Raw genomic sequence first — 57,403 nt, 5'->3', positions numbered from 1 at the left:
TCCGGCAGTCATGCCGATTATGCCGTCGCCGCCTTCGAGGCCGGCTGCGACGTCTTCGTGGAAAAGCCGCTTGCAACCACCGTCGCCGATGCCGAGCGCGTCGTCGCGGCAGCTAAGAAGGCGGGGCGCAAGCTGGTGATCGGTTATATCCTTCGCCATCATCCTTCCTGGATGAAGCTGATCGAAGAGGCGCGCAAGCTCGGTCCACCTTACGTCTTCCGCATGAACCTCAACCAGCAGTCCAGCGGCCCGACGTGGGCGACGCACAAGTCGCTGATGCGCACCACCTCGCCGATCGTCGACTGCGGCGTGCATTATGTCGACGTCATGTGCCAGATCACCGACGCCAAGGCTGTCGAGGTGCGCGGCATGGGGCTGCGTATGTCGGAAGAGATCGCCGCCGACATGTATAATTATGGTCACCTTCAGGTGCTGTTCGAGGATGGTTCGGTCGGCTGGTACGAGGCCGGCTGGGGCCCGATGATCTCGGAGACCGCCTTCTTCGTGAAGGATGTGATGTCGCCGAAAGGCGCGGTGTCGATCGTCATGGATCCGAACGCCAAGTCCGACGATATCGACACACACACCAAGACCTCGGTGATCCGGCTGCACACGGCCGAGACCGGGCCTGACGGCAAGTTCATCCGACCCGACCAGGACATGACGATGGAAGGCGAACCCGGCCATCAGGCGCTCTGCGACCTGGAACAGGCCTTCATGCTGAGGGCGATCCGCGAGGATCTGGACCTCGACCGCCATATGGCGGATGCGGTGGCGTCGCTGCGCATCTGCCTTGCCGCCGACGAGAGCGTGCGTACCGGCCAGCCGGTCAGATTGTAAGGGAAAGACAGTGGGATCACTTCAACTCAAATCCATCCGCAAGACCTATGGCACGCATGAGGTGCTGAAAGGCATCGACCTCGAGGTCAGGGACGGCGAATTCGTCATCTTCGTCGGGCCGTCGGGCTGTGGGAAATCGACGCTGCTGCGCAGCATTGCAGGCCTCGAAGACGTCACGTCAGGCGCCGTCGTCATCAATGGTCGCGATGAGACGCTGACGCCGCCGGCCAAGCGCGGCATCGCCATGGTGTTCCAGTCTTACGCGCTCTATCCGCATCTGACGGTCAAGGACAATATGGGGCTTGGTCTCAAGCAGGCCGGCACCGCCAAGGACGAGATCGACAAGCGTGTCAGCAAGGCATCCGGCATGCTTTCGCTGGAACCCTATCTGGCGCGGCGGCCGGCCGAGCTCTCCGGCGGCCAGCGCCAGCGCGTCGCCATCGGCCGTGCCATCGTACGCGAACCCGAACTTTTCTTGTTCGACGAACCGCTGTCGAACCTCGATGCGGCGCTGCGTGTCCAGACCCGTCTCGAAATCGCCCGGCTGCACCGCAGTCTGAAGGCGACGATGATCTATGTCACCCACGATCAAGTCGAGGCGATGACGCTTGCCGACAAGATCGTTGTCTTGAATGCCGGGGCGATCGAGCAGATCGGTTCGCCGATGGAACTCTATAAACGACCGGCCAATGTTTTCGTCGCCGGCTTCATCGGCTCGCCGCAGATGAATTTCATCGCGGCCGAGAAGGTCGGCGATCACAGCGCCAAGACGATCGGCGTGCGTCCCGAACACCTGACGTTGTCGCGCGAACAGGGGACTTGGGCTGCGAAGGTCGTGCATGTTGAGCATCTCGGCGCCGACACGATCATCTATCTGGAATCTGATCAATGCGGCCTGTTGACGGCGCGTCTTTTCGGCGAGCACCAGTATGAGCCGGACGAGATCGTCTATGCGACCCCGGACCAGGCGCACGTGCATCGCTTCGATGTAGACGACCAGGCGATCCGCTAAGCGCACGACAGAACGAAAAAGCCCCGCCAGCCAGCCTGGCGGGGCTTTTTCGTTCCGTCGTGTGCGGTTCGATCAGCCGAGCACGGGCCGCATGAAGCTGCGTTCATAGCTGACGATACTGCGGTTGCGTTTGTCGAGTTCGAAAGCGGCCTGACATTCCGGATCGCTTGCCATGCGTGTGCGATAGTCCTCGTAGGCGGCAAGGCTCGGGAAGGAAAACAAGGCAACGGCAATGTTGTTGGCGCCTTCGGACGGCAGGAAATAACCGTGATGGGTGCCGCCCATTCTGTTGACGATCGGAATCCAGAGCCGGGCATATTCCTCGAATTCGGCAAGCTTGTACGGATCGATCACATAACGCAGGTGGCAGGTAATCATTGACATATCCCATCGCGTAAATGCCGGGCGGAGGGCTGCCCGGCTCATTTGGTTTACTCAACTTCTGGCACCGGGCTGGGAGAGTTCAAGTGCCTTACGGTGATGGTTGCATCACGTTTGCTGACAGGTCGGCCGGCCTGAAATGAAAAAAGCACCGCGTCGGCGGCGCCTTCCAGGCGAGGTCGCGCTACGCTGGTTAGTCGCGGATGATGAGCAGGTCGGCTGCCATGAAGCGCAGCGTCACCGTTTCGCCGGCCTGCGGCGGGGTGGTGCCCGGGCTGTTGAACATGTCGAAGGAGATGACATTGCCCCCAACATTCATGCGGGTGCGGATGACTGATCCCAGGAAGTGGGCCGAAACGACCTGACCGGTCAGTGCCGTGTCGCTCTTGACACTGTCGGAGAGGGAGCCGGCTTCCGGACGCAGCGCCAGCGAAATGGTTTCGCCTGCCTTGTGGGCTGCGACCGACTGCTTCAGCGTTATGCCCTGATCGCCGATCTGGATGCGGTTGGTATCGGGATCGACGACCTTGGCCTCGATGAGGTTCAGCGTGCCGACGAAGGAGGCGACGAAGCGCGTCGCTGGTGTGTTGTAAATCTCGAAGGGCGAACCGATCTGGTCGGCCTTACCGGCATTCATGACGACAATGCGGTCGGAGATTGACAGGGCTTCCTCCTGATCGTGGGTGACGAAGACCGTGGTGATGCCGAGTTGCTGCTGGATCTGGCGGATTTCCTCGCGCAGCGACACGCGGATCTTGGCGTCGAGTGCGGAGAGCGGCTCGTCGAGCAGCAGCACCTGCGGCTTGACGGCAAGCGCACGGGCAAGGGCTACACGCTGCTGCTGGCCGCCCGACAGTTGATAGGGGAAGCGGTCGGCCAGGTGATCGAGCTTGATCAGGCCGAGCATTTCGTTGACGCGGGCGTCGACCTCAGGCTTCGGCGCGCCTGCCACCTTGAGGCCGAAGGCGACGTTGTCGTGCACCGTCATGTTGGGGAACAGCGCGTAGGCCTGGAACACCATGCCGATATTGCGCTGGTTCGGCTTCAGCGAGCTTTGATCCTTGCCGTTGATGGTCAGCGTGCCGCCAGTCGGCGTTTCAAAGCCGGCGATCATGCGCAGGACGGTCGTCTTGCCGCAGCCCGACGGTCCGAGAAAGGAGATGAACTCACCCTTCTCGATCGTCATGTTGAAGTTCTTGACGACCTGAACCGGGCCGAAGGATTTCTGAATGTTGTTCAGCGTGAGAAAAGACATGAGCCAGATACCTTAAGCCTTTGCCGGGGCGGCTTTGCCGAAGCGGGAAACGAGGTTGAGCAGGCCCATGCTGAGCCAGGTGATCGAGAAGGCGATGACCGCAAGCGCCGAAGGCTCGTAGGCCTTGTTGGCGCCGACGAGCTGCAGGTAGGGACCGAAGGCCGGACGGTTCAAAAGTGCGGCAAAGGTGAATTCGCCCATGACGATCGCCAGCGTGATGAAAGCGCCTGAGAGCACGCCGCTCATGACATTCGGGAAAATGCACTTGAACATGATGGTCGTCCATCGGGCGCCGAGGCTTTCGGCCGCTTCCGTCAGCGTGCGGACGTCGATCGCGCGCATGGCGGTATCGACGGCGCGGTACATATAGGGCAGGGACAGCGTGATATAGGAGAAGACCAGCAGGGCGTTGGTGCCGGTCGTCGAACCCGTCAACGGTAGGTAAGAGGACGAATTATACATTCTGAGGTAACCGAAGACGATGACGATCGCCGGAATGACAAGCGGCAGCAGCGTGATGAATTCGACGACCGGACGCATCTGCGGCAGGCGCAGGCGCACCCAATAGGCCGTCGGCACGACGAGCAGCATGCCGAAGACGATGGTCAGAAGCGCCATCAACATGGAATAGCCGAAGGTCTCGCGGAACTGAATGTCGGAGAATACCGACTCATAAGCATCGAGGCTGTATTCGCCGCGGCGCATGCGCAACGAAAACTCGATTGTGCCGATCAACGGAATGACGAAATAGGATGCACCCAGAATGACAGCGATCCAGGCTCCGAGACGTTGAGCTTTCATTTCTGCCACCGTTCGGCGCGCATGCGCAGCATGAGGTAAAGGACGTTGGAGACGCCGGTGATGACGATCATTCCGAGCGCGATCGCGTAACCGAGATTGGCATTGTGCAGAACGTCGCCGCGGATCTGCGCGTAGAGCAGGATCGGCACGATGTTCAGCGAGCTGCCGGTCAGCGCGAAAGCGGTGGCGATGGCGCCGAAAGCATTGGCGAAGAGCAACAGCGTCGTGCCGAGCAGGCTCGGCCAAAGGATCGGCAGCGCGACCATCGTCCAGTACTGGCGGTTGGTGGCGCCGAGGATCTGCGAGGCTTCACGCCATTCCTTCTTCATGCCGTCGAGGGCCGGCGTCAGGATCAGCACCATCAGCGGTATCTGGAAATACATGTAGGTGATGGTGAGGCCTAAGAAGGACAGCAGATTGAAGCCGGTGCCGTAGAGATTGAAGCCGAACCATTCGCGCAGGAAAATCGTCACAAGCCCGGTGCGGCCGAGCGTTGCGAGAAAGGCGAAGGCAAGGGGCACGCCGGCGAAATTCGAGGCGACACCGGAGAAGGTCAAGAGCGTCGAACGGACGGAGGCGGGCAGGCCACCGAGCACGACGGCCCAGGCGAGGAAGAAGCCGATCAGCGCACCGCCTAGAGCCGACGCCACCGAGACACGGATACTGATCGAGTAGGCGCTCATGATGGATGGGGTAAAGAGATCACCGATATTCTTCAGCGTGAAATCGCCCTCGGGCGTCAGGAATGCGCCCGCCACAAGATAAAGCGTGGGGATGATCAGGAACAGCAGGGAGAAAATGATGAAGGGTGCAATGCCCAGCCAGTCGATCACGCGATCTCTGTTGATCAAGGGGGCACTGCGCACCATAGGCGTTGAAACGGTGCTCATGGAAAAGCTCATCCTGGGGCGTCGGAGTGAGAAAACCTCCCCGCCTTGCGGCGGGGAGGCAGGATTAGAGGCTACTTGACGGCGGCGCCGACGACGGAATCCCAGTTCTTGGTGATGGCTTCCTTGCCAGCGGACTGTTCTTCGAGCGTCGGGAAAACGGCCTTTTCATAGGCTGCAGCCGGCGGCAGCTTGTCGAGCAGTTCCTTCGGGATCTTGTTGTTCTTGGCAAGATCGTTGAAGCGGATCGGGTGGCAATAGCCCTTCAGCCAGCCGAGCTGACCTTCGTCGGAATAAAGGTATTCCATCCAGAGCTTGGCAGCGTTCGGGTGCGGAGCGAAGGCGGAGATAGCCTGGACGTAGACACCGGCAACGACGCCCGACTTCGGAACGACGACCTCGAACGGAGGATTGCCCTTGAGGCTTTCTCCCCAGGAGAGGGCGTTGTAATCCCAGGCAACGATGATCGGCGTCGAGCCCTGCGCGAACGGAGCCGCCTTGCCCACGACCGGCACGAAATTGCCGTTCTTGTTCAATTCGGCGAAGAATTTCAGACCTTCTTCGCCGGCCTTGGCAGCGTCACCGCCGGATGCGGAAAGACCGGCGGCATAGACGCCCTGGACGGCCTGGTTGGCGGTGCGGGGGTCGCCTGCGAGGGCAACGCTGTTTGCGTAGTCGCTCTTTTTCAGGTCGGCCCAATCGGCGGGCGATTCCTTGACGAGATCCTTATTCACGAGGAACGAGAGAACGCCGTAGTAGTCGCCGTACCAGTAGCCTTCGGCATCCTTGGCGGTATCCGGGATGGAGTCCCAGGTGGAGACCTTGTAAGGCTGGATCAGGCCGTCTTTCTTTGCAGACGGGCCGAAAGAGAGGCCGACGTCGATGACGTCAGGAGCCTGCGGGCCGGTGTTGCCCTTGTTGGCCTTGATGGCTTCGACTTCGTCGCCCGAACCCGCATCCGGGTTGAGCTCGTTGACCTCGAGGCCATACTTGGCCTTAAAGCCGGCAATGACTTCGCCGTAGCCGCACCAGTCGTGCGGAAGAGCGATCGTCGTCAGCGTGCCTTCCTTCTTGGCGGCGGCGATAAGTTCAGCGCTCGGCTCGGCAGCGGCAATCGCGGTCGAAGCCACGATCATCGCAGTAGAAAGCGACAGTAGTCGAGAAATGTTAGAGATCACTGTTGTTCTCCTTCGGGTTTTCAGTGTCTGGCGATGCTGTTAATGAGCTTACATGAAGCTTGTATGACGATTGGATGACGTTCATTTCACCCTAAATAGCAGGCGGTTGCGGCAATGTTTCATTTGCGACAGCGCGCCGTGGTTCCGTGAAAATCCGTCATTGTTTTTCTTCTGTTTTAATCTTGTCCTCCTAGCCGGGTTTACGGAAAAGCCTGGTCTGCTCGAACAGGCCTTCCAGTGTCTTCATGCGCTCCTTCGTCTCGTCCCAGGTCGAATTCTGAACGGCCTCGATCAGCGCTTCGACGATGAAAAGGGTGACGACGGAGGAATCCCAGGCCGACGGCGCCTCGATCCGGACGCGAAAAGCATGCCTGGCGAGCTTGGCGGCGGGCGAGGCCCACTGGTCGGTGAAGACGACGATTTCGGCGCCACGCTTGCGGGCGGCGGTGGCGAGGCTCACCATCTCCTGCTCGTAGCGGCGGATGTCGAAGATGATCAGGATGTCGCCGGCATTCATGTTGAGGACATATTGCGGCCAGCTGCTGGAATTCGACGATAGCAGTGTCGTTGCCGGCCGGATGACCTGCATATGGGTGAAGAAATATTCGGCAAGCGCGCCAGTGATGCGACCGCCGACGAAATAAAGGCCGCGCTTACGGTCGGAGAGCAACGCGGCGACGCTGTCGAAAGTCGCGGTGTCGAGATCGGTCAGCGTCTGGCGCAGATTGCCCATGATCGCATCGGCGAAACGGTTGAGAATATGGGTGCCTGGGGCGTTCTGCGCCCAGCGGTCATGTTTGGCGATGGGGTTCGAGATCGTCGCCTCGACTTCCTGATGCAGATGCGCCTGAAAGTCCGGATAGCCCTTGAAGCCGAGCTTCTGCACCATGCGCACGACGGTCGGCGTCGAGACGCCGGCGTTCTCGGCGATCGTAGTGATGCTACCGAGCCCGGAGACCGGATAATTGTCGAGCAGGCTTTCGGCCAGCTGCTTCTCGGCACGCGTCAACACCCCCAAATGCGAGTGTATGACGTCCGAAACCGTCTTCGACGCAACTGTCACGTACTTATGCTCCCCGGGATGGTCTGGCGCCACTTTCCCACTCAAAGTTAACAACGCTGTCATAATCCATGTCAACCACTGTCATGAAAAGAAATTTTCAGTGGATGCTTGACACGGGTTGAAACCTGAAGAATTCTTTTCTTCATAAGGAATTTGTTAAGGGATAAGGAGTGGCGCCTTTGGTGCTAGCCCGACCGAAAATCCTCAGCGAAGCGGACGGTGACTGCGTCGGGATCGAGCGCATCCACGGCCGGAGTCCGGTGCTTCTCATCTGCGAGCACGCTTCGAATGCGCTTCCAGCCCTTTTCGGCGATCTCGGCCTGCCCAGCGAGGCGCTCTCCAGTCACATTGCCTGGGACCCGGGCGCGCTTGCGGTCGCCCGCAGCATATCGGAAGCGCTCGACGCGACGCTTGTTTACCAGCGGTTCTCGCGGCTTATCTATGACTGCAACCGGCCGCCCAGTTCACCCGGCGCCATGCCGGAAACCAGCGAGATCTACGCCGTTCCCGGCAACAAGGATTTGAGCCCTGAAGAACGGCTTGCGCGCACCGACGCGCTCTACGTTCCTTTCCATGACGCCATTCGCGGACTGATCCGCGATCGCCGGGCGAGGGGACAAGACAGCGTCATCGTGACGATGCACAGCTTCACGCCGGTCTATCACGGCCGCGAACGTGCCGTCGAACTCGGCATATTGCACGATGAGGACAGCCGGCTCGCCGACCGGATGCTGGAGGTCGCGGCCGAGGCGCCGCTTTACAGGACGGAACGCAACCAGCCTTACGGGCCTGAGGACGGCGTGACCCACACGCTGATCCTGCACGGGCTTTCGAACGGCTTGCGCAATGTGATGATCGAGGTCCGTAACGACCTCATCGCAGACGATATCGGCCAAGGGGTCATGGCCGACTATCTGAAACGGCTGCTCCAGCAAAGCCTGGACGCCTGACATAAAAAGAAGACCCGAGGGAGCAGTTTAACTGCGGACGTCCGCACGGCGAAAATGCCGCGGACAATTGGCACTGAACCGGCCGCAATCCCGCGGCCGATCGTGAACAGGGGGAAGTCATGTCGGATTATTCCGAACTGGACAAGAAGCAGGATGTGCACATCCTGCATTCCATGGGTTATGCCCAGGAACTCGAACGACGCATGAGTTCGTTCTCGAACTTCGCCGTATCATTCTCCATTATCTGCATCCTCTCCGGCGGCATCAATTCGCTGGCGCAGGCAACCTCGGGCGCCGGCGGAGCCGCCATCGGCATCGGCTGGCCACTCGGCTGCTTCATCTCGCTCGTCTTCGCCGTCGCCATGGCGCAGATCAGCTCCGCTTATCCGACGGCCGGCGGCCTCTATCACTGGGGCTCCATCCTCGGTAACCGTTTCACCGGCTGGCTGACCGCATGGTTCAACCTGCTCGGTCTCGTCACTGTGCTCGGCGCCATCAACGTCGGCACCTATTATTTCTTCATGGGTTCGTTCGGCACCAGCTATTTCGGGCTGACGGATACGACGATGGTGCGCATCGCCTTCCTCGTTGTCATCACCGGCGCGCAGGCGCTCGTCAATCACATGGGCATCGGACTGACCGCGAAGCTGACGGACTTTTCGGGTTATCTGATCTTTGCAACAGCAATCGCGCTGGCGGCCGTCTGCCTGATCGCAGCGCCCTCCTATGAGATCGGTCGCCTCTTTACCTTCGCCAACTATTCCGGCGAAGTCGGCGGCAATGTCTGGCCCTCCACTTCCGGTGCTTGGGTCTTCCTTCTCGGCCTGCTTCTGCCGATCTACACCATCACCGGCTATGACGCCTCGGCGCATACGTCGGAAGAGACAGTCAAGGCTGCCGAATCGGTCCCGCGCGGCATGGTCGCGTCGGTTCTCTGGTCGGCGCTTTTCGGATACATCATGCTCTGCGCCTTCGTTCTGATGCTGCCGAATATGGATGATGCGGCAAAGCAGGGCTGGAACGTGTTCTTCTGGGCGATGGACAGCCAGGTGAACCCGATCGTCAAGGATACTCTCTATCTTGCCATCTTGGTCAGCCAGTGGCTGTGCGGGCTTGCGACCGTCACCTCGGTCTCGCGCATGATCTTTGCCTTCTCGCGTGACGGCGGTCTGCCGGCATCGAAGGCCTTGTCGAAGGTCAGCCCGCAATACCGCACGCCGGTGGCTGCGATCTGGACCGGCTCGATCCTGTCGGTTCTGTTCGTCTGGGGTTCCTCGCTCGTTTCGATCGGCGACACGCCGGTCTATACGATCGTCGTCTCGTGCACGGTCATCTTCCTGTTCTTCTCCTTCGCGATCCCGATCACGCTCGGCCTGTTCGCCTGGGGCACGTCGAAGTGGGACAAGATGGGGCCATGGAACCTCGGCGAAGGCGTCTTCAAGCTCTTCGCGGTGCTGACTGTGATCGCGATGATCCTGATCTTCATCCTCGGCATCCAGCCGCCGAATGAATGGGCGCTCTACATCACCGTTGGTTTCCTGGTGCTGACCGCGATCGTCTGGTTCGGCTTCGAAAGCCGTCGCTTCAAGGGGCCGCCGATCGGCGCCGAAGTGGCAAAGCGTCAGGCCGAGATCGCGGCCGCCGAAGCAGCCGTCGGCGAAAGCGGCGAAAACTAAGCATCAAGGCTTCCCTCTCAAATGGCGGGGCCGCATCCTGCGGCCCCATCACGGTTCAACGAAAAGGCATCGGGCCGAAAAGTCCGGCCGAGCGCATGCGATTTCGTTGCCCCGATTTTGTCAATCCAATTCAGGCGGATCAATCATGAGCAGCAGCTACACAATCGACGACCTCAGGAAAGATGTTGCCGAAGGGCGCATCGACACGGTTCTGGCCTGCCAGGTGGATATGCAGGGCCGGCTGATGGGCAAGCGTTTCCAGGCGGAATATTTCGTCGAGAGCGCCTGGAAGGAAACGCACAGCTGCAACTACCTGATCGCCACCGACATGGAGATGGAGACCGTCTCCGGCTACAAGGCGACGAGCTGGGAGAAGGGCTACGGCGACTACACGATGAAGCCGGATCTTGCGACGCTGCGTCGAATTCCCTGGCTGGAAGGCACCGCGCTGGTGCTCTGCGATGTGCTTGACCATCATACGCTTGAGGAAGTCGCTCACTCGCCACGCGCGATCCTGAAGAAGCAGGTGAAGCGGCTCGAGGATATGGGCATGAAGGCCTACATGGCCTCCGAGCTCGAATTCTTCCTGTTCGACCAGAGCTATGAGGCGGCGCAGACTTCCGGCTACCGCAACCTCAAGCTCGCCAGCGCCTACAATGAGGACTACCACATCTTCCAGACCACCAAGGAGGAAGAGGTGATGCGGGCGATCCGCACCGGGTTGCAGGGCGCCGGCATCCCGGTCGAGAACTCCAAGGGCGAAGCTTCGGCCGGCCAGGAGGAGATCAACGTGCGCTACGCCGATGCGCTCGCCATGGCCGACCGCCACGCAATCATCAAGAACGGCTGCAAGGAGATCGCCTGGTCGAAGGGCAAGGCCATCACTTTCCTCGCCAAGTGGAATTACAATGCGGCCGGCAGTTCCTCGCATATCCACCAGTCGCTCTGGAGCCTGGAGGAAAAGCCGCTGTTCTTCGACCATGCCGGCAAGTACGGCATGTCGCCGCTGATGCACAATTACGTCGCCGGGCTTCTCGCCCATGCGAGCGAGATCACCTATTTCCTGGCGCCCTACATCAACTCCTACAAACGCTTCATGGCCGGCACGTTTGCGCCGACCAAGGCGATCTGGAGCAAGGACAACCGCACCGCCGGCTACCGGCTCTGCGGTGAGGAAACCAAGGGAATTCGTATCGAGTGCCGCGTCGGCGGCTCCGATCTCAATCCCTATCTCGCCTTTGCCGCGCTGCTTGCCGCTGGCATTGACGGGATCGAGAACAAGCTGGAACTCGAAGCCCCCTTTGTCGGCGACGCCTATGGCGGCAAGGGCGTTCGCGAAATCCCGCGCACGCTGCGTGCGGCCACGACCGAAATGACGGAATCGGCAATGCTGCGCAAAGCCTTCGGCGACGACGTGATCGACCATTACACCCGCGCTGCCGAATGGGAGCAGGAAGAATACGACCGCCGTATCACCGACTGGGAAGTGGCGCGCGGTTTCGAAAGAGCTTAATAGGCATTTGCGGGTTGCTTGCCCTTCACCCTAACCCTCCCCTCGTAAAAGCGGGGAGAGGGGACGTGCCAAACGCGGCGTCGATGTTGGGGAAAGCCGGTGCGGCATATCCTCTTCGCCCCGTTTACGGGGAGAAGGTGCCGGCAGGCGGATGAGGGGCTACGGCCTTCGCAAAGATATTGAAGAATACGAGGACAGGATTCGATCATGGCAATGATCCAATGCATTTCACCGGTTGACGGGTCGGTTTATGCCGAACGCGCAGCCCTTTCTTTCGATGCCGCCAGGGACGTGGTGGCGCGCGCGCGCAAGGCGCAGAAGGCCTGGGCGAAACGGCCGCTCGAAGAGCGTGTGCAGCTGGTGCTGAAGGGTGCTGCGCGGCTGAACGAGATGTCCGATGTCGTCGTGCAAGAGCTTGCCTGGCAGATGGGCCGGCCGGTAAAATATGGCGGCGAATACAAGGGCTTCAACGAGCGCTCCAACTATGTCGCTTCGATCGCGGCGGATGCGCTGGCGCCTCTCGTCGTCGAGGAGAGCGAGCGTTTCGAGCGCCGCATCGAGCGCCAGGCGCATGGCGTCGTCTTTGTCGTCGCGCCGTGGAACTATCCCTATATGACGGCGATCAATACGATTGCGCCAGCATTGATGGCCGGCAATACCGTGGTGCTGAAACATGCCTCGCAGACGCTACTGGTCGGTGAGCGGCTGGTGCAGGCCTTCACCGAGGCCGGTGTTCCCGAGGATGTGTTCCAGAACGTCTTTCTCGACCACGAAACGACGTCGGCGCTGATTGCCGCCGGCAGCTTCAATTTCGTCAACTTCACGGGATCGGTCGAAGGCGGGCGGTCGATGGAGCGGGCCGCCGCCGGCACCTTCACCGGCCTTGGCCTCGAACTCGGCGGCAAGGATCCGGGTTATGTCATGGAGGACGCCGATCTCGAGGCAGCCGTCGACACGCTGATGGACGGCGCGACCTACAATTCCGGCCAGTGCTGCTGCGGCATCGAGCGCATCTACGTGCATGAATCGCTCTATGACGCCTTCGTCGAGAAGTCGGTTGCCTGGGTGTCGAACTACAAGCTCGGCAATCCTCTCGATCCCGATACGTCGCTCGGGCCGATGGCACATAAGCGCTTCGCCAAGGTGGTGCGCGAGCAGATCGCCGATGCGGTTTCCAAGGGCGCCAAAGCGCTTGTTGATCCCAAGCTTTTCCCCCAGGATGACGGCGGCGCCTATCTTGCACCGCAGATTCTCGTCGACGTCGACCACTCCATGGCCTTCATGCGTGAAGAGACTTTCGGTCCGGCGGTCGGCATCATGAAGGTGAAGAGCGACGAGGAGGCCCTCGCTTTGATGAACGACAGCCAGTATGGGCTGACGGCCTCGCTCTGGACCAAAGATGTCGAGCGGGCAGGGCGGCTCGGTCGCGAGATCGAAACCGGCACTGTTTTCATGAACCGCGCGGATTATCTCGACCCGGCACTTTGCTGGACCGGCGTCAAGGAGACTGGCCGCGGCGGCTCGCTGTCGATCATCGGCTTCCAGAATCTGACGCGTCCGAAATCCTTCCATCTGAAGAAAGTCACAGCATGAGCAGCAACATCACCGCAAATTGGAGCTACCCGACATCGGTCAAGCTCGGCCGGGGCCGCATCACGGAACTGGCCGACGCCTGCAAGAGCCTCGGCATCAAGAAGCCGCTACTCGTCACCGACCGCGGCCTTGCCGCGATGGCGATCACCAAGACTGCGCTCGATATCCTCGAAGATGCCGGTCTCGGCCGCGCAATCTTTGCTGATGTCGATCCGAACCCGAACGAGAAGAACCTCGAAGCCGGCGTCAGGGCCTTCAAGGACGGCGGCCATGACGGCGTCGTTGCTTTCGGGGGCGGCTCCGGCCTCGATCTCGGCAAGTGCGTCGCCTTCATGGCCGGCCAGACGCGGCCGGTCTGGGACTTCGAGGATATCGGCGACTGGTGGACGCGTGCGAGTCTCGAGGGCATCGCCCCGATCGTCGCGGTGCCGACAACGGCAGGCACCGGTTCGGAAGTCGGGCGTGCCAGCGTCATCACCAATTCCGAGACGCATGTGAAGAAGATCATCTTCCATCCGAAGTTCCTGCCTGGGGTCGTCATCTCCGATCCGGAACTGACGGTCGGCATGCCGAAGATCATTACGGCCGGCACAGGTATGGATGCCTTCGCCCATTGCCTCGAGGCCTATTCCTCGCCCTTCTATCACCCGATGTCGGCCGGCATCGCGCTCGAAGGCATGCGGCTCGTCAAGGAATTCCTGCCGCGCGCCTATAGGGAAGGCACCGATCTGGAAGCCCGCGCCAACATGATGGCGGCGGCCGCCATGGGTGCGGTCGCCTTCCAGAAGGGGCTCGGCGCCATTCACGCGCTGTCGCACCCGATCGGCGCCGTCTACAACACCCATCACGGCATGACAAATGCGGTGGTGATGCCGGCGGTGCTGCGCTTCAACCGCAAGGCGATCGAGGAGAAGATCGGCCGCGCCGCCGCCTATCTCGGCATTTCCGGCGGTTTCGACGGGTTCTACGACTATGTGCTGAAGCTCCGCTCCGAACTCGGGGTGCCGGAGACGCTGTCGGCGATGGGAATCGCTGCCGACCGCATCGACGAATTGTCGGCCATGGCGATCGAAGATCCGAGTGCGGGCGGCAACCCGGTTGCCATGACGCTCGAAAATACCAAGGTCCTTTTCAGGGATTGCTTCTGACAATATAAGAGCGGACCTTTTGACTGGCCTGGAAAACCTCGGTTTTCCGGGCTTTTTTCGTTGCCGCGATATCCCTAGAGCCTTTCCTGGTCAGCTTGAAGCATTCTGTTGGCTCAAACGGAGTCGGATGGTCGACCGGCCGGCGCGCGTCGTAGCCAAGCTCTACGGCCAAGCCGGCCGGTCGATCAGCCGGCCCGTTTCAGCCAACCCGAAGGGCCGGGCATCTTTCCGCCAGGGCAGAGGCGATCGGCTCGGACGTACCAAGAGGTATGCCCTTCGCCAATCGCCTCTGCCCTGACGAAAACCTGCTCCGGCAGAATGATTCAAGCTGACCAGGAAAGGCTCTTGTTTTAGGGATGTGAAAAATACCGGCTGCAATTTCGCCGCGCGTGTTTCGAATTTGTTAACCATGATTAGAAAGGATGGATTAACCGCACGATGCTCCGAGGGTGCGTATAAGAGCGATTCCGGCTCGCACCTCTTTCCTTCCGAGGACCGAACATGCCTGTTATCACATTCGCAAATACCAAGGGAGGCGCCGGCAAGACGACCGCTGTTCTCCTGCTCGCGACCGAGCTTGCCCGCAAAGGCTATCGCGTCACCATTCTCGACGCCGATCCGCAGCACTGGATTTCACGCTGGCACGAGATCTCTGGTCACGTGGCCAATCTTTCGGTGATCGATTTCGTGACAACCGCCTCGTTGCCGCAGCATATCAGCGAGAACAAGCACAATACCGACTATTTCATCGTTGACCTGCCGGGTGCACGCAATCCGCTGCTTGCCACAGCCGTCGGCCTTTCCGACCACGTGCTGATTCCGATCCAGGGCTGTGCAATGGACGCGCGCGGTGGCGCGCAGGTGCTCGAACTGCTGCAGTATCTGGATGAGAAGGCCGGCATCAAGATTGGCCATTCGGTGGTGCTGACCCGCGTCAACTCGATGGTGACGACACGCGCGCTGCAAGTCGTCAAGTCGCTGCTCAGCGAGCGGCATGTGCCGGTGCTGGACACCGCAATTATTGAACGCTCCGCCTTTCGCGACATCTTCGACTGTGGCGGCACGCTGCACACGATCGATCCCGCGCGCGTCAGCAATCTCGACAAGGCCCGTGAAAACGCCACCTGTTTTGCCGAGGAAATGATGCGCAAGCTGCCAGTAAGGCTGGTGGCGTCCGCCCGCATGGCGACGGCAGCCTGAGTTCCCGCATCCTCGAACGAAGTGCATCCGGTTGGCTCCGCGACGCATTTCGTTTTTCAGGCGCTTGCCGTGCGGCTGCCATCATTGAGAGAATGAGCCAGAAGGTCGGAAAGCCGCCTTTTGATTTCGGCCAATTCGTCCGACATGCGATTGCGTTGTCGCGGCAGGCCTATATCGACCACCTCTAGAATGCGTCCCGGCCAGGGGCGCATCACGACGACGCGATCCGCCAAAAAGGCTGCCTCTTCGATATCGTGCGTGACGAGCAGCATCGTCGTGGCATTCACGCGCCATAGATCGATCAGATGATCCTGGAGTTCGACACGCGTCATCGCATCGAGTGCGGAGAAGGGCTCGTCCAAGAGGAGAACGGCCGGCTTCGTCACGAGTGCTCGCGCCAGGGCCACGCGTTGCGCCTGCCCGCCGGACAGCTCCTTTATCCAGCGCTTCTCGTGGCCGCGAAGGCCAATCTTCTCCAGGGCCGCCGATACCTGCTCATCCCGTTCGCTGCTTGCCAGATGGCGCAGGCCGAAACCGATATTGTCCGCGACTGTCAGCCATGGAAAGAGCCGGGGCTCCTGGAAGACGATATTCACGAGCGAGTCCGGCTCTGTCAGCAGCCGTCCCTCCAAGCTGATTTCGCCCAGTGTAGGGGCTTCGAGGCCCGACAACAGTCTCAGAAGGGTGCTCTTGCCGCAACCCGATCCTCCGATGACCGCGACCAACTCTCCCTTGCCGATACTGAGGGAGAAGTCTTGCAGAGCATGTGTTCCGTTTGGATAGATCTTGGATAGGGAGCGGATGTCAAGCATGTCAGATCCCGCTCGCATGGGTGTCGCGCCAGCGCAGGAACGGCGCGCTCGCAATCAGAAGCAGGCTATCGGTCGCCTTGCCGACAACGGCAAAGATCAAAATAGCCGCCAGGATCTGATCCGGCTTTCCGAGTTGCTGACCATCCACCAGAAGATATCCCAGGCCTTCGGATGCGCCCATGAATTCCGCCGCAACGACGAACATCCAACCGAGGCCCAGGCCTGCGCGCAGGGCAAGGATAAAGTCCGGAAGGACCGCCGGCAGCAAGATCAGACGAATGAGCTCGAAGCCCGAAAGCCGAAAGACGCGACCGACCTCTACGATGCGCCTGTCGACGCCGACGACGGCGCCATAGACTCCTAGATAGACCGGGAAGAAGACGCCAACGGCAATCAGCGCGACTTTGGAGGCTTCGAAAATACCGAACCACAGGATGAACAGCGGCACCCAGGCAATGGAGGGAATGGCTCGCAGAGCCTGCAGGGTCGGATCCAGCAGACGTGCGAGCGGTTTGGAGTACCCGGTCAGCGCCCCAAGAGCGGTCCCCGCCAGGGACCCGAAGGCGAAGCCGATTGCCACTCTGCGCAGCGTCGCGCCGACATGCGTTGCCAGATCGCCGGAGGCCGCCAGCGCATAGACCGTATAGAGAATTTTCGAGGGCGGGGGCATCAAACGGCCTCCGACTATTCCCGCACGAACGAGGATTTCCCAGGCGGCAAACAACGCAACCGGAAACACGATTCCGACAATCGGGCGATCGAAAGGCGAAACCCGGCGCTGCCGGGTCTCCCTTCCTGTTTCCGTATTGTGCCATGACAGCGCGATGTGCACCAAGGACATGGGAACGTTCTTTCTATCGCTTCACTGGCCGAGAGCGGCCGAGGCGTAGCTGGGATCGACCAGCGACGATACGGTCTTAACGACATCGACATCCGCTTTGATGACGTCGGCCTTTTGCAAAGCGAGACCCGCTGCTTCGATCGTCTCGCGCTGTGCATCGCCGATCACGGAATAGGTGAGGTTCGTGCGCTCCAGCTGGCGCTCTATCACCGTGTCGGGCAGCTTGGTGGCGGCAACGAGGGCGGCTTTGAGCTTGGTCGGATCTTTCAGAGCTTCAATGCGCGCCTTCTCGTAGGAAGCAAGCACGCGTTTGACGAGATCAGGATGCGCGATAGCAAACTCTTCGCGCACGTTAAGCACGCCCCAGCTGTTGTTTTCCGGCTTGCGATGGAACAGCACATCGCCATCTTCAATCTCGGCGGAGGCCATGATCGGATCGAGGCCGGCCCAAGCGTCGACGTCGCCCCGTTTCAGCGCAAGGCGGCCGTCCGCGTGCTGTAGCAGAACAAGCGAAACATCCTTTTCAGTCAGACCTGCATCGGCAAGGGCGCGCACCAGGAAAATGTGCGGGTCGGTGCCGCGCGTCACGGCGATGGACTTGCCCTTCAGGTCCTGGACCTTGGCGATGCCGGTATCCTTGCGTGTTACGAGCGCAGTCCATTCCGGACGCGAATACACATAGATGGATTTGATCGGGTTGCCGTTGACGCGGCCGATCAATGCAGCCGCACCCGCCGTCGAGCCAAAGTCGAGGGAGCCGGCATTGAGGAATTCCAGGGCTTTGTTGGAGCCTGCAGACTGGACCCAGGTTATCTTGATCCCATCCTTTTCGAATTCCTTTTCCAGGATGCCTTCATCCTTCAGAATGAGGCTGACCGGGTTGTAGGTCGCCCAGTCCACGCGAATTTCCGAGACATCGGCAGCCTGCGCCGTGCCGACTGCGACCAAACCCGCCAAAACGCTTAAAGCCAATCGAACAAGCGATTTCATACGACCTCCAAAATGTTAGGAAGTGAAATCTACAGATTTAATAGCTTTTTGGCGCGCTTTCGGGTTCCAAACTTTGGTACGGGAGAGCAATTTTGAACTGCCGTCGCGGCCCGCGCTAGATTGTTGTGTCAAAGTGCGGGGCAGCGCCGATCCCGCCGCGTATTGGTCGATCCAGTCGCGTGACATTGTTGTCTGTTCGCTTTGCGGTTATTCCGCCCGAAGACGCGATGGTATGTTCAGTCGACGAATTCGACCGTCACTCCCGGCTTGACCATCTTGGCCAGTTCGGTGGCATCCCAGTTGGTCAGGCGGATGCAGCCGTGGCTCTGGGTGCGGCCGATCTTCGAGGGTTCGGGCGTGCCGTGAATGCCGTAGGTCGGCCTGGAAAGCGCCATCCAGACGGTGCCGACGGGACCGTTCGGGCCGGGCGGGATGTTGAGGATCTTGTCGTTGGCACCCTGCTGGAAATTGATCTTCGGATTGTAGGTATAGCCGGGATTGAAGGCGACACGCTCGACGTTCACCAAGCCTGACGGAGAGGGCGTGTCGGTGGAGCCGATCGATGCCGGGTAGGCGGCGAGGAGATTGCCGGCGCCGTCATAGGCGAAGACCTGCTTGCGGCCCTTGTCGGCGATGATACGGGCAACCTCGCCGCTTTTCGGCTCACCCGGATTGACGACCTTGATGACGGTGCCGGGAACGCTGAAATCGGCGCCGGGGTTCATCTCCTTGAGAAAGGCCTCATCCATGTGGAAGCGTTCGGCCAGCATTTCGGTGGTCGAGGTATAGGCGAGCGACGGCAGCAGCGCCTTGTGCGAATAATCCTCCGGGATCTCCGCGACGAAGGGACCGGCGGCATCGGCCGGCGTGATCGTGTAACTGACGACGGGCAGGCCGCCGTTCATGCGCAGCTCTTCCAGAATGGCATCGGTGTCGTTGGGATCGAGCTTCGATCCGGTCATCTGGTCATAGGCATAGATCCCCTTGGTGACGTTCGAGCCCATATGGCCGTCGATGACACCCGGAGAGATGCCGGCACGATCGAGGAAGACCTGCAGCGCGACGATTTCGGGCTTCGACTTGTTCTTCAGCGTGATGACGGGCTCATCAGGCGCGGTCTTGGGCGCGTCGGCGGGCGGGATCTGCTGATCGGGGTCGATCGAGGCATAATCGTCGCCGGGCTGCGGATTACCGATACTGTTGTCATCGGGATAGGGCTGCTCGCCAAGCGGCCGGCGTTCGATCGCCGCATCGCGCGGAATGCCGCCGGTGACGGCGCCCCGCTCGGAATAACGCGTATCGCCATCGGGATTGTTGTCGGAATAATAGGGGTCGTCGCCGTACTGGTCGTTATAGACCTCGCGCGGGCCGGGCCGCGGCGGATAGTAGCCCCGGGCGCGCATCTCGGTAGCGACGACGTTGCCATAGGCATCGATCAACACGCGATTGCCGCTACGATCCCGGGCGTAGGCATAGCCAGTTGGAACGTAGTCGAGGATTTCGCCGTTCGGCGTCACGAGCACGATATCGCTCTGGCGGCGGTCGCGGAACTGCTGCGCGCCTGCCTCCGGCGCTATAGCCGCAAGGGCAGCCAAGCTGGCTGCGAGGCAAAATGCCGATTTTAAAAAGCGATTCACGTCTCACACCTCGAACAGTGACTGGGCAGACACACACATGCGAATTTTGACGCTAGTGTGGAATTTATGAAACCGTGCTGAACAAAATATGAAAATCACTAAGATTTCCTTTTACTCATAAACGTTTGCGTCCTTGTGGCAGTTCCGCGAATTCCACGGTTGCTGCAAAACCACAAGATAGGAACGGCACCGATTGACGAATGGCGGCGCGAAACCTAACGCTAGCGCATCGTGCTTTCCGAAAATCGGAATCAATTTTCGAAAAGCACAATGCGTCGATTCAAAGTGTTAGAGCGTCCTTTGTGCGTCCGAAAGGACGCACGGCGCACTAAGGGGCCGACAATTCCCCGAGGAGACCGTGATGATCGAATTTGCCGCCGCAAGCGGGCCGCGCCTGATGCTGGACGAAACATCGGTGCTGGATATCGGCGGATGCATTGTCGACGGCGTCGACATCGCGCCGAAACGTGCCATTCCCGACGACGGTGATGCGCGAATCGACCACTCGCTCGAAGGCTTTCTCTTCACCTGCGGGCCGGATCATATCCGCCACCGCCAGCCGATTCCCGGCCGGGACGACGGCAAGGTTTATCCGCTGCACGGATCGGCCTCCGGCCATGCGGCAAAGGTGCTGTGGACGAAGTTCGAGAACGGCAATGCCGAATGCCGCGCCGATATCGACATCACCACCATCGAAGGACTGCCGCAGCGCATCGAGCGGCTGTGGCGGATCGATGGGGCGACCGGCGAGGTGCGGCTCGAGGACCGGGTCGTCAATATGAGCGATCGGACGGTGCCGACCTTCCTGATGTACCACATGAACACTGGCGGCAAATGGCTGGACGAGGGCACGCGGCTCGAGGGCCAGATGCTGGAGAATGGTGGTTTCCCCTGGGCGTTCGGCGAGGAGCCGGGCGGCATCTTCTGCGTCACGGCGCCGGCGACGGAGGAGGGCTTCGCAGAGGTCCGCCTCGGACCGATCGCCGCAATCGGCGGCAGGACGCTGCGTGTGCGCTTCCGCGCCGACACGCTGCCCCATCTGCAGGTCTGGCGGAACCAGAAGGCGCCCGCCCATATCATCGGTATCGAGCCGGTTTCGCATCGCTGGATATCGCGCGACGAGCTTCAGGCCGCTGGTGAGTTCAACATGTTGGCGCCCGGCGAGAGCCGAAGCTATGCGCTGACCTTTACCTTCCTGTGAACGAAGTGTTGTTGACGCTGGCAGACCTCCGTCGTAGACCTTCAGCCCACGATTTTTGAGGAGACAAGACGATGGATATTCGCCAGATCGACGATGAATATTCGGTTTCGGGCCAGATCACGCTGGAGGAGCTCGACGAGATCAAGGCGCTGGGGTTCAAATCGATCGTCTGCCACCGCCCCGATCACGAAAGTCCCGACCAGACGTCGTTCTCCGTCATCGAGGCGCGCGCCAAGGAGCTCGGCCTCGAGATCGCCCATGTGCCGGTTGGACCGATGGGCGTGACCGAGGAAGCCGTGCAGGGCATGGTCGACGCGCTCGATGAATTCCCGCGGCCGATGCTCGGCTATTGCCGCTCTGGCGCACGCTCGACAGCGATTTACCAGAAGACCCACCATATCCGTAATTGAGCCCCCGTTCCGGGGGGGCGATTTTCCGGCGTTGAACCTCAGCGCCGTCACCTTCCATTCACTCAGGAGACTATAATGAGCATCAAGCGTATCGACGTCGGCTCGCGCATGAGCGGCGCCGTCATTCACGGCAACACGGTCTATCTCGCAGGTCAGGTCGGCGAGGGCGAAAGCGTCACCGATCAGTGCAAGTCCTCGCTTGCCGAAGTCGACCGGCTGCTGGCTGCATCAGGCAGCAGCAAGTCGAAGATCCTGCAGACGATCATCTATCTGTCCGACATCGCTGATTTCGCCGAGATGAACGCCGTCTGGGAGGGCTGGATCGATCCGGCCAACCCGCCGGCTCGCGCCACCAGCGAAGCCAAGCTCGCTGCGCCGAAATACAAGGTCGAGTTCATCATCACGGCGGCACTCGACTAAGTCGCACCATTTCGATTGCTTGAAGCCGGTGAGCACTGCGCGTGCTCACCGGCTTTTTGTTTGCGCGATTTCGGAGAGTGTGCGTGTCGGCGTGATCGCTTCGGGATCGAGCTTGACCTCGATGATCGCCGGTTTGCCGCTGGCGCGTGCCCGCTCGAAGGCGGGGGCGAAATCCGCTGTCGTTTCCACCGTCTCGCCGTGGCCGCCATAGGCGCGGGCAAGGGCTGCGAAGTCGGGATTGGTCAGATCGGTGCTGCTGACGCGGCCGGGATACTCGCGCTCCTGATGCATGCGGATCGTGCCGTAGATGCCGTTGTTGACGACGACTGCGATGATCGGCAGGCCGTAGCGGATGGCGGTGGCGAATTCCTGGCCGTGCATCAGGAAGCAGCCGTCGCCGGCAAAGCAGATGACTTCGCGCTCGGCAAACAGCCGCTTGGCGGCCACCGCCGCCGGCAGGCCGTAACCCATCGAGCCTGAGGTGGGGGCGGCCTGGGTGTTGAAACGGCGAAAACGATGGAAGCGGTGCACCCAGGTGGCGTAGTTGCCCGCACCATTGGTGAAGATCGTCTGCGGTCCGGTATTGGCCTCCAGCCATTCCATGATCGGCCCCATATGGACGGCGCCCGGACCTGTCGATGGCGGCGTCGACCAGGCGAGATAGGCCTGGTGCAGGCGTGCGGTGCGCTCGGTCCAGTGCGGTTCGCCCGGCGCTTCCAGATCGGCGAGCGCGGCGACGAAATCGGCCGGTGCGGCGCAGATGGCAAGATCCGGGCGATAGACGCGGCCGAGCTCGGAAGGGTCGGGATAGATGTGCACCAGCGATTGCTGGGGGTAGGGGATATCGATCAGCGTATAGGAGGAGGACGGCATTTCCGACATGCGGCTGCCGAGGAGGATCAGCAGGTCGCTCTCCTTGATCTCCTTCGCCAGAGTGGGATTGATACCGATGCCGACATCGCCGGCATAGCAGGGATGAAGATGATCGAACAACATCTGCCGGCGGAAGGAGCAGCCGATGGGCAGTTGGAAACGCTCGGCGAAGCTCTGAAAATCGGCGACGGCATCGGCATCCCAGCGCGTGCCGCCAAGGATTACCATCGGCCGCTCGGCCTTCAGCAAGCGGAGATAGAAATCGTCGATCTGGCGGCGGCCGGGATGGGCCTCGACGTTGGCATAGTGCCTGGCGCGGGGTGCCTCGACCTCATCGCGCAACATGTCCTCCGGCAGCGTCAACACGACAGGGCCAGGTCGGCCGGAGGTTGCGACCGCAAAGGCGCGGGTGACGAATTCGGGAATACGGGCGGCATCGTCGATCTCACCCACCCATTTGGCGAATTCGGTGAAGGCGCGGCGGAACTCGACCTCCTGGAAGGCCTCGCGCTCGCGTGCTTCCCGCTGCACCTGGCCGATGAACAGGATCATCGGGATCGAGTCCTGCCTTGATATATGCAGGCCGGCGGAGGCGTTGGTGGCGCCGGGGCCGCGGGTCACCATGCAAATGCCGGGTTCGCCGGTCAGCCTGCCCCAACAATCCGCCATCATCGCCGCTCCGCCCTCCTGGCGGCAGACAAGGACGTCGATATCGCTGTCGCGCAACGCATCGAGCACGGCGAGGAAGCTCTCGCCGGGCACGCAGGAGAGACGCTTGACGCCATTCGCCTTCAGCGCCTCGACGATCAGTTCTCCGCCCGTCTTCTTCATGACAATGCCTTCTTCATGACGATGCCTTCCTCTCGAGCTCGGCGAGCTCCGCCAGGATTTCTGCCTGATGTTCGCCAAGACGCGGGCTCGGCCTGATGTAACGCAGCGGCGTCTCCGACAGCACCACAGGCGTCCTGACACCGGGGATCACAGTGCCCGCGGCATCTGCAAGGTCGATGCGCAGGCCGCGGGCCTGCACCTGCGGATGGGCGAACATTTCCTCGATCGTATTGATGGCGCCTGATGGAACCGCGTTCTCCTCGCAGGCCTTTAGCAGATCCGCCTTCTGCCATTTCAACGTCTCGGTGGAGACGAGGCGTCGCACTTCGCCGCGATTGCCGACGCGGGCCTTGTTGGTGGCGAAACGCTCGTCGCCGGCGATGGCCTCCAGGCCGAGGATGGTGCAGAGGCGACGGAACTGCCCGTCGTTTCCAACTGCGAGAATGAGGTAACCGTCCGCCGTCGGCACGACCTCATAGGGCGAGATATTGGGATGGGCGTTGCCCAGGCGGGTCGGTGCCTCGCCGGAAACCAGATAATTCATGTTCTGATTGGCGAGCACGGCCGATTGCACATCGAGCAGGGCCATGTCGACCAACTGGCCTTCGCCTGATTTGAGGGCGTGAATCAGGGCGGCTTCGATCGCCGAGACGGCATAGATGCCGGTGAAGATATCGGCAATGGCGACGCCTGCCTTCATCGGCTGGCCGCCTGGTTCACCGGTGATCGACATGAAGCCGGACATGCCCTGGACGATGTAATCGTAGCCGGGGAGGCTGGCATAAGGGCCGTTCTGGCCGAAGCCGGTGATCGAGCAATAGACGAGCTTCGGGTTCACCTTGCGCAGGCTGTCATAATCGAGCCCGTATTTGACGAGGCCGCCGAGCTTGAAATTCTCGATGACCACGTCGGCGGTGGAGACGAGGCGGCGGACGAAATCCTGGCCTTCGGCGCTCTTCAGATCGGCAGTGACGGAGCGCTTGCCGCGATTGGCGGCGTGGTAATAGGCGGCCGAGAGGTTCTCGCCATCGGCACTTTCGACGAAGGGCGGCCCCCATTGGCGCGTGTCGTCGCCGCCGTCGGGATTTTCGACCTTGATGACGTCGGCACCGAGATCGGCGAGCATCTGTCCTGCCCAGGGGCCGGCGAGCACGCGGGCAAGCTCGATCACCCGGATACCGGCAAGCGGCGGCTTTTTCGTCACGGTCTCCGTCATGTTCCTCCGGGCTCTCATTCTTATTTAAGGCGCCAGCGTCACCTCAGATGTATCGGATACAGGCTTTGAAGCAAAGCGGCGCTCGCGCCAGAGGATGTAGAAGCCTGATGCCACGATGATGGCAATGCCGAGCCATTTGACCGCATCCGGAAAGTCGCCGAAGACCAGCCAGGCGAAGATTGTCGCCGAGACGATCTCGAAATATTGCAGCGGCGCCAGCGTCGAGGCCGGTGCTGCGCGATAGGCGTAGACGCCGAGGATGCCGGTGATTGCGGCCATGGCGCCGACGCCGGCGACATAGAACCAGGCGCGGCCTTCCGGCATGACCGGATCGAAGAGGTCGGAGCCGGTTCCCTGACCGAGGAAAAGCAGGAGGACACAGAAGAGCAGGCCCCAGATGCTCATCTGGAACTGCATCGACCAGGGGTCTTCCCTGCGCGAGAGGGCGCGGGTCATCAGCACGAAGATGGCGATGCAGAGCGCGCTGACGACAGGCAGAAGCGCGATGTAGCCGACCTCTTCGAAACTCGGCTGGATGATCAGCATCGCCCCGAAGAAGCCGACGCCGCAGGCGGTATACCGCCGCCAGCCAATCGTCTCCTTCAGGAAGATGCCACCGAGGATCGTCACCATGATTGGCTCGACGAAGAAGATCGCGATCGCGTCTGCGACCGCCATATATTTCAGCGTCGTGACGAAGGAGATCATCGAGACGGTGATGATCGCGCCGCGGATGGCATGGAACAGGCTCTGTCGCCAGGAAAAATCGGCGAAGCTGCGCCGCCATATCACGAGTGGCAGCATGCAGAGCGCCTGGACGATGAAACGGCCGGCGGTGATCTCCCCGGATGGCACGGTCGTGATCGCAAGCTTGGCAAAAATATCGATGAGCGGCGAGACCATCACCGAGAGTACCATCAGCACAAGCCCCATCGTCACGTCGGAGGCGGACGAAACGGGGCGGGCGGAGGAGCTGCTCATGATGAAATCCCTGTACTCAGGATATTGGTCGCTCAGGATCTTGCGACGGCCCTGTCGCACCACTCGCCAAAGGCTGCGATCGCCGCATCCGCGCCGATCTCATTCAGTGTTTCGTGCCGCATGTCCTGATATATCTCACTGCTGATACGGGAGAAGCCTTGGTCTTTCAAATGCTTTGACAGCCAGAGCACCGCTTTTCCACGCTCCGTCGCCGGGTCCACTCCACCGCCGACCAGATGGATCGGCATATCCCGCGGCAGCCGGTCTAGATGGATTTTCTGCGGCGCGCGGAAGGTCAACTCGAAGAGATCGAGCCAGAGAGAGACTGAGGCGTCGAAGCCGCAGAGTGGATCGGCGACATACTTGTCAACTTCATCAGGACGACGCGACAGCCAATCGAACTCGGTGCGGCGGCCGGCAATGGATTTGCCCCAGGTGCCGAAGGTGAGCTTCGGCAGCAGGCCGCTCGGCACGTCAGAGCCCTTCAGCATGCGCTCGGCAAGCAGGATCGCCTGGGCGGCGCGGCCGGCAAGGCCAACGGCGAAATTCGAATTCCAGACGGCGACAGCATCGAAGTCGGCCGGAGCCGTGACGGCTGCATTGAGGGCGATGAGGCCGCCCATCGAATGGCCGAAGAGGATCACCGGCAGGCCGGGATGGCAGGAGGCCGCATGGCCGCGCATGGCGATGACGTCGCCAATCACCCTTTCGACCCCACCACGCCGGGCAAAGCGGCCGATCGGCGCATCGGCTGCCGTCGTCTCGCCGTGGCCGCGATGATCGTGGGCATAGACATGATAGCCGCGCACCGCCATCGCCTCGGCAAAGGAGCGGTATCGTTTCGAATGTTCGGCCAGGCCATGCGATATCAACAGGATGCCGCGTGCCGCAGCTTCGGCCTTAGCATGGTGATAGGCCAGCGACGCCCCAGGCACGACGAGCCTTTGCGTTTCAGAAAACATGTGGATCCTCCCGGCGGCAACAGACCAGATCGCCGGGTAATTGCAACATCGGCGTTTGGTTATCCGATAACAAATTGCAGCCTTGTTGCGATTCAGGGTTGCGATCGTTTGAATTTGATGCTTATTTGTTCCTGTATTGTTCTTTTTGGGGGTTGAAATGAGCAGCATGCAGTTGCGTACTTTGTCGTTCGCTGTGTCGATGGTTATTGCCGGCGCCGCCGTGGCGCAGGAGGCCGGCGGGCGCACCCGCTTCATTCTGGCGGCGAGCTGGCAGCCGGCTTTTTGCCAGACAAACCAGAAGAAGGCCGAATGCGCCAGCCAGACCGGCGAGCGCCCTGACGCGACGAACTTCTCGTTGCACGGGCTCTGGCCGATGCGGCAGGATTATTGTGGTGTGAGCGCCGATCAGAAGACCGCCGACAAGGACGGCGACTGGAACAAGCTGCCGGAGGTCACGCTTGCAGCGGAGACGAAGACGGCGCTTGCCAAGGCGATGCCCGGCACGCAATCCGGCCTGGAACGGCATGAATGGGTGAAGCACGGCACCTGCACGAAGATGAGTGCCGACGACTATTTCGGCGTCGGTGTGCATCTCGTGGGCGCACTCAACGCGTCGGCTGTGCGTGATCTCTTCGCTGCCAATATCGGCAAGCCGGTCAAGGCCGAAGCAATCAAGGCGGCTTTCGACAAGAGCTTTGGACCGGGTGCCGGCGATCGTGTCAAGATGAGCTGCCGGCGGGCCGGCAATGTCAGGATGATCAGCGAGCTGACGATCGGGCTTTCGGAAGCTGCCGGAGCGGCATCGGCGAAAAGTGCCGGGCTTGCCGATCTGATCCAGGGTGCTGGAAAAACGTCGTTCGGCTGCGACGAGGGCGTCGTCGACGCTGCGGGCTTTTGACCGGAAATCCTGAGTAAACCGGGTTTCGGCGTTGCCCGGAGGCGCTGTTTCGCCTACATAGCGGCACAATCAAAGTTTCCCGCCCGGAGCAGCGCAGCATGGCACGTCAGTTCATCTATCATATGTCCGGCCTCAACAAGGCCTATGGCAACAAGAAGATCCTGGAGAATATCCACCTTTCGTTCTACCCGGATGCCAAGATCGGTATCCTCGGTCCGAACGGCGCGGGTAAATCCACCGTACTGCGCATCATCGCGGGCCAGGACAAGGAGTATACCGGCGAAGCCTGGCTCGCCGAAGGTGCGACGGTCGGCTATCTGGAGCAGGAGCCGCATCTCGATCCCAACAAGACGGTGTTCGAGAACGTCATGGAAGGCGTTGCCTCGAAGACCGCTGTCCTCGATCGTTACAACGAATTGATGATGAACTATTCCGATGAGACGGCGGAAGAGGGCGCCAAGCTTCAGGACGTCATCGACAGCCAGAACCTCTGGGATCTGGAAAGCCAGGTCGAGATGGCGATGGAAGCGCTGCGTTGCCCGCCGCGCGACGCCGAAGTCACCAGCCTTTCCGGTGGTGAGCGTCGCCGTGTCGCGCTCTGCCGTCTGCTGCTTTCGCAGCCGGATCTGCTGCTGCTTGACGAACCGACCAACCACCTGGACGCCGAAACCATCGCCTGGCTCGAAAAGCATCTACGCGACTATCCGGGCGCCGTGATGATGATCACCCACGATCGCTACTTCCTGGACAATGTCACCGGATGGATCCTCGAACTCGACCGCGGTCGTGGCATTCCTTACGAAGGCAACTACTCGGCCTACCTGCAGGCGAAAGCCAAGCGCATGCTGCAGGAAAGCCGCGAAGACGCGTCGCGCCAGAAGGCGATCAGCCGCGAACAGGAATGGATCGCTTCCAGCCCGAAGGCCCGTCAGGCCAAGTCCAAGGCCCGTATCAAGTCCTACGAGCAACTGGTGGATGCCGCCGAGAAGCAGCGTCCCGGCGACGCGCAGATCATCATCCCGGTCAGCGAGCGCCTCGGCCAGGTGGTCATCGAGATGGAAGGCATCACCAAGGGCTTCGAGGGCCGCACGCTGATCAACGACCTGTCGATCAAGCTGCCGCCGGGCGGCATTGTCGGCATCATCGGCCCCAACGGCGCCGGCAAGACAACACTGTTCAAGATGATCACCGGCCAGGAAAAGCCGGATGGCGGTTCGATCCGTATCGGCGAGACCGTGCATCTCGGTTATGTCGACCAGAGCCGTGACGCGCTTGCGGCTGACAAGACGGTCTGGGAGGAAATCTCCGGCGGCGCCGAAATCATCAAGCTCGGCAAATTCGACATGAACTCCCGTGCCTATTGCGGCGCCTTCAACTTCAAGGGCGGCGACCAGCAGCAGAAGGTCGGCAATCTCTCCGGCGGTCAGCGCAACCGCGTTCACCTTGCCAAGATGCTGAAGGCCGGCGGCAACGTTCTGCTGCTCGACGAACCGACCAACGACCTCGATACGGAAACGCTGGGTGCGCTGGAAAACGCGCTGGAGAATTTCGCCGGCTGCGCCATCATCATCAGCCACGATCGCATGTTCCTTGACCGTCTGGCGACGCATATCCTCGCTTTCGAAGGCGACGGCCATGTCGAATGGTTCGAAGGCAACTTCGAGGATTATGAACAGGACAAGGTGCGCCGCCTTGGCCCCGACGCCCTTAACCCGGGCAGCCAGGCCCACAAGCGCCTGACGCGCTGATTTATTCCATCTGTTTTCGCTTGCGAGAGCCCCGGTTCGGCCGGGGCTTTTTCATATCTGGCTCTGTCGCAATCTGAGCAGGCAATTTCGTGGAGAGAGCGAATTCTCGCTTGCCACCGCTTTTCAAATCACATAAAGATATCTTTATATCTTGATTGGATCGAAGATGAGCGAACCCTTGAAGCTTGGACTGGATGCGCTGGTGGACGTCTTGAAGGCGGCCGGCGAGCCCACGCGCCTGCGTCTTCTGGCGCTTCTTGACGGCGGCGACCTGACGGTGACCGATCTTACCGAAATTCTCGGCCAATCCCAGCCCCGCATCTCCCGTCACCTGAAGCTGCTCGGCGAGGCCGAACTGATCGAACGCTACCAGGAGGGCGCCTGGGCCTATTTCCGCCTCAAGCAGGACGGCAAGGCCGCCATGCTGGTGCGGGCGCTGCTCAAGCATGTTTCCGAGAACGATCCGACCATCCTTCGCGACGGCGAGCGGCTTTCGCAGGTCAAGCGCCAGCGCGCCGAGCGGGCGCAGGCCTATTTCAGCCGCAACGCGGCCGAATGGGACGAGCTTCGCCGCCTGCATGCGGCCGACGAAGAGGTCGACGCCGCCGTCATCCGGCTGCTCGGCAGCCAGCCGATCGACTCGCTGCTCGATCTCGGCACCGGCACCGGCCGCATCCTCGAACTCTTGTCCGGGCTCTACCGCCGCGCGACCGGCGTCGATGCCAGCCGCGACATGCTGAGCGTGGCGCGTGCCAATCTCGACAAGTCCCGCATCACCAAGGCCACCGTGCGCCATGCCGATATCCTGAACCTGCCGTTCGAAGGACAGGATTTCGATCTGGTGACGATCCATCAGGTGCTGCATTTCTTCGATCAGCCGGAAATTGCGATCACGGAAGCGGCGCGCATGCTCCGGCCGGGTGGCCGGCTCGTGGTCATCGACCTTGCGCCGCACACGCTCGAATATCTCCGCGACGAGCATGCGCATGTCCGTCTCGGCTTTTCGCACCAGGCAATGTCCGACTGGCTGCGCAAGACCGGGCTCGACGTCGAGCAGGTCGTCGATCTTCATCCGGGTCAGCAAAGCGAGCAGGGGTTGACGGTTACCGTCTGGCTCGCGCGCGATCCGAGGCGCCTCATGGCTTCGCAGGCGAGCGAAGGTGCCGAACCTACATTTGCCGGGAGGGTATGACATGGTTTTGAAAAACGAAGCGCGCGGCCGCAACATCAGGGTCTCCTTCGAATTCTTCCCGCCTAAATCGGAGGAGATGGAAGGGCAGCTCTGGCATACCGTCAGCCAGCTGCAGGACTGGGACCCGGATTTCGTCTCGGTGACCTATGGCGCCGGCGGCACCACCAAAGCGCCGACGCTGACCACCGTCACGCGGTTCCTGTCGCAGACGCCGCTTGCCACCGCCTCGCATCTCACCTGTGTCGGTGCGACCAAGGAAGAGACCCATCAGGTGGTCGACACGTTCCGCAAAGCCGGCGTAACGCATTTCGTGGCGCTGCGCGGCGATGCGCCCGGCGGCGCCGGCGCGCCCTACCAGCCGCATCCCGGCGGTTACGCCAATGCGGCGGAGCTGGTGGCCGGCCTCAAGGAAATCGGCGATTTCGAGATTTCGGTTTCCGCCTATCCGGAAAAACACCCGGAAAGCCGCGATACGGCCGCCGATATCGACATGCTGAAGCGCAAGGCCGACAATGGCGCCGACCGGGCGCTGACGCAATTCTTCTTCGACAACGACACTTTCGAGCGCTACCTGGAGCGGGTGCGCGGCGCCGGCATCTCGATCCCTGTCGTGCCCGGCATCATGCCGATCCAGAACCTGACGCAGCTGAAGCGCTTCGCCGGGGCCTGTGGCACCATCATCCCTACCTTTCTCGACGAGCGCTTTGCGGGCTTCGACGACAAGCCTGAGGAGCGGGCGAAGGTCGCTGCCGAAGTCGCTGCCGAACAGATCGAGGATCTCGTCCGGCGCGGCATCCATGATTTCCATCTCTATACGATGAACCGTGCGCCGCTGGTTTCCGCCGTGCTCGACAATCTCGGCATATCCCGCCGGGAAACAAAAAGTGCGGGCGCAGCCGCCTGATCCTTTCGGGACGTTCAAAAGTGAAAAGCGCATGTCGGGCGGGACATGCGCTTTTTCGTTGGCGGATTGATCAGCTATTCAGGAGTTTAGGCACTATCAGTCATTACACTTTCGTCGGCCAGCTCAGATGAAGAGCATGGACAAGACGAAAGCAAACGCTGCACTGACCAACAGAACATTCAAGGATTGCGTGAGTCCCATGTCTGTCTCCTCGCGTTAACCGGCCGATAATATGTCTGAAATATGTCGGTTGGGAAGCAGATCTTATGCTGCGCTGCAGAACGGTTCGGTGTATAAGTCGAATAGCGCTCTTGCAAGCCTTTGAAATAAGTCAATAATTCGCGACAAATTTTTGTTCACACAATTTAACATGCCGTTAAATCGGGCGATTGAGCATTTATCTATGCGCCTAAAACATGGCGGGCTCACAACCGGTTGAAAACATATGGAATTCGCAACCGGTTTCAGGCGGCCCTTGCCAGCATGCGATAGGCGCGGCCGTCGAGAATGACCAGGCCGAAACCGATCAGCGCCATGCCGGCGAGTTCACCCAGTGCAAGCCTTTCGCCGAGGAAGAGCACGCCGAGAAGGATGGCGCTCGGCGGCACCAGCAGGGTGACGAGCGAGGCGTTGGTGGCGCCGGCCGACGTCATGATCCGGAAATAGAGGATGTAGCCGAAGGCGGTCGACAGCAGTGCCAGCGCCAGGATGGCGAGGAAGGCATCGAGCGGCGGTGCAGCAAGCGTCCAGGGACGATCGGCCAGTAGCGACAGCGGCAGCGCAATCAGCGAGGAGGCGGTCAACTGGCCGGCTGCGGTGACAGGGGCAGGAACATTCTTGAAGCGTTTGCCGTAAGTGGCGGCAAAGCCATAGGAGATCGCGGCAAGTACGGGAAGAAGCAGCGCCCAGAGGGGGGCTTCGCCGCCGGCCGACATGCCGGGGCCGATCAGCACGATCGTTCCGACCAGGCCGACAAGACAGCCGGCGATCTTTGCCGGCGACAGCTTCTCGTCTGAGGTGAAGTAGTTGGCGATGAGCACGGTCCAGATCGGTGTCGTCGCATTCAGGATCGCCGCAAGCCCGGCGCCGATGCGGGTTTGGCCGAAGAAGATCAGCGCATGCGGCAGGGCATTGTTGATGAGCCCGAGGATCAGGAATTCGCGCCAACGGGCCTTGAGGATCGCATAGAAGTCGAAACGGCCGGCGATATAGACATGCAGCGCCAGCGCTGCGAGCAGCAGCCTGAAGAAGACGAGGGTCAGCGGCGGCACATGCTCGACGGCGATGCGGGCAAAGAAGAAGGAGCCGCCCCAGATCAGGCCGAGCAGGACCAGCAGACCCCAGGTCCAGGCATTCATTCTGCTGTCCATGCCGATTGCTCCACCGCAAGCTGCTCGTTTTGCCGAAAATCGGCACCGGTTTCGGCTTGATGCTTTAGCGCAAGCAGCGGATCGCGCCACCCGTTTCTTGCGAAGCGGGCGGCGGTAAAGTGTCAGCGGAGATCAGAGAGCGTTGAGAAGGGCAGGCGTTGCCCATCCATCGGCCGGCATGCCGAGGCGCTGCTGTTCCTTCTGGATTGCGACACGCGTGCCGGAGCCGAGGATGCCGTCGATCTCGCCGACATCATGGCCGAGCGACTGCAGCTTGGTCTGCAGCGCCTTCATCTGGTCGCTGGCGAGCCCCTGTTCCGGCACCCCCTTGAGATAGGGCTCGGCGCCCGAAAGGCGGGTCCCGAAATAGGCGGCCGAAGTCGTGTAGATGAACGACTTGTTCCATTCGAGATAGATCTTGAAATTGGGATAGGCGATGAAGGCCGGTCCCATGCGGCCCTGCGGCAGAACGAGATCGCCTTCGAGGTTACCGAAGGCGGTATTGCCGTCGCGCGGCTTGACGCCGAGCGCGAACCATTCGCCCGCTTTCATCGTGCCGCCGAGGCCGGATTTTTCCCAGGGCAGATTATCGGGCAGGGTCACTTCCTGCAGCCAGGGCTGGCCGCGCTCGAAGCCGAGATGCTGGATGAATTTGGCCGCCGTCAGAATGGCGTCCGGGCCGCTCTGCTTCAGGCGGATATGACCGTCACCGTCGCCATCCATGCCATAGGCAATGATGTCGCGCGGCAACATCTGCACCTGGCCGATCTCGCCGGCCCAGGCGCCGGTATTGGTGGCGGGGTCGAGGTCGCCGTGCTGAACCATCTCGACGAGGGCGATGAGCTGCGGACGGAAGAGTTCCGGGCGGCGGCAGTCGTGTGACAGCGTCACCAGGGCATTGCGGGTGTTGAAATCGCCCTGGACGGCGCCGAAATCGGTTTCCATTGCCCAGAAGGCGGTGATGACGCCCGGGGGGACGCCGAATTCCTGCTCGGCGCGGGCAAAGACGTCGGCATATTGCTTCATCTTCTGGCGGCCGATGTCGAGGCGGGCCTGGCTGACGGTGCGCTGGGAGAATTCGAGGAAGGTCTGCTTGAAGACGCCCTGGGCGCGGTCCCGGCTCAGCACCTTGGGGTCGATCTCGGCGCCGGCAAAGGCCTCGTCGGCGGCTACCGCACTGGCGCCGGCTGCGACCGCATCTTTCTTGACGCCTTCGAGGAAGGTGGACAGATCGCCGCCGCAGGGCGCTGCCGGGGCTGCGTCTGGCGCCTGCTGGGCGGCCGCGCCGCCTGCGAGGGCGAGGGCAAACAGAAGGGCGAGTGCAGAGCGGCTTGCGAGCGAGCGGTGCATGGATGTGGTCCTTATATCAAACAGAATGCCGTCGCTTTCACAGACGAATGTGACGGAAGCAAGAAACATCGCAAGACGTTACTAAGAATTTCTATCCTTGGAAACGGCCGCGACCCAATTGTTCCAGTTCTTTGCGCTGCCGGCAAAGACATTGATATCGGTCGGCCCACTGATGCCGGGAATAACGCCGGTCGAGGTATATTGCCAGAAGGCCCAGCGGCGGTCGGAATAGGTCACTTCGGGGTGTTTTGCCACCGAACGGACCCAGAAATGATAATCCTGGAAGTAGCCGGCGAGATTGTCGCGATGGAAATCGACCGAGGTATAGATGATCGGGCGCTTGCCGTAATAGGCCTCCAGCCGGTCCATGAAACGCTGCATTTCGGCGCGCACCGTTTCAGCGTCGGGGCGGTAGCGACAGGTCTTCGATTCGGCGTTCCATTCGACGTCGAGCACTGGCGGCAAGCGCATGGCTTCCTTCGGCACGTTGCGGATGAACCAGTCTGCCTGCTGATCGGCCGAAGAGCAGAAATAATAGAAATGATAGGGGGCATGCGGGATGCCGGCTGCGCGGGCTTCGCGCCAGTATTCGTCGAAGCGCGGATCGACCCTGTCCTTGCCTTCGGTTGCCTTGATGAAGGCGAAGGCGACACCGGAATTCTTTACCGTGGCCCAATCGATATCGCCCTGCCATTTGGAGATATCGATGCCGTGGACCTGGTTCTGCTGCGGATGCTTCGGACCGAAATCCTGCGGATCGGTATCCTTGAAGCGCGTCTTTGGCTTGATCGATGCCGTTTCGAGATAGTCATAACCGGAAGAAGTGCAGCCGGCCAGCATGATGGCCAGGGGCAAAACGCAAAACAAAAGCCGGCGCATGGGCGTCCCGTCGTAACTCGAATGATCTTTTTGCCCCACAACTTGACCTTCGAAAAAGACGAGCCAGCAGAGGATAACCCTCTTTTCACCATATCAACGTAAAAAATCGGTTAGTTTCAAGCGAATTATAAGCGCTTGCTGATAATGGCAGCCCGCCAGGCATAACCACCGCCGACGGTATCGAACAACAATATCGCGTTGTTTTCATGGGCTTGCGCTTCCAGAGCCTCACGCAGATCGGGGCGCGGGGTGACGTGGAATTTCGCAAGCCAGGACTGCAGCATGCGCCGGAACCAGGCCGGCAAGCCTTCCTGCTGGCCGAAATCGACAATGTGCAGCTGGCCGCCGGGATTGAGTGCGGCGATCGATGCATCGACGGCGCGCTCCCAGTCCGGGATCATCGACAGGGCATAGGAAATCAGGATGCGGTCGAAGCCGCTGACGCCGAATTCGCGCGGCGTGAACGCCGTGGCGTCGGCGACGCGGAATTCCGGGATCGTCGCCTTGGTGGCGAAGGTCTTGCGCGCCGAAATCAGCATTTCCTGGGAAATGTCGAGGCCGAACAGCTTGGCGGTCGGGAAATGCCTGTGGGCGAAGGCCATGTTGCGCCCTGTGCCGCAGCCGACTTCAAGCAGGGTGCCGTCTTCGGGAACGTCGAGATTGCGGATCGTGCTGTCGCGGCCGAGAAGATAATATTTGCGGGTCAGGTCGTAGATGTGTCGCTGGTAGCGGTACATGCCATCCATGAGGCTGGCATGTTCATCACTCTTTCCTGCCGTCTCAGTGCCGACCTTGCTCACGCCTTCTTCCCGTAAATGTGGAAGCCGCCGTAGATTGCCGAGCGATCGAGCGCGGTCAGTTCAAGCGACTTCTCCTCGAAGTAATCCCATTGGTCGCGGATCGCCGGAGCCAGACGGCCTTCGATGATGCTTTTTTCGGCGGCGGTGCGGAAGATCACGCGGGCGCCGTCGCGCGCCGTGCGGGTGATTTCCGTCCAGACGTCGTTCAACTGCTCGTCCGTCATCCAGTCCTGTGCGTCGAGCAGGATGTAGCGGTCGCGCGAGGCGGCCGGCTCGCGAGCCAGAAGCTCGGTGAAGCTTGCATGGTGGACGTTCACGCGGTCGACATTGGCGCGGATCACCTGATAGTGCTCCGACTTCAAATAGGTCGGCAGCGGGCCTTCCGTTTCGGTGCCGTAGCGGCGGCCGAAGGCCTGCCAGGCAAAATAGTTGTCGCTCATCGGGAAATGACAGGCGAGCTTTTCCAGGCGGTGCTTCAGCACCGGCGCGATCGAATGATCGGCGGCAAGGCTCGCAAGTTCGTCATATTGCTGCGGCGGAATGCCGAGGCCGAAGAGCGAGCTCTTGCGGCCGGTGATCCAGCGCACGACCGGCTTTTCGAAGAGCGGCGCGATCTGCTCGTCGAAGAACTGGCGCTGCTCGCGGATCGAGCGGGTTTTGGTCATCTCGCGCAGTTTGACGCCATGCAGGCGGGCCAGAAGGTGGGCAGCGCCGATGAAGCGGCCGAGCAGGCCCGTTTCGTAAATGTTGCGGTCGAAGACGGTGACGCGGCGGCGGCCGAACTTGCGGCCGTTCCAGTAGCTACGGGTCGCCTCATCGAGACGGGCGGCGAGATGCTGGTCGTAAGCGCGGCTGTTCGACTTCTCGTTCGGCATCGCCAGGAAGCGGACGAGATCGGCATGGCCGGGAAGATGCTTGAAGGCGGCAAGCTTCAGGCGGTTCAGCGCGATGTGGTGCGGATTGAGATCGACGACGTCGACCGAGGCCGGCGCCTTGGAGAGATAGGCGAGCATGTTGCAGCCGCCAGAGCCGATGGTGACGATGCGATGGTTGGGCTTCAGCTCCATGGCCTGCATGTCGAGATCCGGATCCTCCCAGATCTGCGGATAGACGAGGCCGGAGAAGAGAAGGCCGAAGAGACGCTCGGAAAAGCCATCCTTCGAAAAAGCCTTGTGGCGGAGAAGGGCGTCCTTGAGTTTCCGGTTCTTGCGGAAGCCGGCATCCGGTGCAAATTCTGACATGAGTCTGTCACCTTTTTAGCGTTCAGGGCGTGTAGCGCGCCTCTGCTACAGTTTGATGACGTGGGCTGTGGGGGAGCGCCGTTCCTGGGAGACTTCGACCTCCTCGGGAGAGCGACCGGATGGCTCTCCTGGGAAAGTGATCGGGACGATGGCCGTTCTTCGCTTCGGCCCCTTTTCGGCGCGTGTGATTCCTGCTTCTCTCCCGGCATGGAGGAATGCCATGCGATTTGTCCTGCGTATCCTGAAGGCGCTTGCTCTCCTTCTCGTTCTCCTCGTCATCACTGCCGGCGGCTGGCTCTTCATCCGGCCGCCGGAACTGCTCAGCGTCGGCGACGGCTATGCCGCCAAGATCGTCTGCTCCAATGTCTTCATCGCCGGCCGGGGGGCCGAGGATGTGCTTCAAGACGATGTCCAGGCGCCCGGAAATCCGCTGCTGCGGCTGGTGCGTGTCAGCGTCGACCGCGACAACGACCGCGTGACGGCGCGCTTCATGGGACTGTTTGCGCCGAGTTATGCGCTCTATCGCGGCGCTTTCGGCTGCACGAGCGTGCCGGACGGCAATTTCGAGGCGGCGGCGAATGCGGCGCCCTTCGATCCGCCGGCCAAGATGCAGGCGCATGACGCCTTGTGGCCGGAGGGCGAGGGCACCGGCAACCCGGCGGACGGCAAGATCGCCGCGCTGCTTGCCGATGCCGGAGTTGCCGGCCCGGCAATGCGGGCGATCGTCGTGGTGCGCAATGGCCGCATCGTCGCCGAAGCCTATGGCCCCGGCTTCTCGGCAAAGACGCCGCTCATCGGTTGGTCGATGACGAAGACCGTGAATGCGGCGGTCCTCGGCCGGCTGATGCTCGACGGCAAGATCTCCTTCGACGATGATAACCTGCTGGCGCAGTGGAAGAACGATGCGCGCGCCAGGATCAAGGTTTCCGACCTGCTCGGCATGGAGAGCGGCCTTGCCTTCAACGAGGACTATGGCGACGTCGCCGATGTGACGCGCATGCTCTATCTCGATCCCGACATGGTATCGCTGCCGGCCAATGCGCCGATGGAGGCGCTGCCCGGCCAGCGCTTCCGCTATTCGAGCGGTACGGCCGTGCTCTTGTCACGCATCTGGATGGACAGGGTCGGTAATGCGCAGGCGGCCTTTTCCTATCCGCACGACGCGCTGTTTTCGCCGCTCGGCATGACGAGCGCGGTGTTCGAACTCGACGCGCGCGGCACGTTTGCCGGAAGCTCCTATCTCTATGCGACGGCGCATGACTGGGCGCGCTTCGGGCAGTTCCTGCTGCAGGATGGCGTGTGGAACGGCCAGCGGCTGCTGCCGGAGGGTTTCGTCGGCGCTATGCGCACCCCGACGGCAGCGTCGAACGGGCGGTATACGCAAGGCCAAGCCTGGCTCGCTCCTGGCGGCCCAAGCGCCGCGTTCGGACTGCCGGAGGATACGTTCTGGCTGACGGGGCATGACGGGCAGAGCATGGCGATCGTGCCTTCCGCCAATCTGGTCGTCGTCCGGCTCGGCCTGACGCCAAGCCGGCTCGACTATCAGCCGCAGACGCTGCTCAAGAAGATCCTGGCGGCCGTGCCGCAACCGGGGGAGCCGAAACAGCAGGCCGGGTCACAACAAAAGGCGCAGCCGCAGCCATAGACCGGAGCTGCGATCGCCGTTTCAGCAATTGCCTTGGTGTCAGTAGTTGCCTTGGGCGATGTCGGTCATGCCCTTGCGCTTGGCGTCATAATAATAGCCGCGCGCATAGAGGCGGACAGCATCGTCTTCCTTATTGTCGGAGACGAGCCAGGCGCCGCGCAGATATTTCGCGGCATATTTGATGTTGGTCTCGGCATCGAAGAGGCCGCCCGGGGCACCGTCATAACCCATGGACTTGGCGGTGTTGTACTTGATCTGCATGAGGCCGAAATAGCCGCGCTTGTTGTAGGCCTTCGGATTATAGCGGCTCTCGCGATGGACGATGCGGTGGAGCAATGTCTCGGGAATCTCGTAGACCTTCGAATATTTGGCGATGAGCTTGGTGACGAAGCTCTTTTCGACCGTCGGCGCATCGTCTTTGTCGTCGTCGCTGAACATCGGGGGCGCCGTCGGCGGATCGATCGGCCCGGATTCGTCGAAACCGTAATCCATGCTGGCGCGTGGCGTGGTGTCAACTGCGGCAAGTGCTGCAAGCGCACTGTTTTGCGGCGTCGCGGCAAAGGCAAGCTGCGTCGTCGGCTGTGCGGGCGCTCCCGGACGCGGCGTCGGCACGACGGACTGGATCGCCGTCATCTCGGGCGTCAGCGGAATCTGCGCGTAGGCTGCCGGCTGTATGCCTCCCTGCATGGCGAGATCGGCAGGCTGAGAGGTTGCCACGGCCGGCATCGCCGTTGCGGTCAGGGAGGGGGGTGATGCCTGAGGAATGGTGGCGCCAGCGACAGCTGCGCCTTCGGCTGTCGGGATCGCGGCGAGTGTTGCATCTTCGCCGGGCTTCGGCATCGGCACGACGGTCTGGGCGGCTGTCAGTTCGGCCTGGGACGTGTATTCGACGCTCGCACATCCCGTCATCACGCCGCAGAGTATCGTGGAAACGACAAGACTGCGTTTCAGGCCGGATAATCCGATCGCTACCATTCCGCCACTTTCGTGAAATCGCGCCGCCCCGGCAGCGTATAAAAGTTACCAAAAACCTTAAGCCCTGGTGACCCCATTAACCTATTCGTGGCATTCCGGCAACCACGGAGTATTACTAGGCTGCAATACGACGATACCCGGCCGTTACGGCACCTGCAGCGATCAGCAGAGTGCCTCCGGTTCGGTTCACGGCGCGCTGGATGCTCGCCTTGCGAATCAGTCCGCGCGCGGCATGGGCGAGAAACGCGTAGGTGGAAGCGTTGAGGATCGCCAGCACGAGGAAGGTCGCTTCCATGATCGCCATCTGGCCGAGGAAGGGCAGGGCCGGATTGAGGAACTGCGGCACGAAGGCGACGAAGAAGATGATGCTCTTCGGATTGAGGGCGGTGACAACATAGGCGTGGAGGAAGATCTTGAGGGACTTCTCCTCCGGCAGATTGTCGTTGTCGGCAATCGGTTCGCCGATGATGGGAGCCCGCCAGAGCTTGAGTCCCAGCCAGATCAGGTAGGCGCCGCCGATCCACTTCAACACGGTGAAGAGGGTCGCGGAGGCGGCCAGAACAGCACCGAGACCGAAGAGAGAAGCGGTCATCGCGGTGAAGTCACCGAGCGCCACGCCGCCTACCGTCGCAAACGCCGTCCTGCGTCCATGACCGAGCGCATAGGAAACGACGAGCAGTATCGTCGGCCCCGGTATGGCCAGCATGATGGCGGATGCCGCCGCAAACGCGAGCCAAGCTTCAAGTGACATGGTGTCTCCTCCTATTCCTCGGGAACAAGCAAAGACATCATATTAACCATCCGTCAATCACGCTTCTTTGTATTTCTGGCCTATATTGTCCATGACTTCGGCAAACCATGCCGTCGAAAGGTCAAAAGCCTTGCCGCCCTTGATGCGCGGGAATTCTATAGTGCGCAATTTACCGTTCTGGCCTTCATCATGGCCGGTGACGCCGGAGACTTTATTGAGCGCGCTTTCGACGGCGAGATCGACCATGCTCTGGATCAGCCGCAGGTCGTCGCCGTTGGCGGGCGCCGAGCGGGCGAAATAGCCTGATTTCTGCACGAGGGAACGCTCGGCGTTCAAGAGATTGGCGAACTGCTTCTGGAACCATGCGCCGACATTGATCGTGTCGATCTTCACATGGCCGAAGGCATCGCGCTTGACGGTCTCGCCGGCGGCTTCGCGCTCGGCGACGATGGCGTCGAGGCATGCGCCTTCCGAGACAAAGACCGTGGCATGGCCGTTGCGGTCCATGCTTTCCGTCAGGCGGGCGGCTTCGGCGTCGAGGTCGAAGGCCATCTCAGGCAGGTAGACGGCGTCGATGCTTTTCAGATGCGCGTCCATCATCAGGCCGTCGACATACTGGTTGCGGCTGGTGCGCTGGAGATAGGCGCGAGCGGTGGCGGCCGTCAGCCAGCCGCAATGGCGGCCCATGACCTCGTGGATGACGAGGGTGCGGGGTGCGGCCGTCTGTTCGTTGCTGACATTGTCGAAGAAATGCGCGCCGACTTCGGCGGCCGTCCAGGCGCCGAGCGACTGGCGGATCGGCACGACGTCATTGTCGACAGTCTTCGGCAGGCCGACGACGGTGAGATCGTAGCCGTTGGCGGCGAGGTAGGCGGCAAGGTCGGCGGCCGTGGTGTTGGTGTCGTCGCCGCCGATCGTGTGGAGAATGGTGATGCCGTCATTGGCAAGACGTTCGGCGGCGACCCGCAGCGGGTTCTCGCCTTCCTTGACCAGGCCGCGCTTGACGCAGTCGGCGGCATTGGTGAGCTTGACGCGGCTATTGCCGATCGGCGAGCCGCCGTAGCGGTGCAGCAGCGGCGCCTTTTCGCGCATCTGGCGGGTGATCTCGAGGCTGTCGCCGATCAGCACCCCTTGGTAGCCGGATTTGTAGGCGACGATGTCGAGATCGGGTGCGATGTCGCTGTAGCGTTCGATGAGGCCGCCGACGGCGGAAGAAAGACAGGGCGCCAGACCTCCGGCGGTCAGCATTGCGACTTTCTGTTTGGCCATGATCCCTCCTACGGTGTTTCGGTGCGGCAGCGTTAGCTAACGCATGGATGCGGCAGGGAAAGGGCCCTGTAAAGTAAAGAATTTACGAAAAATGCGCCTTTCTGCAGTGTTGAACTGCAAAGGCGACCGGAAGCGCGGATATAATCGTTTCAAGCCCGGTCTGCCTGTCGGGGATCTGTTGTGGAAATTTCCATCGCGCGCTCCGCAGCCTACGTGCCTGGCCAATGGCGGCGACCGCTAGCCAGGCCTTAAGGTAAGATAAAGCGGGGCGATGAATCGTTTGCTGCGGTGCGACAATTACCAAATCGTGAAAACTGTGTTCGGCCCTACGACCAATAGTCGCCTTGCAAAGGCTGCGATTCTTTGGTCAAGCTGTTTGTTATAAGTTGACAAGTGTGTGAGATTTTCGATGTCCTTCTGGGAAAAGCTGTTGAATGCCATTGGCAATACCGCAGGCAATGCGCTGTCTGCGGTGGTCGAGGCTATCCGCACGGTTTTCGAAGGCGATCCCGAGACCCGGCGTAAAGTGGCTTTCTCCGTGGCGATCATCGCGCTGTCGGCCAAGATGGCCAAGGCCGACGGCATCGTTAGCGAGAAGGAGGTCGAAGCCTTCCGCGAAATCTTCGAATTCCCGCAGGATCAGGCAAAGAACGTCGCCAGGCTTTACAACCTCGCGCGCCAGGACGTCGCCGGCTACGAAGCCTATGCCGAACGGCTTTCCACGCTCTGCGTTACTTGCGCAGCCAATTGCACAGTGCTGGAAGACGTGCTCGACGGCCTCTTCCACATCGCCAAGGCCGATGGGCTGATCCACGAGAAGGAACTGAATTTCCTGCGTCATATCGGCGAGATCTTCGAGATGAGCGAGACCCGCTTCGAGCAGATCGCTGCCCGCCACGTCTCGTCCGGCGGCGATCCCTACAAGGTTCTCGGCGTCTCGCCTTCGGACGATTTCCCGACCATCCGCCGCCGTTACCATGGCCTTGTCAGCGAACATCATCCCGATCGGCTGATCTCGCGCGGCGTGCCGAAGGAATTCCATGTGATCGCCAATGAGCGCATGGCGGCGCTGAACGCGGCCTATGAGGCGATCGAGAAGGAACGCCGCGCGGCATGACCTCTTTCGAGGCCGACTGCAGAAGCGCTCGCGTGCAGCCCTCGCCGAACCATGGCGAGCGGGCGGACGGGCGCCATCCCGATATGATCCTGCTGCACTATACCGGCATGCCAACGGCTGATGGCGCGCTCGACTGGCTCTGTCGCGCCGAGAGCCAGGTTTCCAGCCACTATTTTGTGCATGAAAACGGCGAGGTGGTGCAGCTCGTGCCGGAAACACGGCGTGCCTGGCATGCGGGAAAAAGCAGCTGGCACGGCGAGACGGACATCAATTCTCTGTCGATCGGCATCGAGATCGCTAATGCCGGCCATCCCGGCGGACTCCCCGATTATCCGAAAGAGCAGATCGCCGCGGTGATCGAATTGTGTCGCGACTGTGTCAAACGTTGGTCGATCGTGCCGGAACGGGTGCTCGGGCATTCCGATGTCGCCCCCATCCGCAAGGTCGATCCGGGCGAGAAATTCCCCTGGGCCGAGCTCCACCGGGCGGGCATCGGGCACTGGGTCGAGCCGGCAACGATCACCGGCGGGCGCTTCTTCCAGCGCGGCGATACTGGCCAGCCTGTCGAGGCGCTGCAGTCGATGCTGTCGCTCTATGGTTACGGCACTGAAATCACGGGTGAATTCTCCGAGAAAACGGCGGGCGATGTGGAAGCTTTCCAGCGCCATTTCCGGCCCCAACGGGTAGATGGCATCGCCGATTTCTCGACGATCGACACGCTGCACCGGCTGCTGTCGTCGCTGCCGCGTTATACCTGACCGGAAGAACCGGATATCAGGACGGATTTCTCGCGGCCGGCGAGAAAACCGCCTCGCCACATCATTTCCCTATTATCTCCTCATTGCGATGGTCTAAGAACGCCCGCTGAACAGCGCTCGCGGCTGTTTTCAAGTGTAACCATGAGCGCCAAATGAAACGATAAGAATTGCTACGGAACGCGACCAGTCCTGGGTCGCGTGTGACCGGATGACGGCGAGGCGCGCAGTCCTGCAATTCTTTGGGTCGGAGTGAAGAGACTACATGAAGAATATGATTGTTGGTGCTGCGGCATGCGTTGGCATGCTGCTGGCGGGATATAGTGTTGCCTTGGCTGGTGATGACTGGGGTGTCCGGGCCGAAACCATCTCGCTGAAAACCGTCGATCGCCAGAGCGGCTATGCCATGCCGGATTTTTCCACGAGCATTCCCTATGCCGCACTGATCAACAAATATGCCGCTGAATACGACGTGCCCGTCGCACTCGCCCAGGCTGTCGTGCGCGTCGAGAGCAATTTCAATCCGAACGCCCGCGGCAGCGCCGGTGAAGTCGGCCTGATGCAGATCAAGCCGGCGACGGCGCGGATGATGGGTTATTCCGGCTCGAAGAAGGGCCTGTTCGATCCGGAGACCAACATCAAATACGGCATGAAGTATCTGGCGGCTGCCCATCAGCTCGGCGGCGGGCAGACCTGCAACACTATCCTGAAATACAATGCCGGCCATGCCGCCACGCGCATGAACCCGGTGTCGAAGACCTATTGCGGCAAGGTCCTGGCGATGCTCGACTGAGCATAGTCTGACGCGTCCTAACGAAATTCCCTTGCGGCAATTTTGCGATGTGAATCAGTGCGCTTGCCGTGATATCCCACCTTGAAACGAGGTGGGATATGGCAGTCGATTTCAGGTTTATCATCATCGGACGCGGCATGATGGGGGCTGCCGTCGCACGGCATCTCTCCTCGATGGCCGACGGCATCGCGCTGATCGGCCCGCGCGAGCCTGAGGAGCGCAAGGCTCATCACGGTGTCTTCGCCAGCCATTACGACGAAGCGCGCATCACCCGCACCTTCGACGGCAATCTTGCCTGGGGAACCTTCGCCGCCCGCGCGCTCGACCGCTACCGCGAGATCGAGGCAAGGAGCGGCATTTCCTTCTATTCGGAGGTCGGCTGCCTCTTTGCCGCTCCTGAGAAGGGCGAGCAGGACTATATCAAAAGGGCGCTGACCGTCAGCCGGACACTCGGCAGCGATATCGAGACCATCGCGCCGTTAGACCTTCGCCGGCGGTTTCCCTATCTTGCCGTCGATCCGGATTTCAGCGGGTATTTCGAACGCAGGCGCGCCGGCTACATCAACCCGCGGGCGCTGGTGCGGGCGCAGACCATGCTTGCCGAACAGGGCGGCGTCTCGCTTATCGAGGCAACCGCGACATCCGTGCGCGATACCGGTTCCCATGTCGAGGTGACGGCAGGCTGCAGAAGCTACAGCGCTGAACGTGTGCTGGTGGCCGCCGGCGGATTCAGCAATTTCCATACGCTGCTGCCGCGTCCCGTCGATACCAGGGTGATGGCGCGCACGGTCGCCTTCTACGAACTCGGCGAGCGCGAGATGGCGGTTTTCGGCGGCATGCCGTCGACGATCGTGCTCGGTGACCGAGAAGAGGATCACATCTATATCCTGCCGCCGGTGCGTTATCCCGACGGCAAGACTTATCTGAAGCTCGGTGGTGACACTGAGGCGCTTTCTTTCAGCCAGTTGGAAGATGCCGGCGCGTGGTTCCGTTCCGACGGCAGTGCTCCCGAGCGCGATCATCTCGCGCGTGTCGCCCTGCAGCTGATGCCGGAGCTTGCCGGCTGCCCTGTCACATCGGCGCCCTGTGTGGCGAATTTCACGCCGACCGGTTATCCCTATGCTGGATTTACGCAGTCGCCGCGCATCGCGGTGCTGACCGGCGGCAATTTCGTCGCGGCCAAATCCTCCGACGAGCTCGGGCGGCTGGGAGCGGTGCTTCTGGCGGAAGGAAGGCTCGGGGATCAGGATTTCGGCGGCGAGCTGACGCCGGTCTTTGGTTGAGGGGAAATGTTATGGCAGTCGATTTCAAATACATCGTCGTCGGCCGCGGGCTGATGGGGGCAGCGGCGGCGCGGCATCTGGCGCGCCAAGTGGACGGTGTCGCGGTGATTGGGCCGGACGAGCCGGATGATCGCAAGGCGCATCAGGGCGTCTTCGCCAGCCATTATGACGAGGGGCGCATCACTCGTACCATCGATCCCGACCGCAATTGGGCACTGCTCGCCAACCGCTCGATCGGCCGTTATGGCGAGATCGCCCGCGACAGCGGTATCGATTTCTATCGGGAGGTGGGCTGCGTCGCCGTCGCGCCGACGGGAGGCGATTATATCGAGAAGACCCGGCGGGCCGCCATTTCGCTGAACGTCGAAACCAGCCTTCTCGATGAGGCCGGGCTGAAGGCCGCCTTTCCCTTCTTCGCCTTTCCTGATGGGGGCACGGGCGTCTTCGAGGCGAGGGGGGCCGGCCACATCAGTCCGCGCAAGCTTGTGAAAGCCCAATCGCTGCTGGCGGAAAAGTCAGGTGCTGCCGTCATCCGCGATCATGTCATTTCGATCCGCAGCGAGGGCGGATGGGCCGCCGTCGAGACGGCCGGTGGCCTGACCTATCGCGGTGCAAAGGTGCTGCTGGCAGCGGGCGGATTTTCCATTGCGAAGAATCTGTTGCCGCGGCCGGTTGCCATGACGGTTTATGCCCGGACCGTGACGCTCTTTGAAGTAAGCGAGGCCGACGCGGTGCGCCTGGCCGCGATGCCGTCGCTCATTCTCAGGGCGCCCGGCATCGATATCTACCTGCTGCCGCCGATCCAGTATCCCAACGGCAAATTTTACCTGAAGATCGGCGGCGATCCTGACGATCTGGCGCTTAGCGACGAAGCGGAGATGCGCGCCTGGTTCAAGACCGAGGGGCGCGATACGGTGCGCGCGCATCTCAAACGCATCGTTGAAGGTCTTGTGCCCAATATCGTGCCGCTTTCGATTTCGACGGCCGCTTGCGTCGTGTCGCATACGGAAAGCGGCTATCCGATGATTGGCTATACTTCCTCGCCCGAGATCGCGGTGCTGACGGGCTGCGCCGGCACGTCGGCCAAGAGCTCGGACGAAATCGGCCGGCTTGGGGCCGAGCTGCTTTTATCAGGCGGAATCGGCGAAGAGGGCTACTCCACGGATTTCACACCGCAATTTCGCTAGAGCATTTCCGTTTTTCTCCGAATCACGGAAGTGCTCTCTCTTTTGTTCCTACGCAATTGCGGACGCAAAACCGCTGCGCATTTTTGCTGGAATAGCTCCAAGCGATATCATTTATTTCGATAGCAATTGCGATCTCTCTCGTTTATGGGAGCCCTGCCAGTTGGCTGGGCAGCCGCGCTTTACCAATGCCGAAAGGCGGTAGGGTGAGGAAAGTCCGGGCTCCACGGAAACACGGTGCCGGATAACGTCCGGCGAGGGCGACCTCAGGGAAAGTGCCACAGAAAGCAAACCGCCTGTCATGACAGGTAAGGGTGAAAGGGTGGGGTAAGAGCCCACCGCATCTCCGGCAACGGAAATGGCACGGTAAACCCCACCGGGAGCAAGACCGAATAGGGATGACGCGGCAGGCCGAAAGGCCTTCCGGCTGGTTTCCAGGCCAGTCATCCGGGTGGGTTGCGCGAGGCAGCGTGCGAACGCTGTCCCAGAGGAATGGCTGCCACGTTCCGGTTCACGCCGGAGCCTTACAGAACCCGGCTTACAGGCCAACTGGCGATTAACATCTTGCGGCGCGTCGGCCGGATTTTCACCGTAAGTCGCTGAAACTGACTGTTATCGAGCGGATGTTAATGCATTCAGGGGTTGATTTTTCTCGCTTAGCCACCACTACGTGTCGTTTGTAAGATGGCGATGCTAACCCTTTGTTAAACTTAACGGCTTATAAATTTTTGATCATGCGTCCATTGCAAAATGGGCGTATCCCATTGACGCCCATATGGTCCCATGCTATCCCAAATGCGCACTGCACCAGGGCAATCACCTGCCCATTCATCGCAAAGCAAAGGCGTCTTCCTCTCCGGAAGCGTCGGAGGGGTTTTGGCTCATCCGGCTTGCGAAGCTGTGCCTGATATCGGGAGTTTCGGGCGTCTTTTGGTCCGGATCCCTGCGGGAACGGATGTTTCGTGTCATGAACCGCTTCCTTTCGAACGCGACCAACAGGATCGATGCCAAGGGCAGGGTTTCCGTGCCTTCGGCTTTTCGTTCCGTGCTGGCGCAGCGCAATGTTCAGGAGCTCTATTGCTTCCAGGACTTTGTGTTTCCGGCGATCAGCATCGGCGGTCCGGATCTTCTCGAAAGATTCGAACGGCAGATTGCTGCGGAGGATCCGTTTTCGCCGGATGCGAACGAGATGTCGCTTCTCATTCATGGAGGCGGGGTCTTCATGAAGCTCGATGCCGAGGGGCGGCTGATGGTCACGGATTTCATTCGCGGCTTTACCGGTATCTCGGACGAAGTGACCTTCGTCGGTCGGGCGGATCATTTTCAGCTCTGGCAGCCGCAGGCTTTTGTGGCCGCACAGGCGCAAGCACGAGGGGAGCGCAAGCTGGCGGGCAAGCGTTCCTGAAAGAACGAGGGAACGGAATGGTGGCGAATCCTGGCGGAGGTTCAACTGATGCCGGTGGCGGACCGGTTCGTCACATTCCTGTTCTACTCGAAGAAGTGCTTGCGGCGCTGGCGCCCGCGCCCGGCAAGCTCATCCTCGATGGTACATTCGGTGCGGGCGGTTACAGCTCGGCCATCCTTGCGGCCGGCGCCGAGGTGATTGCGCTCGACCGCGATCCGACGGCGATTGCATCGGGGCAGGCGATGGTCGCCGCCCATGGTGGTCGTCTCAAGCTTGTTCATTCGCAATTCTCGCATCTCGCCGATCATGCGCCGCAGGGCGGGCTCGATGGTGTCGTGCTCGATATCGGCGTCTCCTCCATGCAGATCGACGAGGCCGAGCGCGGCTTCTCCTTCCAGAAGAACGGACCGCTCGACATGCGCATGTCCGCCGAAGGTGTTTCGGCCGCCGATGTCGTCAACCGCGCCAAGGTCGCCGATCTCATCCGCATCTTCCATTTTCTCGGCGAAGAAAGCCAGGCGCCGCGCATCGCGCATGCGATCGAGAAGCGTCGCGCCGAAAAGCCATTTGAGACGACGCGCGATCTCGCCGGTCTCATCGAGCTCGTTACGCCGCGCAAGATGAAGGACAAGATCCATCCGGCAACGCGCGTCTTCCAGGCATTGCGCATCTTCGTCAATGACGAGCTCGGCGAACTGGCGCAGGCGCTGTTTGCGGCGGAAACGGCGCTGAAGCCCGGCGGGCGGCTCGTCGTCGTCACCTTTCATTCGCTGGAAGACCGCATCGTCAAGAAATTCTTCTCCGACCGCGCCGGCAAGGCGTCGGGTTCACGGCATCTGCCGGTCGCGCATGAGCGAGCGGCAACTTTTGCGGCTATCGGCAAGGCGATGGTTTCGGCAAGCGAGGCGGAGGCCGAGATCAATCCGCGCGCCCGCTCCGCCAAGCTGCGCGCTGGCCTGAGGACGGACGCCGCCGCCGAAGCCGCGGATATGTCGCTCTTTGGGTTTCCCAATCTTGCCAGTCTCGGAAAGCTTGGTGGTTGATATGCTGAAAACCTTCGATCTCATGCTTATCGGCGTCATGACGGCCACCGCCGCCGTGACCTACACGATCAAGCACCGCGCCGAATTGAAGCTCGAGGAGGTTCATCGCCTCGAAGCCGAGATCAAGCTTGAGAAGGACACGATCGACCTTCTCAAGGCCGACTGGGCGCTGCAATCGCAGCCGAACCGGCTGGAGCGGCTGGTCAAGTCCTATAATGACGAATTGAAGCTGCAGCCGACGGAATCGACGGCGCTCGTGCATGCCAAGGAATTGCCGATGCTGAAATCCGAGGTTCCCGTGCCTGACGTGACGGAGGCCAAGGCCAGCGCCAAAGGCACGACCGTGGCCAGCGCCAAGAGCGCGACCGTGGCCAGCGCCAAAGGCGCACCGGACACCGCCAAGGGCGCGCAAGCCAACGCCAAGGCGCAGCCCATTCCGATGTCAGCGCCACGCGGCGAGGCAGAAGATGCAGACCAGATCGAAACCGGATCGGTGGAGGAATAATGTCGTTTCTTTCCCGCATCATGGTTTTGAAGAGCCAGGCGCATTTCTCCGCCGGCGTCTATAACCGGTTCGGCGGTCCTTCCCCCGCCGGCCTGGCGATCGAGGGATCGCGCAAGAAGAAATCCGGGCAGGCAAAAAGCCGCGTCGGCCTGCTGATCCTTGGCTTCATGGGCGTCTACGCCGTCATCGGCGGCCGTCTCGTCGAATATGCGATGAAGGATCAGGAGGTCGTCTCCAGCATTCTCCCGCCCGACCGGCTGATGGCCTCGCGCCCGGACATTCTCGACCGCAACGGCGAGGTACTGGCGACCGACATCCGCACCGTCTCGCTGTTTGCCGAGCCGAACAAGATCGTCGACGCCGACGAGGCAGTGGAGAAGCTTGCAACGGTGCTGCCCGAACTCGACGTCAGGGACACTTATAAGAAGCTCTCGGTCAAGACCTCGCATTTCGCCTGGCTGCGCCGGCAGCTGACGCCGAAGCAGCAGAGCCAGATCCTGGCGCTCGGCATTCCCGGCATCGGCTTCCGGCCGGAGAAGCGCCGCTTCTATCCGGGCGGCTCGACCGCCGCGCACATCCTCGGTTACGTCAACATCGACAACCGCGGTGTCGCCGGCATGGAGAAATTTATCGACGACCAGGGGCTTGCCGATCTCGCCTCGGTCGGCATGACCAGCGACCAGCCGCTCGAGCCGGTGCGGCTATCGATCGACCTGCGCGTGCAGAACATCGTGCGGGACGCGGTCGTCAACGCCGTCAACAACTTCCAGTCCAAGGGCGCCGGTGCCGCGGTCATCGACGTGCATACGGGAGAAGTGCTGGCGATGGCATCGGCGCCGGATTTCGATCCGAACGATCCGCAGGAAGGCGCCAAGGACGGTTGGCTCAACCGGATGACCAACGGCACCTTCGAAATGGGCTCGACCTTCAAGACCTTTTCGCTGGCCATGGCGCTCGATAGCGGCAAGGTGAAGATGACCGACAGTTTCGATGCCAGCAAATCGATCTATATCGGCGGCTTCACCATCCACGATTTTCACGGGCAGCGCCGCTGGCTGACTGTTCCCGAGATTTTCCAATATTCTTCGAATATCGGTACGGCGCGCGTCATCGACATCGTCGGCATCGATGCGCAGAAGGACTATCTGACCAAGTTCGGCCTCTTGACGAAGATGCAGACGGAACTGCCCGAAGTGAAGATGCCGAGCCAGCCGCGCGTTTGGAAGAAGATCAATTCGATCACGATTTCCTTCGGCCATGGCGTCTCGACGACGGCGCTGCAGACAGGGGTGGCCGCCGCCGCCCTCGTCAATGGCGGCAAGCTGATCGAGCCGACATTCCTGCCGCGCACGCGCGAACAGGCCGATCAGATCGCTACGCAGGTGATCAAGAAGTCGACCAGCGACAACATCCGCTATCTCCTTGATTTCAACGGCTACAAGGGATCCGGGCGTGTTGCCCGCGTGCCGGGCTTTGCCGTCGGCAGCAAGACCGGTACGGCCGACAAGGTGGTGAACGGGCGTTATTCGGCGACGCTGAACTTCAATTCCTTCATTGCCGCATTCCCGATCAATGATCCCAAATATGCCGTGATCACCTTCTGCGACGAGCCGAAGACCGGTGAGAAGCAATATGGCGGAACGATCTCCGCCGGCACCGCCGGCCCGATCGCTCGTGAGATCATCAGCCGCGCGGCCCCCATTCTCGGCATCGAGCCGAAATTCGGGGAGGGCGGATCGGCCTTGCTGGTGTCTTATTGAGTGTGAATGAATATCGACGCCGATTCGCGAGGGGTGAACCGGCTTCAAGAGAGAAAAGTGCGTTCGATGAAATTGCGAGACCTGGCCGGAGATCAGTTTCCGGAACTTGAAGCACAGCTCGAAGGCCCGGCAGGCTTGCTTGATATCTCAGGCCTGTCTTCGGATAGCCGCAAGGTGGCGCCTGGCAATGCCTTCGTCGCAGTCGCCGGCACCAAGGCGGACGGCGCAGGCTTCATCGCGGATGCCGCCGGCCGTGGCGCTGCCGTCGCGATCGCCTCCCAAGCCGTCGATGCTTCGATCCCCGTGCTTGCGGTCAAGGAGCCGCGCCGCTTCCTTTCCATCGCCGCCGCGCGTTTCCACGGCAAGCAGCCCGATACCATGGTCGCCGTCACCGGCACGGCGGGCAAAACCTCCGTCGCTTCTTTCACCCGGCAGATCTGGGCGCATGCGGGCCACGCGGCTGCGATGATCGGCACGACGGGCGTCGTTTCGCCGACGCGCAACGAATATGGCTCGCTGACGACGCCCGATCCGGTGTCTCTGCACGCGCTGCTGGCGGAACTCGCTCAAGAAGGCGTAACGCATGCCGCGATGGAAGCGTCCAGCCACGGCCTCGACCAGTGCCGGCTCGACGGGGTGAAGCTTGCTGCCGCCGCCTTCACCAATCTCGGCCGGGACCACATGGATTATCATCCCACGATCGAGGCCTATATGGCCGCCAAGATGCGGCTTTTCGATACGCTGTTGCCGAAGGGGTCACCGGCAGTGATCTTCGCCGACGATCCGTGGTCGGCGCAGGCGATCAAGGCCGCGACCGATGCCGGTCACGACATTCGTACCGTTGGGCGAAAGGGCGATTACCTCTCGTTGAAGCGCGTCGAGCACTTCCGCCACAAGCAGATGGCCGAAATCCATATCGGCGGCGAGATCTTCGAGGTGGACATTCCGCTGGCCGGCGATTTTCAGGTGGCCAACGCGCTGGTCGCAGCGGGGCTTGCCATGTCGACCGGCGTTGAGGCGAAGGTTGCGATGGCCGCGCTCGAGAAGCTCGTCGGCGCGTCCGGCCGTCTCGAACTCGTCGGCCATACAAAAGACGGCGCGCTCGCCTATGTCGACTACGCCCACAAGCCGGATGCGCTGGAAAATGTGCTGGGCTCGGTCAGACCCTTCACCACCGGCCGCGTCATCGTCGTTTTCGGCTGCGGCGGCGACCGTGACCGCGGCAAACGGCCGATCATGGGCGAAATCGCCTGCCGACTTGCCGACGTCGTTATAGTCACAGACGATAATCCGCGTTCTGAGGAGCCGGCCTCGATCCGGGCGGAGATCATGGCAGCAGCAGGCTGCGCCGCGGAAATCGCCGATCGCGCCACGGCGATCCGCGAGGCTGTTGGCATGCTGAGATCCGGCGATACGCTGATCGTCGCCGGCAAGGGGCATGAGGAAGGGCAGACGATCGGCGGCGTCACCCTGCCGTTCTCCGATCATGCGGAGGTGCGCAAGGCCTTGGAGGAGTTGAAATCTTGAGCTGGCTCTGGACGACGGAAGACATGATCGCAGCGATGGCGGGGCGCCCTTTCGGCACGCTGCCAGAAGGCATCACCGGCATTTCCATCGACAGCCGCTCGATTAATCCAGGCGAAGCCTTCTTCGCGATCAAGGGCGACCGTGTCGACGGTCACGACTACGCATCGATGGCGACGGCGAACGGCGCTTCCCTTCTCGTCGTCAGCGAGGCGAGGCTTCCCGCCATGGGCCGCCTGACGGTGCCGATGATCGTCGTGGAAGACGTGCTCGCGGCACTTGGCCGGCTCGGCCTTGCCTCGCGCGAGCGCTCGCGGGCCCGGATCATCGCGGTGACCGGATCTGTGGGGAAGACGACCACCAAGGAAATGCTGCGGCATGTGCTGTCGCCCTCCGGCAAGGTGCACGCCTCCGTCGCCTCCTTCAACAATCATTGGGGCGTGCCGCTGACGCTGGCGCGCATGCCTGAGGATACGGATTATGGCGTCTTCGAAGTCGGAATGAACCATCCCGGCGAGATCCGGCCGCTGGTGGGGATGATCCGTCCCGATGTCGCCATCATCACGACGATCGCGCCGGCGCATCTCGGCAATTTCAAGAACATCAAGGAAATCGCCGCTGCCAAGGCCGAGATCTTCGAGGGGCTCGAACCCGGCGGCCATGTCGTGCTCAATCGCGACAACGACCAGTTCAATTTCCTCGACCGCACGGCGCAATCGCTCGGCATCGAGCATATCCATTCCTTCGGCCAGCATGCCAAGGCCGAATTCCGGCTCGCAGAATTCAATGGCTCCGACGAGAATTCGACGCTGTGGCTGACGATTGGTGGCGAGACGCTGGAAGTCGCGCTCGGCGCGCCGGGCCGCCATATCGCCGAGAATGCGCTCGCAGCACTCGGGGTCGTCAGGATCGTCGGCGCCGATATGCAGAAGGCGATCGAAGCGCTTGCGACGCTGAGGCCGGAAAAGGGCAGGGGCAAGCGCCATCGGCTTTTAATCGGCGGCGGCAGCTTCACGCTGATCGACGAGAGCTACAATGCGAATCCAGCCTCGATGCGCGCGGCGATCGCGCTGTTGGCGGCCTCCGAGCCGACCGGCCGCGGACGCCGTATCGCCGTGCTCGGCGACATGCTGGAGATGGGCGAGTATGCGCAGAAGGTCCATACCGACCTTGCCGTGCCCCTGCTTGCGGCCGGCATCGAGCATGTCTGGCTGGCTGGAGCCGAGATGGCTGCGCTGAAGGAATCGTTGCCGGAAAGCGTCCACGTCGAATATCGCGAGAACACGGACGAATTGACGGACTATGTATTGAACTCGGTCGCGCCAGGCGACGTGTTGATGGTGAAATCGTCTCTGGGCATCGGTTTCGGCAAGATCGTCGCCGCGCTCCTTGACAAGTTCCCGGCATTTGCCGACACGCAACGCGAATTTTGATCGGGTAAACAAGGGGCCCTGAATGCTGATCTGGCTTGTCGAACTGTCGGAATATTTCAAATTTCTGAACCTGTTCAGATATATTACCTTCCGCACGGGGGCTGCTCTCTTCACCTCAGCACTGATCGTCTTCCTGTTCGGACCGACGATCATCAATTCGCTGCGCATCCGGCAGGGCAAGGGCCAGCCGATCCGCGCCGACGGGCCGCAGACGCATTTCAAGAAGGCTGGCACGCCGACCATGGGCGGGCTGATGATCCTCGCCGGCATCGTCGGCGCATCGCTGCTCTGGGCCGATCTTTCCAACGTCTATGTCGTCGCCACGCTGCTGGTGACGCTGGGCTTCGGCGCGATCGGCTTCTACGACGATTATCTTAAGGTCACGAAGCAGAGCCACATGGGCTTTTCCGGCAAGGCGCGTCTCGGCATCGAATTCGTCATCGCCGGCATCGCCGTCTATTTCATGATGCGCACCGCCCTTGCCTCGGGGATTGCCGGCTCGACCTTCGGCTCCTCGATTGCCTTTCCCTTCTTCAAGGACTTCATGATCAATATCGGCATCATGTTCGTCGTCTTCGGCGGCTTCGTCATCGTCGGGGCCGGCAATGCCGTCAATCTGACGGACGGTCTCGACGGACTTGCCATCGTGCCTGTGATGATTGCAGCCGCCTCCTTCGGCGTCATCGCCTATCTCGCCGGCAACGTGGTGTTTGCGAACTACCTGCAGATCAATTTCGTGCCCGGCACCGGCGAGCTCGCCGTCGTGCTCGGCGCCGTCATCGGCGCCGGCCTCGGCTTTCTCTGGTTCAATGCTCCGCCGGCCGCCATCTTCATGGGCGACACCGGGTCGTTGGCGCTCGGCGGCACGATCGGCACCGTCGCCGTCGCCACCAAACACGAGATCGTCATGGCAATCATCGGCGGCCTCTTCGTCATCGAGACGCTCTCGGTCATCATCCAGGTCGGCTTCTTCAAGATGACCGGCCGGCGCGTCTTCCTGATGGCGCCGATCCATCATCACTTCGAGAAGAAGGGCTGGACCGAGAGCCAGGTGGTGATCCGCTTCTGGATCGTCGCCGTCGGCCTTGCCATGCTCGGTCTCTCGACGCTGAAGCTCCGGTGAGGCGGCGATGATCCCGGTCACGACGCTCAAGGACAGGAAGGTCGCGCTCTTCGGGCTCGGCGGCTCCGGCTTTGCCACTGCCCGGGCGCTGATATCAGGCGGTGCCGACGTGACCGCCTGGGACGACAATCCCGACAGCGTCGCCAAGGCTGCGGCCGAAGGCATCAGAACGGAAGACCTGCACAACATCGACTGGAGCCAGCAGACGCTGTTCGTGCTGTCACCCGGCGTGCCGCTCACCCATCCGAAGCCGCACTGGACGGTCGATCTTGCGCGTGCGGCGGGCGTCGATATCGTCGGCGACGTCGAGCTCTTCGTGCGCGAGCGCCGCGCTCATGCGCCGGACTGCCCCTTCATCGCCATAACAGGCACCAACGGCAAGTCGACCACGACGGCGCTGGTCGCCCATATCCTGAGGTCATCAGGCTACGACACGCAGCTTGGCGGCAATATCGGCACGGCGGTGCTGACCCTCGATCCGCCGAGGGCCGAGCGCTTTTACGTCGTCGAATGCTCCTCCTACCAGATCGATCTGGCGCCGACGCTGGACCCGTCGGCCGGAATCCTGCTCAACCTGACGCCCGATCATCTCGACCGTCACGGCACGATGCAGCATTATGCCGATATCAAGGAACGGCTGGTCGCCGGCAGCGATGTCGCGATTGTCGGCGTCGACGACAGCCATTCCGCCTTGATCGCTGACCGCGTCCAGCGGGCAGGCGTCAAAGTGGTCCGCATTTCGCGCCGCAACGTGGTGGCGGACGGCATTTATGCCGAGGGCACCAAACTCATCCAGGCCGCCGGCGGCGCTATGCTGCCTTTCGCCGATCTCGACGGTATCCAGACGCTGCGCGGCAGCCATAATGCGCAGAACGCCGCCGCCGCCGTCGCCGCCTGCCTCGCTGTCGGGGTTTCCGCCGACGACATCCGCGCCGGCCTTGCCTCGTTCCCCGGACTCAAGCACCGCATGCAGCCGGTTGGACAGCGTGGCCGCGTCGTTTTCATCAACGATTCCAAGGCGACCAATGCCGATGCCGCAGCACCGGCTCTTTCGAGCTATGATCGCATCTATTGGATCGCCGGCGGCCTGCCGAAGGCTGGCGGCATCACGACGCTCGCTCCCTATTTTCCGCGCATCGCCAAGGCCTATCTGATCGGCGAGGCGGCCGCGGAATTCGCAGCGACGCTCGGCGAGGCCGTGCCTTACGAGATCTCGGGCACGTTGGAGCGCGCGGTCGCGCATGCGGCAGCCGATGCCGAACGCGACGAGAACGTTGCTTCAGCGGTGATGTTATCCCCGGCTTGCGCAAGCTTCGACCAGTATAAGAACTTCGAAGTCAGGGGCGATGCCTTCGTCGGCCACGTGGCAGCGCTTGACGGGATTGCGATGCTGATCGGTCCGGCAACAGGAGAGAAATGACATGGTAAGCCGCGCGGAACGTGGGCCTCTGGCCGATTGGTTCTGGACCATCGACCGCTTCTTCCTGGCGATGTTCATCTTCCTGATGGGCATCGGCTTCATGCTGTCGTTTGCGGCATCTCCTGCGGTCGCCGAGCGCATCGGGCTCGAACCCTTCCACTTCGTCAAGCGCCATGCGGCCTTCATGATCCCCTCGATCGGCGTCATGCTCGGGCTGTCGTTCCTGACGCCGCGCCAGGTGCGGCGAACCGCTATCCTGATCCTGATCATCTCCGTCGCCATGATGGTGCTGGTGCTCTTCGTCGGGCAGGAGGTCAAGGGTGGCAGGCGCTGGATCTGGATCGCCGGCCTTTCCATCCAGCCGT

Annotated in this window: 52 protein-coding genes and 1 other RNA gene (2 of these 53 only partly in view); 31 read left to right on the top strand and 22 right to left on the bottom strand. The window is 61.4% G+C overall.

What is annotated here, in order from left to right; translation table 11 throughout:
- Positions 1-840, top strand: partial view of a Gfo/Idh/MocA family protein gene (locus tag ACD590_RS14435; RefSeq protein WP_439002823.1) — the 3' portion only. The gene continues 219 nt to the left of window position 1, outside the view; the window shows 840 of its 1,059 coding nt (coding positions 220-1,059); its start codon lies beyond the left edge, outside the window; the stop codon is at positions 838-840.
- Positions 841-850: 10 nt separating this feature from the next.
- Complete coding sequence (locus ACD590_RS14430) at positions 851-1,852, top strand: ABC transporter ATP-binding protein (RefSeq protein ID WP_018242908.1); 1,002 nt, start codon at positions 851-853, stop codon at positions 1,850-1,852.
- Between the two features lie 72 nt (positions 1,853-1,924).
- On the opposite strand, the gene ACD590_RS14425 is transcribed toward ACD590_RS14430, so the two are convergent.
- The 6 genes from ACD590_RS14425 to ACD590_RS14400 form a co-directional block, all read right to left on the bottom strand.
- On the bottom strand, positions 1,925-2,230 hold the full coding sequence (locus ACD590_RS14425; RefSeq protein ID WP_012758329.1) for an NIPSNAP family protein: 306 nt from the start codon (positions 2,228-2,230) through the stop codon (positions 1,925-1,927).
- A gap of 196 nt (positions 2,231-2,426) precedes the next feature.
- Positions 2,427-3,488 (bottom strand): ABC transporter ATP-binding protein, encoded by a 1,062-nt coding sequence (locus ACD590_RS14420; protein WP_018242907.1) that lies wholly within the window; start codon positions 3,486-3,488, stop codon positions 2,427-2,429.
- A 12-nt stretch (positions 3,489-3,500) separates the two neighbouring features.
- Positions 3,501-4,289, bottom strand: coding sequence for an ABC transporter permease (locus tag ACD590_RS14415; protein WP_018446585.1), 789 nt, complete (start codon positions 4,287-4,289; stop codon positions 3,501-3,503).
- On the bottom strand, positions 4,286-5,179 hold the full coding sequence (locus ACD590_RS14410; RefSeq protein ID WP_018242905.1) for an ABC transporter permease: 894 nt from the start codon (positions 5,177-5,179) through the stop codon (positions 4,286-4,288). The genes ACD590_RS14415 and ACD590_RS14410 overlap by 4 nt, the downstream gene beginning before the upstream one ends.
- A gap of 71 nt (positions 5,180-5,250) precedes the next feature.
- Positions 5,251-6,354: an ABC transporter substrate-binding protein gene (locus tag ACD590_RS14405; RefSeq protein WP_018242904.1), complete on the bottom strand. Its 1,104-nt coding sequence runs from the start codon at positions 6,352-6,354 to the stop codon at positions 5,251-5,253.
- 190 nt (positions 6,355-6,544) lie between these two features.
- Positions 6,545-7,417 (bottom strand): MurR/RpiR family transcriptional regulator, encoded by an 873-nt coding sequence (locus ACD590_RS14400; RefSeq protein ID WP_018242903.1) that lies wholly within the window; start codon positions 7,415-7,417, stop codon positions 6,545-6,547.
- A gap of 179 nt (positions 7,418-7,596) precedes the next feature.
- On the opposite strand from ACD590_RS14400, the gene ACD590_RS14395 reads away from it, so the two are divergent.
- The 6 genes from ACD590_RS14395 to ACD590_RS14370 all read left to right on the top strand — a co-directional run bounded on the left by ACD590_RS14395 (position 7,597) and on the right by ACD590_RS14370 (position 15,497).
- On the top strand, positions 7,597-8,367 hold the full coding sequence (locus ACD590_RS14395; protein WP_439002822.1) for an N-formylglutamate amidohydrolase: 771 nt from the start codon (positions 7,597-7,599) through the stop codon (positions 8,365-8,367).
- Between the two features lie 119 nt (positions 8,368-8,486).
- Positions 8,487-10,043: an amino acid permease gene (locus ACD590_RS14390; RefSeq protein ID WP_018242901.1), complete on the top strand. Its 1,557-nt coding sequence runs from the start codon at positions 8,487-8,489 to the stop codon at positions 10,041-10,043.
- 145 nt (positions 10,044-10,188) lie between these two features.
- Positions 10,189-11,556: a glutamine synthetase family protein gene (locus ACD590_RS14385; protein WP_018242900.1), complete on the top strand. Its 1,368-nt coding sequence runs from the start codon at positions 10,189-10,191 to the stop codon at positions 11,554-11,556.
- A gap of 207 nt (positions 11,557-11,763) precedes the next feature.
- The gene (locus ACD590_RS14380) at positions 11,764-13,149 is read left to right on the top strand and encodes an aldehyde dehydrogenase family protein (protein ID WP_439002821.1); all 1,386 of its coding nucleotides are present in this window, start codon (positions 11,764-11,766) and stop codon (positions 13,147-13,149) included.
- Positions 13,146-14,297: an iron-containing alcohol dehydrogenase gene (locus tag ACD590_RS14375; protein WP_439002820.1), complete on the top strand. Its 1,152-nt coding sequence runs from the start codon at positions 13,146-13,148 to the stop codon at positions 14,295-14,297. Before ACD590_RS14380 ends, ACD590_RS14375 begins: the two co-directional genes overlap by 4 nt.
- Positions 14,298-14,798: 501 nt before the next feature.
- A complete protein-coding gene (locus ACD590_RS14370) occupies positions 14,799-15,497 on the top strand; it encodes a ParA family protein (protein ID WP_018242897.1) in 699 nt (232 codons plus the stop codon).
- Positions 15,498-15,553: 56 nt separating this feature from the next.
- On the opposite strand, the gene ACD590_RS14365 is transcribed toward ACD590_RS14370, so the two are convergent.
- The 4 genes from ACD590_RS14365 to ACD590_RS14350 all read right to left on the bottom strand — a co-directional run bounded on the left by ACD590_RS14365 (position 15,554) and on the right by ACD590_RS14350 (position 19,777).
- Positions 15,554-16,309, bottom strand: coding sequence for an ABC transporter ATP-binding protein (locus ACD590_RS14365; protein WP_439002819.1), 756 nt, complete (start codon positions 16,307-16,309; stop codon positions 15,554-15,556).
- 1 nt (position 16,310) lies between these two features.
- On the bottom strand, positions 16,311-17,150 hold the full coding sequence (locus ACD590_RS14360; RefSeq protein WP_018242896.1) for an ABC transporter permease: 840 nt from the start codon (positions 17,148-17,150) through the stop codon (positions 16,311-16,313).
- 21 nt (positions 17,151-17,171) lie between these two features.
- Entirely contained in the window at positions 17,172-18,140 is a 969-nt protein-coding gene (locus tag ACD590_RS14355; RefSeq protein WP_439002818.1) for an aliphatic sulfonate ABC transporter substrate-binding protein, read from the bottom strand.
- Between the two features lie 236 nt (positions 18,141-18,376).
- Positions 18,377-19,777, bottom strand: a complete 1,401-nt coding sequence (locus ACD590_RS14350) for a L,D-transpeptidase (RefSeq protein ID WP_028732858.1) — start codon at positions 19,775-19,777, stop codon at positions 18,377-18,379.
- 361 nt (positions 19,778-20,138) lie between these two features.
- Between ACD590_RS14350 and ACD590_RS14345 the strand changes: the two genes are divergently transcribed.
- The 3 genes from ACD590_RS14345 to ACD590_RS14335 all read left to right on the top strand — a co-directional run bounded on the left by ACD590_RS14345 (position 20,139) and on the right by ACD590_RS14335 (position 21,808).
- Positions 20,139-20,978, top strand: coding sequence for an aldose 1-epimerase family protein (locus tag ACD590_RS14345; protein ID WP_439002817.1), 840 nt, complete (start codon positions 20,139-20,141; stop codon positions 20,976-20,978).
- 71 nt (positions 20,979-21,049) lie between these two features.
- Positions 21,050-21,388, top strand: coding sequence for a TIGR01244 family sulfur transferase (locus ACD590_RS14340; RefSeq protein ID WP_018074112.1), 339 nt, complete (start codon positions 21,050-21,052; stop codon positions 21,386-21,388).
- A 75-nt stretch (positions 21,389-21,463) separates the two neighbouring features.
- Complete coding sequence (locus ACD590_RS14335; protein WP_018446572.1) at positions 21,464-21,808, top strand: RidA family protein; 345 nt, start codon at positions 21,464-21,466, stop codon at positions 21,806-21,808.
- A gap of 45 nt (positions 21,809-21,853) precedes the next feature.
- On the opposite strand, the gene ACD590_RS14330 is transcribed toward ACD590_RS14335, so the two are convergent.
- The 4 genes from ACD590_RS14330 to ACD590_RS14315 are packed head-to-tail and all read right to left on the bottom strand — an operon-like array spanning position 21,854 to position 26,671.
- A complete protein-coding gene (locus ACD590_RS14330; protein ID WP_439002816.1) occupies positions 21,854-23,512 on the bottom strand; it encodes a thiamine pyrophosphate-binding protein in 1,659 nt (552 codons plus the stop codon).
- Between the two features lie 13 nt (positions 23,513-23,525).
- On the bottom strand, positions 23,526-24,728 hold the full coding sequence (locus ACD590_RS14325) for a CaiB/BaiF CoA transferase family protein (RefSeq protein WP_439002815.1): 1,203 nt from the start codon (positions 24,726-24,728) through the stop codon (positions 23,526-23,528).
- Positions 24,729-24,752: 24 nt separating this feature from the next.
- Complete coding sequence (locus tag ACD590_RS14320; RefSeq protein WP_047623487.1) at positions 24,753-25,709, bottom strand: DMT family transporter; 957 nt, start codon at positions 25,707-25,709, stop codon at positions 24,753-24,755.
- 32 nt (positions 25,710-25,741) lie between these two features.
- Entirely contained in the window at positions 25,742-26,671 is a 930-nt protein-coding gene (locus ACD590_RS14315) for an alpha/beta fold hydrolase (RefSeq protein ID WP_065276113.1), read from the bottom strand.
- A 157-nt stretch (positions 26,672-26,828) separates the two neighbouring features.
- Between ACD590_RS14315 and ACD590_RS14310 the strand changes: the two genes are divergently transcribed.
- The 4 genes from ACD590_RS14310 to metF all read left to right on the top strand — a co-directional run bounded on the left by ACD590_RS14310 (position 26,829) and on the right by metF (position 31,413).
- Positions 26,829-27,569, top strand: a complete 741-nt coding sequence (locus ACD590_RS14310; protein ID WP_047623414.1) for a ribonuclease T2 family protein — start codon at positions 26,829-26,831, stop codon at positions 27,567-27,569.
- Positions 27,570-27,667: 98 nt separating this feature from the next.
- The gene (ettA, locus tag ACD590_RS14305) at positions 27,668-29,317 is read left to right on the top strand and encodes an energy-dependent translational throttle protein EttA (protein WP_018242886.1); all 1,650 of its coding nucleotides are present in this window, start codon (positions 27,668-27,670) and stop codon (positions 29,315-29,317) included.
- A 166-nt stretch (positions 29,318-29,483) separates the two neighbouring features.
- The gene (locus tag ACD590_RS14300; RefSeq protein WP_028732851.1) at positions 29,484-30,509 is read left to right on the top strand and encodes an ArsR/SmtB family transcription factor; all 1,026 of its coding nucleotides are present in this window, start codon (positions 29,484-29,486) and stop codon (positions 30,507-30,509) included.
- A gap of 1 nt (position 30,510) precedes the next feature.
- Positions 30,511-31,413 carry a methylenetetrahydrofolate reductase [NAD(P)H] gene (gene metF / locus ACD590_RS14295; RefSeq protein ID WP_439002814.1) on the top strand — a complete coding sequence of 301 codons (903 nt, stop codon included), beginning with the start codon at positions 30,511-30,513 and terminating at the stop codon, positions 31,411-31,413.
- A 464-nt stretch (positions 31,414-31,877) separates the two neighbouring features.
- Here the strand turns inward: metF and ACD590_RS14290 are convergent, their stop codons facing one another.
- The 5 genes from ACD590_RS14290 to ACD590_RS14270 form a co-directional block, all read right to left on the bottom strand.
- Positions 31,878-32,783 carry a DMT family transporter gene (locus tag ACD590_RS14290; RefSeq protein ID WP_439002813.1) on the bottom strand — a complete coding sequence of 302 codons (906 nt, stop codon included), beginning with the start codon at positions 32,781-32,783 and terminating at the stop codon, positions 31,878-31,880.
- 132 nt (positions 32,784-32,915) lie between these two features.
- Positions 32,916-34,133 carry a lytic murein transglycosylase gene (locus tag ACD590_RS14285; RefSeq protein WP_026188473.1) on the bottom strand — a complete coding sequence of 406 codons (1,218 nt, stop codon included), beginning with the start codon at positions 34,131-34,133 and terminating at the stop codon, positions 32,916-32,918.
- Between the two features lie 81 nt (positions 34,134-34,214).
- Positions 34,215-35,012 (bottom strand): glycoside hydrolase family 25 protein, encoded by a 798-nt coding sequence (locus ACD590_RS14280; RefSeq protein ID WP_018242881.1) that lies wholly within the window; start codon positions 35,010-35,012, stop codon positions 34,215-34,217.
- A 125-nt stretch (positions 35,013-35,137) separates the two neighbouring features.
- Positions 35,138-35,812, bottom strand: a complete 675-nt coding sequence (locus ACD590_RS14275; protein ID WP_439002812.1) for a class I SAM-dependent methyltransferase — start codon at positions 35,810-35,812, stop codon at positions 35,138-35,140.
- On the bottom strand, positions 35,809-37,053 hold the full coding sequence (locus ACD590_RS14270; RefSeq protein ID WP_439002811.1) for a DUF3419 family protein: 1,245 nt from the start codon (positions 37,051-37,053) through the stop codon (positions 35,809-35,811). The genes ACD590_RS14275 and ACD590_RS14270 overlap by 4 nt, the downstream gene beginning before the upstream one ends.
- 220 nt (positions 37,054-37,273) lie before the next feature.
- Between ACD590_RS14270 and ACD590_RS14265 the strand changes: the two genes are divergently transcribed.
- Positions 37,274-38,698 (top strand): serine hydrolase domain-containing protein, encoded by a 1,425-nt coding sequence (locus tag ACD590_RS14265; protein WP_439002810.1) that lies wholly within the window; start codon positions 37,274-37,276, stop codon positions 38,696-38,698.
- Positions 38,699-38,737: 39 nt separating this feature from the next.
- Here the strand turns inward: ACD590_RS14265 and ACD590_RS14260 are convergent, their stop codons facing one another.
- The 3 genes from ACD590_RS14260 to ACD590_RS14250 all read right to left on the bottom strand — a co-directional run bounded on the left by ACD590_RS14260 (position 38,738) and on the right by ACD590_RS14250 (position 41,693).
- Entirely contained in the window at positions 38,738-39,673 is a 936-nt protein-coding gene (locus tag ACD590_RS14260; protein WP_439002809.1) for a transglycosylase SLT domain-containing protein, read from the bottom strand.
- Positions 39,674-39,788: 115 nt separating this feature from the next.
- Complete coding sequence (locus ACD590_RS14255; RefSeq protein ID WP_018446558.1) at positions 39,789-40,424, bottom strand: LysE family translocator; 636 nt, start codon at positions 40,422-40,424, stop codon at positions 39,789-39,791.
- A gap of 57 nt (positions 40,425-40,481) precedes the next feature.
- Complete coding sequence (locus tag ACD590_RS14250) at positions 40,482-41,693, bottom strand: pyrophosphate--fructose-6-phosphate 1-phosphotransferase (RefSeq protein ID WP_018242875.1); 1,212 nt, start codon at positions 41,691-41,693, stop codon at positions 40,482-40,484.
- A gap of 409 nt (positions 41,694-42,102) precedes the next feature.
- Between ACD590_RS14250 and ACD590_RS14245 the strand changes: the two genes are divergently transcribed.
- The 15 genes from ACD590_RS14245 to ftsW form a co-directional block, all read left to right on the top strand.
- Positions 42,103-42,810 (top strand): J domain-containing protein, encoded by a 708-nt coding sequence (locus tag ACD590_RS14245; RefSeq protein ID WP_018242874.1) that lies wholly within the window; start codon positions 42,103-42,105, stop codon positions 42,808-42,810.
- Complete coding sequence (locus ACD590_RS14240) at positions 42,807-43,568, top strand: N-acetylmuramoyl-L-alanine amidase (RefSeq protein WP_018242873.1); 762 nt, start codon at positions 42,807-42,809, stop codon at positions 43,566-43,568. The genes ACD590_RS14245 and ACD590_RS14240 overlap by 4 nt, the downstream gene beginning before the upstream one ends.
- 262 nt (positions 43,569-43,830) lie before the next feature.
- A complete protein-coding gene (locus ACD590_RS14235; RefSeq protein ID WP_018242872.1) occupies positions 43,831-44,358 on the top strand; it encodes a lytic transglycosylase domain-containing protein in 528 nt (175 codons plus the stop codon).
- A gap of 98 nt (positions 44,359-44,456) precedes the next feature.
- Complete coding sequence (locus ACD590_RS14230) at positions 44,457-45,641, top strand: NAD(P)/FAD-dependent oxidoreductase (protein ID WP_439002808.1); 1,185 nt, start codon at positions 44,457-44,459, stop codon at positions 45,639-45,641.
- A gap of 11 nt (positions 45,642-45,652) precedes the next feature.
- Entirely contained in the window at positions 45,653-46,828 is a 1,176-nt protein-coding gene (locus tag ACD590_RS14225; protein WP_439002807.1) for an NAD(P)/FAD-dependent oxidoreductase, read from the top strand.
- 156 nt (positions 46,829-46,984) lie between these two features.
- An RNA gene (rnpB, locus tag ACD590_RS14220) (RNase P RNA component class A) lies at positions 46,985-47,382 on the top strand.
- 410 nt (positions 47,383-47,792) lie between these two features.
- The gene (mraZ, locus tag ACD590_RS14215; RefSeq protein ID WP_026188472.1) at positions 47,793-48,230 is read left to right on the top strand and encodes a division/cell wall cluster transcriptional repressor MraZ; all 438 of its coding nucleotides are present in this window, start codon (positions 47,793-47,795) and stop codon (positions 48,228-48,230) included.
- Positions 48,231-48,247: 17 nt separating this feature from the next.
- Positions 48,248-49,273: a 16S rRNA (cytosine(1402)-N(4))-methyltransferase RsmH gene (gene rsmH, locus ACD590_RS14210; RefSeq protein ID WP_018242868.1), complete on the top strand. Its 1,026-nt coding sequence runs from the start codon at positions 48,248-48,250 to the stop codon at positions 49,271-49,273.
- A gap of 1 nt (position 49,274) precedes the next feature.
- Positions 49,275-49,778: a cell division protein FtsL gene (ftsL, locus tag ACD590_RS14205; RefSeq protein ID WP_130729489.1), complete on the top strand. Its 504-nt coding sequence runs from the start codon at positions 49,275-49,277 to the stop codon at positions 49,776-49,778.
- Positions 49,778-51,538, top strand: coding sequence for a peptidoglycan D,D-transpeptidase FtsI family protein (locus tag ACD590_RS14200; protein WP_018242866.1), 1,761 nt, complete (start codon positions 49,778-49,780; stop codon positions 51,536-51,538). The genes ftsL and ACD590_RS14200 overlap by 1 nt, the downstream gene beginning before the upstream one ends.
- 6 nt (positions 51,539-51,544) lie before the next feature.
- Positions 51,545-53,065, top strand: coding sequence for a UDP-N-acetylmuramoyl-L-alanyl-D-glutamate--2,6-diaminopimelate ligase (locus ACD590_RS14195; protein ID WP_439002806.1), 1,521 nt, complete (start codon positions 51,545-51,547; stop codon positions 53,063-53,065).
- Entirely contained in the window at positions 53,062-54,495 is a 1,434-nt protein-coding gene (locus ACD590_RS14190; RefSeq protein ID WP_439002805.1) for a UDP-N-acetylmuramoylalanyl-D-glutamyl-2,6-diaminopimelate--D-alanyl-D-alanine ligase, read from the top strand. Before ACD590_RS14195 ends, ACD590_RS14190 begins: the two co-directional genes overlap by 4 nt.
- Before the next feature lie 22 nt (positions 54,496-54,517).
- Positions 54,518-55,618, top strand: coding sequence for a phospho-N-acetylmuramoyl-pentapeptide-transferase (gene mraY, locus ACD590_RS14185; protein WP_003541415.1), 1,101 nt, complete (start codon positions 54,518-54,520; stop codon positions 55,616-55,618).
- 7 nt (positions 55,619-55,625) lie between these two features.
- Positions 55,626-57,038: a UDP-N-acetylmuramoyl-L-alanine--D-glutamate ligase gene (gene murD / locus ACD590_RS14180; RefSeq protein ID WP_193445483.1), complete on the top strand. Its 1,413-nt coding sequence runs from the start codon at positions 55,626-55,628 to the stop codon at positions 57,036-57,038.
- Between the two features lies 1 nt (position 57,039).
- Positions 57,040-57,403, top strand: partial view of a putative lipid II flippase FtsW gene (ftsW, locus tag ACD590_RS14175; RefSeq protein WP_018242862.1) — the 5' end (the start) only. Its footprint extends 791 nt past the window's final position; the window shows 364 of its 1,155 coding nt (coding positions 1-364); its start codon is at positions 57,040-57,042; its stop codon lies off the right edge, out of view.

This window comes from Rhizobium sp. 862_C5_N1_2 (genome assembly GCF_051811205.1).
Lineage (GTDB): Bacteria > Pseudomonadota > Alphaproteobacteria > Rhizobiales > Rhizobiaceae > Rhizobium > Rhizobium leguminosarum.
This window is presented reverse-complemented; position numbering and strand designations above follow the sequence as displayed.

Bases quoted from the DNA above. Each gene is read 5' to 3' on its own strand.
- ACD590_RS14425 (WP_012758329.1), bottom strand. From the start codon at position 2,230: ATGATTACCTGCCACCTGCGTTATGTGATCGATCCGTACAAGCTTGCC.
- ACD590_RS14420 (WP_018242907.1), bottom strand. From the start codon at position 3,488: ATGTCTTTTCTCACGCTGAACAACATTCAGAAATCCTTCGGCCCGGTT.
- ACD590_RS14415 (WP_018446585.1), bottom strand. From the start codon at position 4,289: ATGAAAGCTCAACGTCTCGGAGCCTGGATCGCTGTCATTCTGGGTGCA.
- ACD590_RS14410 (WP_018242905.1), bottom strand. From the start codon at position 5,179: ATGAGCACCGTTTCAACGCCTATGGTGCGCAGTGCCCCCTTGATCAAC.
- ACD590_RS14390 (WP_018242901.1), top strand. From the start codon at position 8,487: ATGTCGGATTATTCCGAACTGGACAAGAAGCAGGATGTGCACATCCTG.
- ACD590_RS14385 (WP_018242900.1), top strand. From the start codon at position 10,189: ATGAGCAGCAGCTACACAATCGACGACCTCAGGAAAGATGTTGCCGAA.
- ACD590_RS14380 (WP_439002821.1), top strand. From the start codon at position 11,764: ATGGCAATGATCCAATGCATTTCACCGGTTGACGGGTCGGTTTATGCC.
- ACD590_RS14375 (WP_439002820.1), top strand. From the start codon at position 13,146: ATGAGCAGCAACATCACCGCAAATTGGAGCTACCCGACATCGGTCAAG.
- ACD590_RS14370 (WP_018242897.1), top strand. From the start codon at position 14,799: ATGCCTGTTATCACATTCGCAAATACCAAGGGAGGCGCCGGCAAGACG.
- ACD590_RS14365 (WP_439002819.1), bottom strand. From the start codon at position 16,309: ATGCTTGACATCCGCTCCCTATCCAAGATCTATCCAAACGGAACACAT.
- ACD590_RS14360 (WP_018242896.1), bottom strand. From the start codon at position 17,150: ATGTCCTTGGTGCACATCGCGCTGTCATGGCACAATACGGAAACAGGA.
- ACD590_RS14355 (WP_439002818.1), bottom strand. From the start codon at position 18,140: ATGAAATCGCTTGTTCGATTGGCTTTAAGCGTTTTGGCGGGTTTGGTC.
- ACD590_RS14345 (WP_439002817.1), top strand. From the start codon at position 20,139: ATGATCGAATTTGCCGCCGCAAGCGGGCCGCGCCTGATGCTGGACGAA.
- ACD590_RS14340 (WP_018074112.1), top strand. From the start codon at position 21,050: ATGGATATTCGCCAGATCGACGATGAATATTCGGTTTCGGGCCAGATC.
- ACD590_RS14335 (WP_018446572.1), top strand. From the start codon at position 21,464: ATGAGCATCAAGCGTATCGACGTCGGCTCGCGCATGAGCGGCGCCGTC.
- ACD590_RS14330 (WP_439002816.1), bottom strand. From the start codon at position 23,512: ATGAAGAAGACGGGCGGAGAACTGATCGTCGAGGCGCTGAAGGCGAAT.
- ACD590_RS14325 (WP_439002815.1), bottom strand. From the start codon at position 24,728: ATGACGGAGACCGTGACGAAAAAGCCGCCGCTTGCCGGTATCCGGGTG.
- ACD590_RS14320 (WP_047623487.1), bottom strand. From the start codon at position 25,709: ATGAGCAGCTCCTCCGCCCGCCCCGTTTCGTCCGCCTCCGACGTGACG.
- ACD590_RS14315 (WP_065276113.1), bottom strand. From the start codon at position 26,671: ATGTTTTCTGAAACGCAAAGGCTCGTCGTGCCTGGGGCGTCGCTGGCC.
- ACD590_RS14310 (WP_047623414.1), top strand. From the start codon at position 26,829: ATGAGCAGCATGCAGTTGCGTACTTTGTCGTTCGCTGTGTCGATGGTT.
- ettA (WP_018242886.1), top strand. From the start codon at position 27,668: ATGGCACGTCAGTTCATCTATCATATGTCCGGCCTCAACAAGGCCTAT.
- ACD590_RS14300 (WP_028732851.1), top strand. From the start codon at position 29,484: ATGAGCGAACCCTTGAAGCTTGGACTGGATGCGCTGGTGGACGTCTTG.
- metF (WP_439002814.1), top strand. From the start codon at position 30,511: ATGGTTTTGAAAAACGAAGCGCGCGGCCGCAACATCAGGGTCTCCTTC.
- ACD590_RS14290 (WP_439002813.1), bottom strand. From the start codon at position 32,783: ATGGACAGCAGAATGAATGCCTGGACCTGGGGTCTGCTGGTCCTGCTC.
- ACD590_RS14285 (WP_026188473.1), bottom strand. From the start codon at position 34,133: ATGCACCGCTCGCTCGCAAGCCGCTCTGCACTCGCCCTTCTGTTTGCC.
- ACD590_RS14280 (WP_018242881.1), bottom strand. From the start codon at position 35,012: ATGCGCCGGCTTTTGTTTTGCGTTTTGCCCCTGGCCATCATGCTGGCC.
- ACD590_RS14270 (WP_439002811.1), bottom strand. From the start codon at position 37,053: ATGTCAGAATTTGCACCGGATGCCGGCTTCCGCAAGAACCGGAAACTC.
- ACD590_RS14265 (WP_439002810.1), top strand. From the start codon at position 37,274: ATGCGATTTGTCCTGCGTATCCTGAAGGCGCTTGCTCTCCTTCTCGTT.
- ACD590_RS14260 (WP_439002809.1), bottom strand. From the start codon at position 39,673: ATGGTAGCGATCGGATTATCCGGCCTGAAACGCAGTCTTGTCGTTTCC.
- ACD590_RS14255 (WP_018446558.1), bottom strand. From the start codon at position 40,424: ATGTCACTTGAAGCTTGGCTCGCGTTTGCGGCGGCATCCGCCATCATG.
- ACD590_RS14250 (WP_018242875.1), bottom strand. From the start codon at position 41,693: ATGGCCAAACAGAAAGTCGCAATGCTGACCGCCGGAGGTCTGGCGCCC.
- ACD590_RS14245 (WP_018242874.1), top strand. From the start codon at position 42,103: ATGTCCTTCTGGGAAAAGCTGTTGAATGCCATTGGCAATACCGCAGGC.
- ACD590_RS14240 (WP_018242873.1), top strand. From the start codon at position 42,807: ATGACCTCTTTCGAGGCCGACTGCAGAAGCGCTCGCGTGCAGCCCTCG.
- ACD590_RS14235 (WP_018242872.1), top strand. From the start codon at position 43,831: ATGAAGAATATGATTGTTGGTGCTGCGGCATGCGTTGGCATGCTGCTG.
- ACD590_RS14230 (WP_439002808.1), top strand. From the start codon at position 44,457: ATGGCAGTCGATTTCAGGTTTATCATCATCGGACGCGGCATGATGGGG.
- ACD590_RS14225 (WP_439002807.1), top strand. From the start codon at position 45,653: ATGGCAGTCGATTTCAAATACATCGTCGTCGGCCGCGGGCTGATGGGG.
- mraZ (WP_026188472.1), top strand. From the start codon at position 47,793: ATGAACCGCTTCCTTTCGAACGCGACCAACAGGATCGATGCCAAGGGC.
- rsmH (WP_018242868.1), top strand. From the start codon at position 48,248: ATGGTGGCGAATCCTGGCGGAGGTTCAACTGATGCCGGTGGCGGACCG.
- ftsL (WP_130729489.1), top strand. From the start codon at position 49,275: ATGCTGAAAACCTTCGATCTCATGCTTATCGGCGTCATGACGGCCACC.
- ACD590_RS14200 (WP_018242866.1), top strand. From the start codon at position 49,778: ATGTCGTTTCTTTCCCGCATCATGGTTTTGAAGAGCCAGGCGCATTTC.
- ACD590_RS14195 (WP_439002806.1), top strand. From the start codon at position 51,545: ATGAATATCGACGCCGATTCGCGAGGGGTGAACCGGCTTCAAGAGAGA.
- mraY (WP_003541415.1), top strand. From the start codon at position 54,518: ATGCTGATCTGGCTTGTCGAACTGTCGGAATATTTCAAATTTCTGAAC.
- murD (WP_193445483.1), top strand. From the start codon at position 55,626: ATGATCCCGGTCACGACGCTCAAGGACAGGAAGGTCGCGCTCTTCGGG.